The organism is Bradyrhizobium sp. WYCCWR15520, assembly GCF_056174665.1.
In genome coordinates this window covers 115,344-173,014 of record NZ_JBWBWM010000010.1, presented here as the reverse complement: position 1 = coordinate 173,014, position 57,671 = coordinate 115,344, and the positions used below count along the sequence as shown (strand labels likewise).

General features: G+C 62.7%; 47 protein-coding genes and 1 pseudogene (2 of these 48 cut by a window edge). 19 read left to right on the top strand and 29 right to left on the bottom strand.

What is annotated here, in order from left to right; genetic code table 11:
• The 3 genes from AC0QUY_RS13670 to AC0QUY_RS13660 all read right to left on the bottom strand — a co-directional run.
• Positions 1 to 353: the beginning of an efflux RND transporter permease subunit gene (locus AC0QUY_RS13670; RefSeq protein ID WP_475387215.1), read on the bottom strand. It extends 2,767 nt beyond the left edge of the window; only the first 353 of its 3,120 coding nucleotides appear in the window; the start codon lies at positions 351 to 353; its stop codon lies off the left edge, out of view.
• Between the two features lie 25 nt (positions 354 to 378).
• Complete coding sequence (locus AC0QUY_RS13665) at positions 379 to 1,623, bottom strand: efflux RND transporter periplasmic adaptor subunit (RefSeq protein ID WP_475387214.1); 1,245 nt, start codon at positions 1,621 to 1,623, stop codon at positions 379 to 381.
• A gap of 104 nt (positions 1,624 to 1,727) precedes the next feature.
• Positions 1,728 to 3,164: a CoA transferase gene (locus AC0QUY_RS13660; RefSeq protein ID WP_475387213.1), complete on the bottom strand. Its 1,437-nt coding sequence runs from the start codon at positions 3,162 to 3,164 to the stop codon at positions 1,728 to 1,730.
• A 31-nt stretch (positions 3,165 to 3,195) separates the two neighbouring features.
• Here AC0QUY_RS13660 and AC0QUY_RS13655 point away from each other — a divergent pair, with 31 nt between their 5' ends.
• From AC0QUY_RS13655 to AC0QUY_RS13635, 5 genes are all read left to right on the top strand, one after another.
• Positions 3,196 to 3,507: a hypothetical protein gene (locus AC0QUY_RS13655; protein WP_475387257.1), complete on the top strand. Its 312-nt coding sequence runs from the start codon at positions 3,196 to 3,198 to the stop codon at positions 3,505 to 3,507.
• A gap of 766 nt (positions 3,508 to 4,273) precedes the next feature.
• Entirely contained in the window at positions 4,274 to 5,044 is a 771-nt protein-coding gene (locus AC0QUY_RS13650) for an SDR family NAD(P)-dependent oxidoreductase (protein ID WP_161853006.1), read from the top strand.
• Between the two features lie 347 nt (positions 5,045 to 5,391).
• A complete protein-coding gene (locus AC0QUY_RS13645) occupies positions 5,392 to 5,664 on the top strand; it encodes a PilZ domain-containing protein (protein ID WP_161853005.1) in 273 nt (90 codons plus the stop codon).
• A gap of 349 nt (positions 5,665 to 6,013) precedes the next feature.
• On the top strand, positions 6,014 to 6,931 hold the full coding sequence (locus tag AC0QUY_RS13640; protein ID WP_475387212.1) for a hypothetical protein: 918 nt from the start codon (positions 6,014 to 6,016) through the stop codon (positions 6,929 to 6,931).
• 87 nt (positions 6,932 to 7,018) lie between these two features.
• Positions 7,019 to 7,486 carry an MgtC/SapB family protein gene (locus tag AC0QUY_RS13635; protein ID WP_161853003.1) on the top strand — a complete coding sequence of 156 codons (468 nt, stop codon included), beginning with the start codon at positions 7,019 to 7,021 and terminating at the stop codon, positions 7,484 to 7,486.
• Between the two features lie 689 nt (positions 7,487 to 8,175).
• Here AC0QUY_RS13635 and AC0QUY_RS13630 read toward each other — a convergent pair.
• The gene (locus AC0QUY_RS13630; RefSeq protein ID WP_475387211.1) at positions 8,176 to 9,201 is read right to left on the bottom strand and encodes an AraC family transcriptional regulator; all 1,026 of its coding nucleotides are present in this window, start codon (positions 9,199 to 9,201) and stop codon (positions 8,176 to 8,178) included.
• Between the two features lie 170 nt (positions 9,202 to 9,371).
• Between AC0QUY_RS13630 and AC0QUY_RS13625 the strand changes: the two genes are divergently transcribed.
• The 3 genes and pseudogenes from AC0QUY_RS13625 to AC0QUY_RS13615 form a co-directional block, all read left to right on the top strand.
• Positions 9,372 to 9,569, top strand: coding sequence for an FAD-dependent monooxygenase (locus AC0QUY_RS13625; RefSeq protein WP_475387210.1), 198 nt, complete (start codon positions 9,372 to 9,374; stop codon positions 9,567 to 9,569).
• A gap of 293 nt (positions 9,570 to 9,862) precedes the next feature.
• Positions 9,863 to 10,600 carry a hypothetical protein gene (locus AC0QUY_RS13620; RefSeq protein WP_475387209.1) on the top strand — a complete coding sequence of 246 codons (738 nt, stop codon included), beginning with the start codon at positions 9,863 to 9,865 and terminating at the stop codon, positions 10,598 to 10,600.
• A gap of 130 nt (positions 10,601 to 10,730) precedes the next feature.
• Positions 10,731 to 11,843 (top strand): annotated as a pseudogene (locus AC0QUY_RS13615) (Na/Pi cotransporter family protein); the annotation flags it as partial.
• A gap of 13 nt (positions 11,844 to 11,856) precedes the next feature.
• Here the strand turns inward: AC0QUY_RS13615 and AC0QUY_RS13610 are convergent.
• The 3 genes from AC0QUY_RS13610 to AC0QUY_RS13600 are packed head-to-tail and all read right to left on the bottom strand — an operon-like array spanning position 11,857 to position 17,712.
• Positions 11,857 to 15,321, bottom strand: coding sequence for an error-prone DNA polymerase (locus tag AC0QUY_RS13610; protein ID WP_475387208.1), 3,465 nt, complete (start codon positions 15,319 to 15,321; stop codon positions 11,857 to 11,859).
• Positions 15,318 to 17,027: a Y-family DNA polymerase gene (locus AC0QUY_RS13605; RefSeq protein ID WP_475387207.1), complete on the bottom strand. Its 1,710-nt coding sequence runs from the start codon at positions 17,025 to 17,027 to the stop codon at positions 15,318 to 15,320. Before AC0QUY_RS13605 ends, AC0QUY_RS13610 begins: the two co-directional genes overlap by 4 nt.
• Positions 16,918 to 17,712 carry an ImuA family protein gene (locus AC0QUY_RS13600; protein WP_475387206.1) on the bottom strand — a complete coding sequence of 265 codons (795 nt, stop codon included), beginning with the start codon at positions 17,710 to 17,712 and terminating at the stop codon, positions 16,918 to 16,920. Before AC0QUY_RS13600 ends, AC0QUY_RS13605 begins: the two co-directional genes overlap by 110 nt.
• Positions 17,713 to 17,874: 162 nt before the next feature.
• On the opposite strand from AC0QUY_RS13600, the gene AC0QUY_RS13595 reads away from it, so the two are divergent.
• Both AC0QUY_RS13595 and AC0QUY_RS13590 read left to right on the top strand, forming a co-directional pair.
• On the top strand, positions 17,875 to 19,113 hold the full coding sequence (locus AC0QUY_RS13595) for a putative DNA modification/repair radical SAM protein (protein ID WP_475387205.1): 1,239 nt from the start codon (positions 17,875 to 17,877) through the stop codon (positions 19,111 to 19,113).
• A gap of 105 nt (positions 19,114 to 19,218) precedes the next feature.
• A complete protein-coding gene (locus AC0QUY_RS13590; protein ID WP_475387204.1) occupies positions 19,219 to 20,679 on the top strand; it encodes a UdgX family uracil-DNA binding protein in 1,461 nt (486 codons plus the stop codon).
• A 295-nt stretch (positions 20,680 to 20,974) separates the two neighbouring features.
• On the opposite strand, the gene AC0QUY_RS13585 is transcribed toward AC0QUY_RS13590, so the two are convergent.
• Entirely contained in the window at positions 20,975 to 21,445 is a 471-nt protein-coding gene (locus AC0QUY_RS13585) for a VOC family protein (RefSeq protein WP_475387203.1), read from the bottom strand.
• 331 nt (positions 21,446 to 21,776) lie between these two features.
• On the opposite strand from AC0QUY_RS13585, the gene AC0QUY_RS13580 reads away from it, so the two are divergent.
• Both AC0QUY_RS13580 and ppk2 read left to right on the top strand, forming a co-directional pair.
• Positions 21,777 to 23,405, top strand: coding sequence for an inorganic phosphate transporter (locus AC0QUY_RS13580; protein ID WP_475387202.1), 1,629 nt, complete (start codon positions 21,777 to 21,779; stop codon positions 23,403 to 23,405).
• Between the two features lie 176 nt (positions 23,406 to 23,581).
• The gene (ppk2, locus tag AC0QUY_RS13575) at positions 23,582 to 24,502 is read left to right on the top strand and encodes a polyphosphate kinase 2 (protein WP_475387201.1); all 921 of its coding nucleotides are present in this window, start codon (positions 23,582 to 23,584) and stop codon (positions 24,500 to 24,502) included.
• Between the two features lie 240 nt (positions 24,503 to 24,742).
• Here the strand turns inward: ppk2 and AC0QUY_RS13570 are convergent, their stop codons facing one another.
• On the bottom strand, positions 24,743 to 25,915 hold the full coding sequence (locus AC0QUY_RS13570; protein ID WP_475387200.1) for a M20 aminoacylase family protein: 1,173 nt from the start codon (positions 25,913 to 25,915) through the stop codon (positions 24,743 to 24,745).
• 128 nt (positions 25,916 to 26,043) lie between these two features.
• Positions 26,044 to 27,216, bottom strand: a complete 1,173-nt coding sequence (locus AC0QUY_RS13565) for a M20 aminoacylase family protein (protein ID WP_475387199.1) — start codon at positions 27,214 to 27,216, stop codon at positions 26,044 to 26,046.
• A 208-nt stretch (positions 27,217 to 27,424) separates the two neighbouring features.
• Here AC0QUY_RS13565 and AC0QUY_RS13560 point away from each other — a divergent pair, with 208 nt between their 5' ends.
• Both AC0QUY_RS13560 and AC0QUY_RS13555 read left to right on the top strand, forming a co-directional pair.
• Positions 27,425 to 29,044 (top strand): GMC family oxidoreductase, encoded by a 1,620-nt coding sequence (locus AC0QUY_RS13560; protein ID WP_475387198.1) that lies wholly within the window; start codon positions 27,425 to 27,427, stop codon positions 29,042 to 29,044.
• Positions 29,045 to 29,294: 250 nt separating this feature from the next.
• The gene (locus AC0QUY_RS13555) at positions 29,295 to 29,885 is read left to right on the top strand and encodes a hypothetical protein (RefSeq protein ID WP_161852990.1); all 591 of its coding nucleotides are present in this window, start codon (positions 29,295 to 29,297) and stop codon (positions 29,883 to 29,885) included.
• Positions 29,886 to 29,969: 84 nt separating this feature from the next.
• Here the strand turns inward: AC0QUY_RS13555 and AC0QUY_RS13550 are convergent, their stop codons facing one another.
• From AC0QUY_RS13550 to hpnO, 3 genes are all read right to left on the bottom strand, one after another.
• A complete protein-coding gene (locus tag AC0QUY_RS13550; RefSeq protein ID WP_475387197.1) occupies positions 29,970 to 30,236 on the bottom strand; it encodes a hypothetical protein in 267 nt (88 codons plus the stop codon).
• Positions 30,237 to 30,553: 317 nt separating this feature from the next.
• A complete protein-coding gene (locus AC0QUY_RS13545; RefSeq protein WP_475387196.1) occupies positions 30,554 to 30,961 on the bottom strand; it encodes a GFA family protein in 408 nt (135 codons plus the stop codon).
• Between the two features lie 108 nt (positions 30,962 to 31,069).
• The gene (gene hpnO, locus AC0QUY_RS13540) at positions 31,070 to 32,461 is read right to left on the bottom strand and encodes an aminobacteriohopanetriol synthase HpnO (RefSeq protein WP_161852987.1); all 1,392 of its coding nucleotides are present in this window, start codon (positions 32,459 to 32,461) and stop codon (positions 31,070 to 31,072) included.
• 102 nt (positions 32,462 to 32,563) lie between these two features.
• On the opposite strand from hpnO, the gene AC0QUY_RS13535 reads away from it, so the two are divergent.
• Positions 32,564 to 33,253, top strand: coding sequence for a DUF2147 domain-containing protein (locus AC0QUY_RS13535; RefSeq protein ID WP_475387195.1), 690 nt, complete (start codon positions 32,564 to 32,566; stop codon positions 33,251 to 33,253).
• Here the strand turns inward: AC0QUY_RS13535 and hpnN are convergent.
• Complete coding sequence (gene hpnN, locus AC0QUY_RS13530) at positions 33,221 to 35,812, bottom strand: hopanoid transporter HpnN (RefSeq protein ID WP_475387194.1); 2,592 nt, start codon at positions 35,810 to 35,812, stop codon at positions 33,221 to 33,223. The genes AC0QUY_RS13535 and hpnN overlap by 33 nt on opposite strands.
• A gap of 445 nt (positions 35,813 to 36,257) precedes the next feature.
• Between hpnN and ispH the strand changes: the two genes are divergently transcribed.
• Both ispH and hpnH read left to right on the top strand, forming a co-directional pair.
• On the top strand, positions 36,258 to 37,184 hold the full coding sequence (gene ispH, locus AC0QUY_RS13525; RefSeq protein WP_161852984.1) for a 4-hydroxy-3-methylbut-2-enyl diphosphate reductase: 927 nt from the start codon (positions 36,258 to 36,260) through the stop codon (positions 37,182 to 37,184).
• A gap of 67 nt (positions 37,185 to 37,251) precedes the next feature.
• The gene (gene hpnH, locus AC0QUY_RS13520; protein WP_475387193.1) at positions 37,252 to 38,412 is read left to right on the top strand and encodes an adenosyl-hopene transferase HpnH; all 1,161 of its coding nucleotides are present in this window, start codon (positions 37,252 to 37,254) and stop codon (positions 38,410 to 38,412) included.
• A 101-nt stretch (positions 38,413 to 38,513) separates the two neighbouring features.
• Here the strand turns inward: hpnH and AC0QUY_RS13515 are convergent, their stop codons facing one another.
• The 7 genes from AC0QUY_RS13515 to AC0QUY_RS13485 all read right to left on the bottom strand — a co-directional run bounded on the left by AC0QUY_RS13515 (position 38,514) and on the right by AC0QUY_RS13485 (position 44,994).
• Positions 38,514 to 39,260 carry a phosphorylase gene (locus tag AC0QUY_RS13515; protein WP_371419261.1) on the bottom strand — a complete coding sequence of 249 codons (747 nt, stop codon included), beginning with the start codon at positions 39,258 to 39,260 and terminating at the stop codon, positions 38,514 to 38,516.
• Positions 39,257 to 41,236, bottom strand: a complete 1,980-nt coding sequence (gene shc, locus AC0QUY_RS13510) for a squalene--hopene cyclase (protein WP_475387256.1) — start codon at positions 41,234 to 41,236, stop codon at positions 39,257 to 39,259. The genes AC0QUY_RS13515 and shc overlap by 4 nt, the downstream gene beginning before the upstream one ends.
• Before the next feature lie 65 nt (positions 41,237 to 41,301).
• On the bottom strand, positions 41,302 to 42,555 hold the full coding sequence (gene hpnE, locus AC0QUY_RS13505) for a hydroxysqualene dehydroxylase HpnE (protein WP_475387192.1): 1,254 nt from the start codon (positions 42,553 to 42,555) through the stop codon (positions 41,302 to 41,304).
• The gene (gene hpnD, locus AC0QUY_RS13500; protein WP_475387191.1) at positions 42,555 to 43,394 is read right to left on the bottom strand and encodes a presqualene diphosphate synthase HpnD; all 840 of its coding nucleotides are present in this window, start codon (positions 43,392 to 43,394) and stop codon (positions 42,555 to 42,557) included. Before hpnD ends, hpnE begins: the two co-directional genes overlap by 1 nt.
• Positions 43,391 to 44,269 (bottom strand): squalene synthase HpnC, encoded by an 879-nt coding sequence (gene hpnC / locus AC0QUY_RS13495; protein ID WP_161852980.1) that lies wholly within the window; start codon positions 44,267 to 44,269, stop codon positions 43,391 to 43,393. Before hpnC ends, hpnD begins: the two co-directional genes overlap by 4 nt.
• 193 nt (positions 44,270 to 44,462) lie before the next feature.
• Positions 44,463 to 44,702 carry a hypothetical protein gene (locus tag AC0QUY_RS13490; RefSeq protein ID WP_161852979.1) on the bottom strand — a complete coding sequence of 80 codons (240 nt, stop codon included), beginning with the start codon at positions 44,700 to 44,702 and terminating at the stop codon, positions 44,463 to 44,465.
• Positions 44,695 to 44,994 (bottom strand): hypothetical protein, encoded by a 300-nt coding sequence (locus AC0QUY_RS13485; RefSeq protein WP_161852978.1) that lies wholly within the window; start codon positions 44,992 to 44,994, stop codon positions 44,695 to 44,697. Before AC0QUY_RS13485 ends, AC0QUY_RS13490 begins: the two co-directional genes overlap by 8 nt.
• Positions 44,995 to 45,140: 146 nt before the next feature.
• Here AC0QUY_RS13485 and AC0QUY_RS13480 point away from each other — a divergent pair, with 146 nt between their 5' ends.
• Positions 45,141 to 45,644: a hypothetical protein gene (locus AC0QUY_RS13480; protein ID WP_161852977.1), complete on the top strand. Its 504-nt coding sequence runs from the start codon at positions 45,141 to 45,143 to the stop codon at positions 45,642 to 45,644.
• Positions 45,645 to 45,714: 70 nt separating this feature from the next.
• On the opposite strand, the gene AC0QUY_RS13475 is transcribed toward AC0QUY_RS13480, so the two are convergent.
• The 8 genes from AC0QUY_RS13475 to AC0QUY_RS13440 all read right to left on the bottom strand — a co-directional run bounded on the left by AC0QUY_RS13475 (position 45,715) and on the right by AC0QUY_RS13440 (position 55,935).
• Positions 45,715 to 46,773, bottom strand: a complete 1,059-nt coding sequence (locus AC0QUY_RS13475) for a hypothetical protein (RefSeq protein ID WP_475387190.1) — start codon at positions 46,771 to 46,773, stop codon at positions 45,715 to 45,717.
• A 138-nt stretch (positions 46,774 to 46,911) separates the two neighbouring features.
• On the bottom strand, positions 46,912 to 49,302 hold the full coding sequence (locus AC0QUY_RS13470) for an efflux RND transporter permease subunit (RefSeq protein WP_475387189.1): 2,391 nt from the start codon (positions 49,300 to 49,302) through the stop codon (positions 46,912 to 46,914).
• 339 nt (positions 49,303 to 49,641) lie between these two features.
• Positions 49,642 to 50,991 carry an acyltransferase family protein gene (locus tag AC0QUY_RS13465; RefSeq protein ID WP_475387188.1) on the bottom strand — a complete coding sequence of 450 codons (1,350 nt, stop codon included), beginning with the start codon at positions 50,989 to 50,991 and terminating at the stop codon, positions 49,642 to 49,644.
• Positions 50,976 to 51,635 (bottom strand): acyltransferase family protein, encoded by a 660-nt coding sequence (locus AC0QUY_RS13460; RefSeq protein ID WP_475387187.1) that lies wholly within the window; start codon positions 51,633 to 51,635, stop codon positions 50,976 to 50,978. The genes AC0QUY_RS13465 and AC0QUY_RS13460 overlap by 16 nt, the downstream gene beginning before the upstream one ends.
• 90 nt (positions 51,636 to 51,725) lie before the next feature.
• Positions 51,726 to 52,499 (bottom strand): ethanolamine ammonia-lyase subunit EutC, encoded by a 774-nt coding sequence (gene eutC / locus AC0QUY_RS13455; RefSeq protein WP_475387186.1) that lies wholly within the window; start codon positions 52,497 to 52,499, stop codon positions 51,726 to 51,728.
• Positions 52,500 to 52,505: 6 nt separating this feature from the next.
• Complete coding sequence (locus tag AC0QUY_RS13450) at positions 52,506 to 54,092, bottom strand: B12-binding domain-containing radical SAM protein (RefSeq protein ID WP_475387185.1); 1,587 nt, start codon at positions 54,090 to 54,092, stop codon at positions 52,506 to 52,508.
• 135 nt (positions 54,093 to 54,227) lie between these two features.
• Complete coding sequence (locus tag AC0QUY_RS13445; protein WP_475387184.1) at positions 54,228 to 55,610, bottom strand: ethanolamine ammonia-lyase subunit EutB; 1,383 nt, start codon at positions 55,608 to 55,610, stop codon at positions 54,228 to 54,230.
• Between the two features lie 127 nt (positions 55,611 to 55,737).
• Positions 55,738 to 55,935, bottom strand: coding sequence for a hypothetical protein (locus tag AC0QUY_RS13440; RefSeq protein WP_246738068.1), 198 nt, complete (start codon positions 55,933 to 55,935; stop codon positions 55,738 to 55,740).
• 706 nt (positions 55,936 to 56,641) lie between these two features.
• Here AC0QUY_RS13440 and AC0QUY_RS13435 point away from each other — a divergent pair.
• On the top strand, positions 56,642 to 57,671 hold the 5' portion of the coding sequence (locus tag AC0QUY_RS13435) for a methyl-accepting chemotaxis protein (RefSeq protein WP_161852970.1). The gene runs 677 nt beyond the window's last position; 1,030 of the gene's 1,707 nt are visible here — the first part of the coding sequence; it begins with the start codon at positions 56,642 to 56,644; the stop codon falls past the right edge of the window.

The following is a 57,671-nucleotide window of genomic DNA, read 5'->3' as shown; positions in this document are numbered from 1 at the left end:
GGCGGCAATTGCGCCAGGCGATTCAACACCTGCTGCAGCGCCTCTTCATAGGTGTAGTCGAAGGAGAATTGCAGTTTGACGTCGGACAAGCCGTACAGCGAGATGGTTCTGATAGTGCGCAGGTTCTTGATGCCGGCGACCTGGGTCTCGATCGGGATCGTGATGTAGCGCTCGATCTCCTCCGACGACAGGCCCGGGCTTTGCGTCACGATATCGACCATCGGCGGGGTCGGATCGGGATAGGCCTCGATGTTGAGCTGCCTGAACGCGATCAGGCCGCCGACCAGCACGGCGACGAACATGCCCACCATCAAATAGCGGCGGCTGACTGCTAGGGCGACCAGGCGATCCATTCAGATCGAAGCTTTCAATGAGGGGTCAGCTGCCGGACGCGGCGCGATCGATGAAGAGTGCGCCCTTGGTGACGATCTGCTCGCCGGGCCTCAAATTGCCGACCACCTCGACGAGATCGCCATTGGTGAGGCCGGGCTTGATCTGACGCAGTTCAATGGTCTTGTCCGGATGCGCGACCCAGATCCGGACCTGGTCGCCTTCGTAGATCAGCGCCTGTTTCGGCACGCCGACTGCCGGGCGGTCGCCCGCGGAATAGATCGTGACGTTGGCGAACATCTCCGGCTTCAGCGTGCCGTTCTTGTTGTCGATGGTGGCGCGCACGAGCAGCCGCCGCGTCGCCGGGTCGATCGCGGTGGCTACGTAGTTGATCCGCGCCGACAGCGAACGGCCCGGCAGCGCCAGCACGCTGAAACTCACCTCCTGCCCGATCGCGACGTTGGCGCAATCGCTTTCGCGCACGAACGCCGTCATCCAGACGGTGGAGAGATCGCCGATCACATAGACGGGGTCGCTGGCGCCGGCGTTGACATATTGGCCGGGACCGATCTTGCGCTGGACCACGGTGCCGCCGAGTGGCGCGAAGATGGTGATTTCGGGATTGATGCGGCCCTTCTCCTGGAAGGTCGCGATGTCATCGTCGGTGAGGCCGAGAAGGCGCAGCTTGTTGCGCGCCGCCTGCACCGCCGTTTCCGACGAGCGCATGTCGTTCTGCGCCTGAATCAGTGTCGCCTGGCTCTGCTGATAATCCTTCAGCGGGACCGCCTTGCCCTCGAACAGGTCCTTGGCGCGCTGTCCCTGCAACTGCGCCAGATCGAGCGCGGACTTCGCCTTGTTCATGGCGGTCATCGCCGCGATGAAATCGTTTTGCGCCTGAACGTTGTCGGCCGCCTCGATCACGAACAGCGGCTGGCCCTTGACGACGCTGTCGCCCGGCTTGGCCAGCAGCCTGGTGACGCGGCCTGCATATGGCGAGAACACCGGCGTCGAGCGATCTTCATCGATCGCGATCTTGCCTTCGGTGACGTTCTCGGCGCGGAAGCCGCGTTCGGTGACAGGCTGAATGGTCAGGCTGGCCCATTCGGCGGCGCTCGGCGTGTAGCGCTGCAATCCCCTGCGCGACTGGCTCGAGATTTCCGAATGCTCGCGCTTTGGACCGCCGATCTGGGCGTAGCCGTAGGCGCCCGCACCGACCAGGGCCAACAGACCGATGGCCACGGTCAGCCGCTGCCGGGTAACGATCTGCAATCGCTTCGTAAACACCTTGAGCATCCGACCCGGAACCATTCAGCGACGTTTTGTCTCACCCTGCGCTAATAGTGCCCATTTGGCGCTGTAGACAACCTAAAAATCGAAAATCGGGCCTGGCCGCGAGGTTAAAGTTTGGAGAACTGAGGCTGACCGCCCGATGCTTGCCTCATTTCGCGTGCCGGCCATAGCGGTGGATGGGTACCGAGCGGCATTGCCGGACGAGCCCAAAACGCCGGGGTTTTCGACAAAACCGCGGAATGCCGGACCGACCGCAGCGCACCAAAGCCTGAATCGACCTCCTGGATGAACGGCGTCACCGCTTCCCCCGTAAGATCCCGGGTATCCAGCCCGCCGGCGACCCGCCCGAGATTCCACAGCCACCGCCCGGTCTGCGCCAGCGACACCTGAACGTGCCAACTGCCACCCTCACGCGCCTGGCGTGCTTTTGCCATCATGGCGCCGAACGCCATGAAGTAACCGGTGGCGTGGTCGAGCATCTGCGCCGGCAATTCTTTAGGGCCATCGACACCGGCCGCCTGCCCCTCGGCATGGTTGAATCCGGTCGCGGTCTGCACCAGCGAGTCGAAGCCGCGCCGCGCCGCCCACGGGCCGGCGGCACCATAGGCCGACAACGTGACATAAATGATACCGGGATTGATGCGCGCCGCTTCTTCCGGCGAGAAGCCGAGGCCGGCGATCGCGCGCGGCCGATAGCCTTGCGAGAAGATATCGGCCTCAGTCAGCAACTCCCGCAACACCGCCCGGCCCGGCTCCGTCTTGAGTTCGACGAAACTCGTCAGCTTGCCGCGGCCGGTATCGATCGTGAGCCACGGGATCGCCGGCAGATCCGGTCCCGAGATCAGCAGCACATCAGCGCCATGGGCTGCGAGCGTTCGCCCCGCCACGGGACCTGCAATCACGCGCGACAGATCGAGCACGCGAAGACCGGCGAGCGGCCGCTCGCCCTCGGGCCACGGTCTTGGTGCGGCTTCGCCGATTTTCGTGATCGAGATCAGCGGCAATCCGGCGAGCGCTTTGGCATGCGGCGTCGCCGACCATTCGTCATGCGAGCGCATGAAGGCAACGACGCCGCCATCCGCATAGGCCGCGGTCTCGAAGGCTTCGCCCTCCCATTGCATCAAGGCGGCCTGAACCACGTCGCGCTCGGGCTTGCAGTTCAATACCTTGCATACGGCGTCGCGGTGGTGCGGAAAGTTGGTGTGCAACCGCACGAAGCCATCGCGGGTTTTGTAGACACCGGCGATCGCGTCCCAGGCCGGCGGCGGCGGCTTGCCGTCGACGCGCAGATAACGTTCGCTCCGGCATTCGACCACGGCGTGGCGCATATCGACCGAGACGTGCTGGGCCTGTCCGCTGCGCATTTTCCAGATCTCCGCCGCGGCGAGCGCGCTCGCGGCGACGCTGACCTGCGCCGCTGCGGCGACGCGAAACGAGGATGGCAATTGCGGCTCGTCGCCGGTCAATGTGAGCGCGTTAAGTGCGGACGGATCGCCGCCGGCCGACGTCCAGATGTCGCGAAGGATTCCCAGGGGGCTTTGCATCAATGCCTCTCTTCCCTAGCCTTTGGAAGATCTGCCCGACCAGGAGAGGAGTTGCAATGGCTGCCATCGACCCCTGACGGCGGGAGCCGTTTTCCTTGCGACCGCAGGGACCGACGCGGTCTATGTGATGTTCACTTCGGCGGTGGTACACCGCAAGCGCGTGCCGGCGGCGACCTGGAGCAGCATCTGGTATTTGCTCTCCTCCTACGCCGTCATCAGCTACACCGAGAACTGGGTCTACGTCGCCTTCGCAGCAATTGGTTCGTGGGTCGGCGCCTATGCGACGATCACCTTTTTGCACCGGCCGCCCGGCGGCCCGCCGGTTGGGGCGGCGCCGGAGTAATACACTGCGGACTTTCCACGTCATTGGATACAGTTTCGCGATCTCGCGGCATGTTGCGCCCGAGGTTGCATCTTCTTTTGCCCTCCTCTCATGCAGAGGGCGCAGGGAAGACCGGGTGCTTGCTGCACCCGAGGTCTCGTGTGCCGTTGCGCATAAGGAAAAATGCACACGAGCATACAGGTACAGCGGAAACACTCCGGCCTTCCCTGCGCAATGGCTTTACGACTTACTTCGTGCTCTTCCCGGAGAACGGCTTTCTTGCCTCCGTCATCCCTGAGAAGCTTCGCTTCTTAAGAACTTAACGCCAGCACCGCGGCGCCCGAACCACACGACTTCGCCGTACACAACAGCCACGCACGTCGGTCGTGGCTCTCGTGTCCATCGCATCTCACCACGCGTTCGTGACGATGGCCAACGCCCCTCATCCGCGGGAGACGGGCGGAGTTATGCCGCTGATTTGCGTGCGAAGTTAAGCGGAATATTTTTGATTCCTGGGCTTGACACGATTTCTGAAAATCAGAATTGATTTGGGGGCCGGCTTGTCGCAGTTGCGCATTGAAATTGGGCTTGCGCGTAAAGCAATCCAGCTATCCCCGAGCTGAGCTCTGGATTGCTTCGCGGAGCCTGTCATCGGGCGGCGCTTCGCACCGACCCGTTGGCTCGCCATGACGGTTTGGCGCGAGCTGCGACCACATGCACTTTGAGCTTTCTCCCGCACGACCTTCATCGCTACAATGCGCCGTGGACCAATGAAGGAAAAACAAAAATGGACTTGGGTTTGAAGGGCAGAAACGCCGTCGTGCTCGGTGGCACGCGTGGCATCGGACGGGCGATTGCGGAAACACTGGCGGGCGAAGGCGCGGGCGTCGCGGTGTGCGCGCGCAATGTGGAACAGGTCGCAGCAACCGTCGCCGAGCTGAAGGCGCATGGCGGGCGCGTGAACGGCGCCTCTGTCGACGTCACCGACGCGGCCGCGCTGAAATCGTGGATATCTGATACAGCCAACGAACTCGGCAGCATCGACATGTTATTTTCCAATGCCGGGGCGATGGCGCAAGGTGGCGATCCCGCCTCCTGGGAGCAAAACTTTCGGCTCGACGTGCTCGGCGCCGTCAACGCCTTCGAGGCGGCGCGGCCGTTTCTCGAGACCAGCGGCGGAAAAACCGGCGACGCGGCCTTCATCATCATCTCGTCGATATCAGCCGCCCAGGCCGACTCCGCCAGCTCCTACGGCCCGATCAAGGCGGCACTGATCCACATGGCCAAGGGACTGGCGCGGCAATACGCCAGCAAGAAAATCCGCGTCAACGTGGTGTCGCCGGGCACGGTCTATTTCAAGGGCGGCATCTGGAACATGGTCGAGCAGAACATGCCGAAGCGCTACCAGGATGCGCTGTCGCGCAATCCGACCGGACGGATGGCGACGCCGCAGGAAATCGCAAACGCGGCCGTGTTCCTGGCGAGCCCGGCCTCCTCGTTCACCACCGGCTCGAACCTCGTCGTCGACGGCGCGATCTCGAACCGGGTGAATTTCTGAGAAGCTGATTCTCGCTTTTCGTCATGGCCGGGCTTCGTCCCCGGCCATCCACGTCTTTCTACGGCGATTTGCCCACCACGATTCCGGAATAACTGTCGCCTACTTGATCGTGTCCGCGTCGGCCTTGCAGGCCACCGCATCGCTCCGATGACCTTGCCACCTTCGAGGCAATTTGGGAGGCGTTAACCTGCCGCCGGCGCCGGCAAGTTGCGAGAGCCAAGCTTACAACTCACGAAGCAAACCGGGTCAATTTGAATCGATAAGCTAAGGGAACTTTACGAACTTACCTTCATTGTGGCGCCTGCTTCGAAGACCCAGCCAACTGGGTCCAACGACGGATGGGCAGGATGATTGTCGACGAGCAAAGGACAAAAGTGCAGCGCGAACCGCGACGCCAGCTGCGCAAACGGCCGACATGGGTGACGACCGACGACGGGGTGACGAAGATCGAGTGCGTCGTCCTGGACGTCTCGCCGGGCGGCGCCAAGATTGTGACCGATGCTCCGTTCGATATCCGGGACAGTTTTGAATTGGCGCTGGTGCCCGAACATACGACGCGCCAGTCGTGCGAAGTGGTGTGGCGCCGGGGCAAGACCTATGGTGTGAAATTCCTGTCTTGAGAGTCTGACCATCGGGCTCATTTTTGTTTTGTCGTTATGGCCGGGCCTGATCCCGGCCATCCACGTCTGTTCTTGCCGAAGCAAGTGCGGTGGATGCCCGGGACAAGCCCGGGCATGACGAATTCGCGGTGAGGCCGCGCTCAATTACCCATAATTTTTGAAGCCAGACTCTGAGATCGGCCGGACTCAGTTGGCTCAATCGGCCCGGTTGTCACAATCGCAGCCCTCCTCCGTGCCGAAGCGCCATCTCCGTCCCTAGCCCCCGGACATACTCTGGTCGTGATTCGGCTCGACATATGTGAATGCATTATTACATTCATATGTCAGTTCGATTACGGCGGAGCAGCTAATGAGCTTGGAATGGCAGGCGCGGTCAGGTTCCCTGGCCTGGTCAAATCCCGTGTCCTGGTGGTGGGCCCTGTTGACGCTGGTGAGCGGCGTCAATATCGCCGTCTGGTTCGTGCTGTACCGCGAGCTTCCGATTCCGCCCGCCGGAGCCGTCGGCAGCCTATCCGGCGCCGGCGCCATGCTGCTGTTCTGCGCGGCCTATGTGTTCGGCTGCGCCTTCAGGTCGTTTCTGCCGCGCGCGGACGTGCAGCGCATTTGCCTGTTCGACACCTGGCTGTCGAGCGTCATGGTCGGACGGTCCGTGGCGACCGTGGCCGAGATCTGCTTCGTGGCGCAATGGGCCATCATCCTGCACCAGCTCGGCACGATAACCGGCGCGGAAACCGTGACGAATGTCGCGTGGGTGATCGTGCCGCTGATCCTGATCGCGGAATGCCTGTCATGGTATGCGGTGCTGACCCGGAATTATCTCGGCAACGCGATCGAGAATTCGCTGTGGGCGGTTGCCTTCTTCGCCATCGGCGTCGCGCTTTGCCGCCTGCTGCCGGAGTTCAACGGTGCGGTTCGTGCCATCCTCGTCGTCGCCATCGCGGGCATTGCGTGCTTTCTGGCGTTTCTCATGACGATCGACGTCCCGATGTATCTGAAGCGCTGGCGGACCGGAGAAGCCGATGGCGACAAGCGCCTGACGCCGCGCGAGGGCCTGCGCGACGTCAGCACGCGCTGGGTGGTGACGCACGACCTGCGCGAATGGAAAGAAGAGATTGCCTGGATGTCGCTTTATTTCAGCCTGGCGGTCTGGTCCAGCCTTGCGCTGTGCGTGTTCTATTCGCTGGAAAATCATCTGCCGCAGTACCGGACGACGGCAGCGATCACGAGCGCGGCGCCGGGCACGACCGTCGTCGGCAGCCCCCGGTAATACAACCCCTGCGCTGAAACTTTGCGCTGCCCTGCCGCGTTACCCGCATGTCGCGGGTAGCAGGGCTTTGTTTCAGAAGGGCGTGTTTTGGACCGGTTTCAGATAGGTATTCATTTTCTGGCGCTGGCCGCGGCCTTCGCGCTGGCCGTCCCGATCGGCTGGGACCGTGAAAAGCGGGCGCGAAGCGCAGGGCTGCGCACCTTTCCGCTGGTTGCGATGGCAAGCTGCGGATTCGTGCAGGCCAGCGAACAGCTGATGGTGAATTCTCCCGATGGCATGTCGAAGGTCATCGAAGGCGTGATCACCGGCATCGGCTTCATCGGCGGCGGCGCGATCCTCAAGCATGGCACTACCGTGCAGGGCACGGCGACCGCCGCGAGCCTGTGGGCCACCGGCGCGATCGGCGTTTCCGTCGGGCTCGGCAGCTACGACGTCGCCGTGACGGTGGCGGTGTTTACGTTCCTGACGTTGAGGTTGCTGACACTGGTGAAGGAAGAGGACGACCTCAAGGACGGCGGGAAGAGCGAGCGCAAGAGCGAAACCAAGCCGGATTGAGCCAGGGTTCGATTGTACCGGGACTGGCCGCGGCGAGATCAAGCCGCAGGAGCGATCCGACGCGTATGATGCATAACAGTCACCGCGCCGTGAGGGTATTTCGTCGCCCGCAGACAGCATGAAGTATTCCGCGCCTTGCACGAAACCATTTTTTCGGCCGAGGAAAAAATTCTGAAACGATGACGTCGTAACATGATTCCGTGATCAGACATGGAGTCGATCATGGGGACGCTCATCAATCTACTCTACCGGGAATATTGTCTGGCTCGGTTGCAGGAGATGCGCAGGATCACCCTCGCTCGCTGAAACTTGATGAAGCGCGAGCAATCTGTCGCAGCCGGCATTTGCCGACTTGCAGTGAACAGAAATCAGGAATCATCTTGTCGGACCGAGATCGAAGGAGAAGGTTATGCAGCCATCGACAGACGATCTTTTGATACGCCAAATCAGCGCGCTGATATCCGCGACTGCCGATGCAGCGTCAACCAGCAGGGAACATGCCCCCTTCATCGAGGCACGGCTATACCAAACCCTCGCAGCACATTGCGCCGAAAAGCAAGAGATCGCAGCGATCTTTGCGAGAAGTGGATTCGGAACGATTCGAACGGGATTGATCTACTGGTAGATCGGAGCCAGCGGATCTGTGGATCGCCGGCGACGCCATCATTGAGATACCTTTTCGATTCCTCTCACGCCGCGTCCGAGGGAATGCGCGCACCTCCAACCGCTCCCGCCCGCGGGCGCGATCCTTTCGATTGGCCGCTGAATTGGCCCCTGAGCTGTCCCGGCGGAATACCGAATTCGCGCTTGAACGCCCGATTGAACGCCGCCTCCGAGTCATACCCGACCTCGGATGCCACCTGTATCACCGGCTCCCGTGTGGTTTGCAGCATCCTGGCGGCGAGCTGCAATCGCCAGCGGGCGAGATAGGCCAGCGGCGGCTCGCCAAGAAAGCGGGAGAACCTTTCGGCCAGGACCGAGCGTGAAACCGCTGTAGCGGCAGCAAGTTCGTCCACGGTCCAATGATGACAGGGCTTTCGGTGCAGCAGCGCCAGTGCGCCGCCGACAACCGGATCGCGCGCGCCGGCAAGCCAGCCGGTCTGTTCGGCCGGTAACGCCTCCATGTAGCGGCGAATGGTTTCGATGAAGAGCGCTTCCGCCATCTTGGAGAGCAGCACCGCTTGTCCCGGTCGCGGGGAATCAGCCTGGGCGACAAGATGGCGAACCGAGCTCTCCAGCCATTCGCCGGCCGGGTCGCCCCGCAGGTTGATCTTGATCATCAGCGGAAGGCCGGCCAGGAAAAGCCGTTCGGCATGACGTTCGCAGCCGAAATAGCCGCAGACAAATTGGGTCAGTTCGCCGCCGCCACCCAATCGCATCGTCGTCAGATCGCCCGCGAGATAGCTGTCGAGCGAGGCGCCGCTGTCCATGAAGGCCGATGGCGAGCCGTTCGAGACGGTATGCGCATCGCCGTGCGGAATGATCAGGATATCCCCCGCCGTGACGGGGATGTCCGGTTCGCCCGGAAAGCACACGACAGCCTTGCCGTGGGTGACCAGGTGATAGCTGACCAGCCGCTCGGTTCCGGGAGCAAGCACGTGGCCAACGTCTCGCAGATGCGGCACCCGGAACCCCCAGGGCGCTGTGCACTCCGCGTGGTAGAAGATGGCGCCGGTCATGCGCACAGACGCCAGCGCCTCCGATAGAGCATCCATTGCCGTGCTCCGTCGACCGTGGACCCGACCCGGCTGCAAAGAACCACGGAGTTTCGGCAAAGTTGCGGCTTCGGCTTCCCGCTAGGTTCGAATGCCACGAGTCCGGCCAACGCGACCAGTCAGCCTGGCTGCCATGAACTGGCACGGAAGAACTTTGCAAGGAGGTTCCGATGGGCAAGGCATTCAACGTGATCGTCATAGGCGCGCGCTGCGCCGGCTCGCCGACCGCGATGCTCTTGGCGCGTAAGGGATACCGGGTGCTGGCGGTCGATCGCGCGTCATTCCCGAGTGACACCGTCTCAACGCATCTTGTGCATCCCCGCGCCGTGAACGCGCTGAACGATGGGGGCTGCTCGACCACCTGGTAGCGACCGGATGCCCGCCGATCCACACCTACTCTTTCGACTTCGGCGCCTTCACGATTGCCGGCGCCCCGGGCACGGACAAGGACGCCGTCGCCTACTGCCCGCGGCGGACAATCCTCGACAAGCTGCTGGTCGATGCTGCTGCCGAATCCGGTGCAGAGGTACGCCAGGGCTTCGTCGTCGAGGAGATCATTATCGAGCAAGAGCGCGTCGTCGGCATCAAGGGTCGATCGAAGCAGGGCGGCACCATCGCAGAATATGCCGATATTGTCGTAGGGGCCGACGGCCGGCATTCCATGCTGAGCGAGGCGGTGCATCCCGAGCACTACCGCGACAAGCCGCCTTTGCTGGCGGGTTACTACAGCTATTGGAGAGGACTGCCCACCGACGGCCGCTTTGAGGTTTATATCCGCGACAAGCGCGCATTTGCGGCCATGCCGACCCATGACGATTTGACGCTCGTCATTGCCGGGTGGCCTTACGCGGAATTTACGGACAACAAGCGGGATATCGAGGGCAATTACCTGAAGGCAATCGGGCAGGCGCCGGACTTTGCGAAGCGGCTGCGCAGCGCAACGCGCGAAGCTCCGTTCGCTGGCGCGGCGGTCCCGAACTATTTTTGCAAGCCTTACGGTCCCGGCTGGGCTCTCGCAGGCGACGCCGGCTATAACAGGGACTTCATAACCGCACAGGGAATTCTCGACGCCTTCCGGGACGCCGAACTCTGCGCCGGGGCAATCGACCAATCATTGTCGGGCGCGCGGCCATTCGAGGAAGCGATGGGTGAGTACCAGCGCACCCGCGATGCCGACATTGGAGCGATGTACGATTTCACCTGCGACCTCGCCACGCTCGAGCCGCCGCCTCCAGAGCTGCAACGGATTCTTGAGGCGGTTCACGGCAACCAAGCCGCCATGGACGGCTTTGCGCGCCTGAACGCCGGGACGATATCGCCGACGGAGTTTTTTTCGCCGGAGAATGTCGAGGCGATCTTTGCTGCGGCAGCTTCGAGGGCTCAGAGGACGAGTGCATAGTTTTCCTGTTGCTGCTGCGAGTTCAGCAACCCGTTCGCGCGGGCCCAGCGCACCACCAGCCTTATCTACTGCGTACAACTGCGCTACTGTGCGGGAACCGGCCTGATCGTCGTTTAGCTCAGGAGCCCGCATGTCTACGGCAATCTCGGTTCTCGGCGGCGTCGGCCTGTTCCTGCTTGGCATGACCGTGATGACGGAAGGGCTGAAGACGCTGGCCGGCTCCGCCCTGCGCGCGATGCTCAGCAAGGCGGCGGCGACGCCGCTGCACGGTTCATTTTGGGGCGCTATCGTCACGCTTCTGGTGCAGTCTTCCAGTGCAACGACGATGACGACAATCGGTCTCGTCAGCGCGGGCTTGCTGACGTTCCCGCAAGGGTTGGGCCTTGTCTTCGGCGCGAATGTGGGCACCACGGGGACCGGCTGGCTGGTCGCGCTGATCGGCGTCCGCGTCTCGCTCACGGCCGCGGCATTGCCGATGATCTTCGTTGGTGCATTGACCAAGCTGCTGGCGCGCGGGCGAACATCCGGGTTGGGCGCCGCTCTGGCCGGGTTCGGGCTTGTGCTCTTTGGACTGACGACGCTGCAGCAGGGAATGGGCGGGCTGGCCGAACGATTGCACCCGGCGGACCTGCCCGCGGTTCTCGGAGGACCGGAAGCCCGGTGGTGGTCGGGCCTGTTCGGCGTGCTGGTGCTCGTCGTGATCGGACTGGTGATGACCGCGCTGATGCAGTCGTCAACGGCAGCCGTCGCGGTGACATTGTCCGGTCACTACGCCGGTGCGATCGGGCTGGACCAGGCCTGCGCGCTGATCATCGGCCAGAACATCGGAACAGCGACAAGTTCAGCCCTGGCCGCCATTGGCGCGAGCGCTACCGCCAAGCGGCTGGCGATCGCTTATGTCCTTTTCAAGCTGATCGCCGCCCTCATCGCGCTGGTGCTTTTTCCCGTCATCATCCCTCTGCTTCTGCGTGCCTCGAGCACCGTCGATGGCGTCACGTTGCTGGCCGGCTATCACACGGCTTACAACGTCGTCGGCGTCGTGGTCCTGCTCCCTCTGATCAACGGGTTCACGCGACTGGTCGAACGTATCCTGCCCGAGCGTGCCCCACCGCTCACGCGATGCCTCGATCCCACGGCGCTCGCCAGTCCGATGGTGGCCGTGGAAGCGGTGCGGCGAACAATCGCGCGCGTGCTCGTAACGGTATGCGGTTCGGTCGAGGCGGCAGGGTCTGCAAGAACACGCCCACTGGACCAGCTCAATGAAAATCCCGGGACGGCGGCAGGATGCGGACGTCGCGCGGGTGGCGGATTTTTTGCTCTGGCGTATCGGCATGGTCGCGGCGGTCGTCGTTGAGGGGTTCGACCAGCGCTGGGCCTGCGGGCACCGGGTGCTTGCGGCTTAGCGCATCATTGGCAAGGCCGATCAGGTCGTGGGAGCGGTCGACCATCCGCTGCGCCACCAGATGTGTCACCTCCTCCGGGCTGCTCTGGATGTAGCCCTCGACCAGAATGAGCCGGGCGCCCATCACTTCTTTCCGGTACTGCTCCATCACCTTGGGCCACACCACGATATTGGCGATGCCGGTCTCGTCCTCCAGCGTCATGAAGACGACGCCCTTGGCGCTGCCCGGGCGCTGGCGCACCAGCACCACGCCTGCGCAGCTGACACGGCGCTTGTCGTTCCTGTGGTTGACGTCCTGGCAGGGAACGACGCGCTCTCTGGTGAACTTTTCGCGCAAGAATTCCATTGGGTGGCCCTTCAGCGACAGCCGGACCGTCTGATAGTCGGCGACCACCTGCTCCGGCAGCGGCATCAGCGGCAGCGGCTTGGCGTTCTCGTCGGGCTGCTCGCGGGCAACCGCAGCCTGAAACAGCGGCAGCGGCACATCGTCCGGCAAGCGCCGCACCGCCCACAGCGCTGCGCGGCGGTCGAGCCCGATCGAGCGGAAGGCATCGGCGTCCGCCAGCAGGATCAGCGCGCGTTTTGGTAAGCCGGTGTCGCGGGCGAATTCCTCCAGCGAGGTGAAGGGACGGCGTTTGCGAGCCGCGATGATGCGGTCGGCCCAGTCTTGTTCTTTCTCTAGGTTGTCATTCCGGGGCACGCGAAGCGTGAACCCGGAATCTCGAGGTTCCGGGTTCGTCGCTATCGCGACGCCCCGGAACGACGATGAGCCCCCCCGGAATGAGAGTTGAAGTTGCTTCAGCCGCTCCTCATCTTCATCGAGCCAGTGAAATCCGTCGATCTGGCGGAAGCCGAGCCGCACCGCGCAGTATTTTCCCTCCCCCTCCTCCAGCGTGTTCTGCGCGAAACTAAAGGACACGTCGATCTCGCGGACCTCGACGCCGTTCTTGCGGGCGTCGCCGACGATTTGCGCGGGGGCGTAAAAGCCCATCGGCTGCGAATTGAGCAGGCCGCAGCAGAAGGCATCGGGATGGTAATGCTTCAGCCATGACGAGATATAGACAAGCTGGGCGAAACTGGCGGCGTGGCTTTCCGGAAAGCCGTAACTGCCAAAACCCTTGATCTGCTCGAAACAGTTTTTGGCGAATTCAGGCGCATAGCCGCGCGCGATCATGTTGCCGATCATCTTGTCTTCGAACTTGCCGATGGTGCCGACGTTGCGAAACGTCGCCATCGATCGGCGCAAGCCGTTGGCTTCCTCGGAGGTGAATTTGGCGGCCTCGATCGCGATCCGCATCGCCTGCTCCTGGAACAGGGGCACGCCGAGCGTCTTGTGCAGCACCTTGTACAGTTCATCCGCCGGACCATGCTCGGGCGACGGCGACGGATAGCTCTGCTTCTCGATGCCGTTTCGCCGCCGCAAGTAAGGATGCACCATGTCGCCCTGGATCGGGCCGGGCCGCACGATCGCCACTTCAATGACGAGATCGTAAAACGTCCGCGGCTTCAGCCGCGGCAGCATGTTCATCTGCGCGCGGCTTTCGACCTGGAACACGCCGAGCGATTCACCGCGGCAGAGCATGTCGTAAACCGGCTTTTCATCCTGCGGGACGGTGGCGAGCTCCCAGCGCTCGCCCTTGTGATCGGCGATCAGATCAAAGCATTTGCGGATGCAGGTCAGCATGCCCAGCGCCAGCACGTCGACCTTCATCATGCTTAGCGCGTCGACATCGTCCTTGTCCCATTCAATGAAGGTGCGGTCGTCCATCGCGGCATTGCCGATCGGCACATAGGTGTCGAGCCGATCCTGCGTCAGCACATAGCCGCCGACATGCTGCGACAGATGGCGGGGGAATTCGATCAGTTCGGTGGCAAGCTCAACCGCGAGTTCGACCATCGCATTCGCAGGGTCCAACCCGGCTTGGCGGACCTGCATTTCGTTGAGGCCCTTGCCCCAGCTTCCCCACACGGTGTCGGCCAGCGCCGCGGTGACGTCTTCCGTCAGCCCCAGCGCCTTGCCGACGTCCCGGATGGCGCTGCGTGGACGATAATGGATGACGGTGGCAATGATCGCGGCGCGATGGCGGCCGTAGCGGCGGTAGACATATTGCATCACCTCCTCGCGTCGCGAATGCTCGAAATCGACGTCGATGTCGGGCGGCTCCAGCCGCTCCTTGGAGATGAAGCGCTCGAACAACAGATCGACCTTGGTCGGATCGACCGAGGTGACGCCGAGCACGTAGCAGACCGCCGAATTCGCCGCCGAGCCTCGGCCCTGGCACAGGATGCTCTGGCTGCGCGCGTATTGCACGATGTCGTGCACGGTGAGGAAATAATGCGCATATTTCAATTCGGCGATCAGGTCGAGCTCCTTGCGCAAGGTGGCGCGCAGCCTGTCGTCGATCACGCCGCCGAAATATTTGTCGACACCGGCCCAGGTCAGGTCTTCGAGGTGTTCCTGCGCGGTCTTGCCCGGCGGCACCGGCTCATCCGGATACTGGTATTTGAGCTGGTCCAGCGAGAAGCTGATACGGGAAGCAAAGCGCATGGTCTCCGCGATCGCCTCCGGCAGATCGCGAAACAGCCGCGTCATTTCACTGATAGGCTTGAGGTAACGCTCGGCATTGGCTTCGAGCCGCCTGCCGATGGCGTCGATGGTGGTCTTTTCGCGGATGCAGGTCAGCACGTCCTGCAACCGGCGGCGGGCGGGATGGTGGTAGAGCACCTCGTTGGTCGCGAGCAGCGGGACTTTGGCAGCACGCGCGATGCGATGCAGCCGCGCGAGACGGCGCTTGTCGTCGCCACGGTAGAGCAGGCTCGCGGCGAGCCAGACGCCGTCAGCGCGGCTCTGCTTCAGACGTTCTAAAATTTCCTGCGCCCCCGCTACGTCGAAGCGATGCGGCAGCGCCAGCACCAGAAGCTGGCCTTCGGCAAAATCCAGAAGGTCATCGAACCTTAGATGGCACTCGCCCTTCTCGATCCGCGTGATGTCGTCGCCGCGCTTGCCGCGGGTGAGCAACTGGCAGAGCCGGCCGTAAGCCGCGCGGTCGCGCGGATAGATCAGGATATCCGGCGTGCCGTCGATGAAGACGAGGCGCGCGCCGATCAGGAGCTTTGGCGCGTGTTTGACTTCGGGATTGTCGAGCTCCTTATACGCGCGCACCACGCCGGCCAGCGTGTTGTGATCGGCGATGCCGATGGCGGGAATGCCGAGTTCGCTGGCTTGGTGCACATAGGCGCGCGGGTCCGAGCCGCCGCGCAGGAAGGAGAAATTGGTGGTGATGCCGATCTCGGCATAAGTGGTGAGAGAACTTTTCATGCGAACAGCCCGTGCACGAACCATCTGACAGAGCCGGCCTCGACTTCCGCATCCGCCGCTTCGCTTTCATAGAGCCCGTCGCGAAAGATCCAGAAGCGCAGGCCCGCTTCATCCTCGATGCGGAAATAATCCCGCGTCGGGCCGTCGCCGTTTTGCTTCCACCATTCCATCGCGATGCGTTCGGGTCCTTCCACCCGCGCCACCGTGTGCGTGACGCGCCGCCAGGTGAATTGATGCGGCGGGCCGTCGGGGACGGTCGCAAACGGCACCTTGATCGGCTCGGGCTTGTCGAACAGCCGCAACGGGCGCAGCGGCGGCTCGCTTTCGATCCGCTCGGGCCAGGCGGCCTGTGCGGCGGCCGCCAGATGATGCTGCGCCGGCATGGCCAGCACGGCGCGCTCGGGGATGTGGGTATCCTCAGGCAGATGCACGAGGACACGCTTGCCGCCGATCCGCGCGGCGATGCGGTCGATCAATGCGGACAGTTCATCATTGTCATGGATGTTGGCGTCGAGATCGCGCTGCTGCTGCACCACGATTTCGGTGCGGCTGGCGGACAGGCGGATAAGATCGAAGCCGAAGCCGGGATCGAGCGGATCGTTGAGCGCATCGAGCCGTTCGCGAAACAAGCGGTCGATTATCTCCGGCCTCGTCACCGGACGTCCGGTGTCGACAGAGATCGTTCGCACCGCACTGTCAGTACGGAAGAAGCTCGCGTCCAGCCGCCGCGCGCCCTTGCCCTGCTTGTCCATCGCCGTGACCAGCATGGCGGCCAGCGCAGACAGATTCATCGCGATCACGGTGTCGGTCGCGACCGGGTCGGGAAAACGTTTTTCGACGATGTAATCCGGCAGCGGCTTGCGGGGACTGATCGGCGCATCGCCCTGCCCCAGCGCCTGCGCCAGCAGCGTCGTGAAGGACGCGCCGAACCGCGCGGTGATTTCGTGGGGCGCGCGCAAGGCGACGTCGCCGATGGTCTTCAAGCCGGCGCGGCGCAGACCGGCGGTGATGGCGTCGCCGGCGCCGAGCGCGGATATTGGCAGCGGAGCGACGGCCTCGGCCTCTTCGCCGTCGGCCACGATCTTTCCCGACGCATGGCGCGTCAGCGTGCGGGCGCAGATCGAGGTGGAGGCGATCGCGGCGCTGACGGCAAAGCCGCGGCGGCTCAGCGCACCGCAGACAATCTGCAGAAGCGCGCGCTCGCCGCCGAACAGATGGGCGCAGCCGGTGATGTCGAGATAGAGCCCATACGGCGGATCGAGCGCCACCAGTGGCGTGAAGCGGTCGCACCAGTCGGCGATGTCATCGAGCGTCTTGCGGTCGGCAGCCTCGTCGGCGTCGAACACCGTGAGTTCAGGGCAGATCGCGCGGGCATTGGCGAGCGGCAGGCCGATCGAGAGGCCGGCGCGCACGGCGGCCTCGTCGAGCGAATGGATCAGGATGGCATTGTGCTGCTTGGCAACGACGACGGAGGGGTGCTTCATCTCTAAAGTGGGACTCGGGACGAGACCCCCACCCCAACCCTCCCCCGCAAGCGGGAGAGGGAGCGCACCGTTCGTATTGCAGGCAGCGTGGCCCGAAACTGTTTTGGCATTTTCAGCTTGCGCGGCGTTGGCCTGCATAAGCCGCCGCTGGATGCGGTCGATGGGCAGGCGTGGCAGCCAGAGACTGAGGATACGCCGTGGGTTCTCTGAACAAGCACTCATCACAATTCCATTCCATGATCCAGCGGCCAACCGGGCCATGACGGTTACGAACGAGATGCGCGTCGAAAACGGGCGCGCCCCACGCGCTCCACTGCGATCCCGGCGGCGAATGCGCGGCACGCACGATCCACCTTGTCTCCGCGGTCGAAGGCCGCGGCTCGGCGGCCATCCGCAGCAGCAGCGCGGTGACGCCGGAGGCTTGCGCGGCCAAAGTGAGCTTGCGGCTGGCGACGAGATCGAGCTGACGCGCCTGCCCCCACACCTCCAGCACCACGGCGCCGAGCGCGTCGCAGGCCAGCGCATCGGCGGCAGTCCGTAGCGCGGCGTCGGTATCGGGCGCGCGCACCGTTACCAGCAGCCGCGGATCGAGCCCCAATTCGCAGAGCCCACTCATCGACAACGCGCCCGATTCAATTTCCGAAAAATCCTGCCGCACCCAGACCAGCGGCCGGCGCGGCGATACCCGTCCCGCAAGGCCGGCGATGAAGCCGGTGGCCACAGCGCTCTGATGTCCCTCGGCGAACACTTCATGCACCGCTGATAGCGCCAGCCCGCCCTGCAACATCGTATCCGCGGCCTTATGGCCAAGCGCGATCCTGTTGAGGTCATGCGCATCGCCATGCGCCTCCAGGCGTTCGATGCTTCCGCGCAAACTTGCAAGCGTGCTGGTGCGTGCGGTGCTCATGCGCCGCTCCTTCGGAAATTGGGCCTTACCGCTTCTTCCCGAGTGAACCCGCGGCTGGCTCATTTGTTCATGATATGTTCTAATATAAAGCTAACAGGCCCGGCGGAGTCAATCAGGATCGACACCCGGGCGATTCATGAGCGGAATCAAAGGGATTCGACGATGGACGTGCAACGTAAGCTGGAAATCCTGGCGGATGCCGCGAAATACGATGCTTCCTGCGCCTCCTCCGGCACCGAGAAGCGGGATTCCAGCGACGGCAAGGGCCTCGGTTCGACCGTATCAGGCATGGGCATCTGCCATTCCTACGCGCCGGACGGACGCTGCATCTCGCTGTTGAAGGTGCTGCTGACCAACGCCTGCAATTACAATTGCCTCTATTGCGTCAACCGCACCTCCTCGAACGTGCCGCGCGCCCGCTTCACGGTCGATGAAGTAGTGAAGCTCACGATCGATTTCTACCGACGCAATTACATCGAGGGCTTGTTTCTCTCCTCCGGCATCATCCGCAGCGCCGACTACACCATGGAGCAGGTGGTGAGCGTCGCGCGAAAGTTGCGCGAGGAGCATCATTTTCGCGGCTACATCCATCTGAAGACCATTCCTGAAGCGGACGACGCGCTGATCGCGGAGGCCGGCAAATATGCCGACCGTCTCTCCATCAATATCGAAATGCCGCTGGAAAACAGTCTTGCGAAATTCGCGCCGGAAAAGGACCTGCGCGCGATCCGCCGCACCATGGGCCGGCTGCGGCTGAGGCTCGATGAAGCGCAGGAGAACGACAAGAACGCAACGAAAGCAAAGCCGCCGCGCTTTGCACCGGCCGGGCAAAGCACGCAGATGATCGTCGGCGCGGATGCGGCCGACGACAAAACCATCCTCGATACCAGCGCCAACCTCTACGGCTCCTACCGCCTCAAGCGCGTCTATTATTCGGCCTTCAGCCCGATCCCGGACGCCAGCCGCGCGCTGCCGCTTGTGGTGCCGCCGCTGGTTCGCGAGCACCGGCTTTACCAGGCCGACTGGCTGATGCGGTTTTACGGCTTTGACGCCGGCGAGATCGTCGACGAGGCCGAGGGCATGCTGCCGCTCGATATCGATCCGAAACTCGCCTGGGCGCTGCGCCACCGCGGCCGCTTCCCGCTCGATGTCGCGACCGCCAGCCGCGAAGAGCTGTTGCGGGTGCCGGGCTTCGGCACCAGGGCAGTCGACCGCATCATCGCGACGCGCCGCCTGACCTCGATCCGCCTGGCCGATCTGGTGCGGCTGCACATTCCGCAGAAGAAGGCGCTGCCGTTTATCGTTCTCGCAGACCACCGCCCTTCCCCGCATCTGCTCGATGGCGCGGGGCTGAAGGAGAGGTTCAAACCGAAGGCGACGCAGTTGGGATTTGGGTTCTGAACCCACAGCGTCATTGCGAGGAGCGCGAGCGACGAAGCAATCCATGTCTCAGCAAGCGGAGAAATGAATTGCTTCGCTTCGCTCGCAATGACGAGGAGGAGAGACATGCACCACATCACCCTCGACAGCGAAACCGATTTCGATGGCTGGCGCAAAGCCGCGCGTGCGCTGGCGCTAAACGATGTGAACCCCTCCGACGTGACGTGGCGTGTAGCCGGCGATGCGCCCGAATTGTTTGAGCCGTCTGCGCCGCCGCTCGACCCCCCACAGGGCACCACCTTCAACGTCCCCGCCAAATTCGTCGAGCTGGCTGAAACTGCGATCCTGCACCGCAACCCGGAACGGTTCGCCCTGCTCTATCGCCTGCTGTGGCGGCTGCGAAGTAATCACGATCTGCTCGAACTCGCAACCGATCCCGATGTGGCCGACGTCACCGCGATGGCAAAAGCCGTGCGCCGCGATGAGCACAAGATGCATGCCTTTGTCCGCTTCCGCGAAATCGGCCGCGAGCAGAAATCGCATTTCGTTGCCTGGTTCGAACCGGAGCACCACATCGTCGAACTGGCCGCGCCATTCTTTGCGCGCCGCTTTGCCGACATGCCATGGTCGATCCTCACCCCCGACGTCTGTGCGCATTGGGACGGCCACGCCGTCTCGTTCACGCCAGGCGTCACCAAGAGCGAAGCGCCGACCGCCGATCGGCTGGAGGAAACCTGGCGCAGTTACTACGCCAGCATCTTCAATCCCGCCCGGCTGAAAGTGCAGGCGATGCAGAAGGAGATGCCCCGGAAATACTGGCGGAACCTGCCGGAGGCTTCATTGATTAAACCCCTGATCGAAGGTGCCGGACGCGCCGCCAGCGCGATGATCGCAAACGCGGCGACCGAACCGCACAAGCCGCAGAAACGGCTGGAACCATCCAAGGCAAGCGACAAGGCAGACGACATGCCCCGCAAACATGCCGACGATATCGAGACCCTGCGCGAGGAAGCTGCCGATTGCCGCGCCTGCCCCCTCTACAAGAACGCGACCCAGACCGTGTTCGGCGAAGGGGCGCAAACGGCGCGGATCATGCTGGTCGGCGAGCAGCCCGGCGACAAGGAAGATCTCGCCGGCAAACCGTTCGTCGGGCCCGCGGGCCAAATGCTCGACCGCGCACTGGACGAGGCCGGCATCGACCGCCGCAAGGTCTACGTCACCAATGCGGTCAAACATTTCAAGTTTGTGCCGCGCGGAAAAATCCGCCTGCACCAGAAGCCGAGCACGCCGGAGATCAAGGCCTGCCGGCAGTGGTACGAACGCGAGCTCGCCGCGATCGAACCCGAACTGGTGGTGGCGATGGGCGCCACCGCAGCGCAAAGCGTGTTCGGCAAGATCACCCCGATCAACAAGAACCGCGGCCGCCCGATCGATCTCGACGACGGCACCAAGGTCTTGGTGACGGTGCACCCGTCCTATCTGCTGCGGTTGCCGGACGCCGACGCCAAGGCGCGCGAATACCGGCGTTTCGTTCAGGACCTCAAAATAGCCGCTACCGTGCTGCGAAAATCAGCACATGCGGCCTGAATTCCGCCAAGCCGGCAGCCGCAATATCTGGTGAAAAATAACGGGAAAAATTGACAACCCCGTCTGCAACCATTAATTGATGGGATACACAATCGCATTCTCAAGGGAATGTGGGACGTTCTGGTTCACGCCATGATGCTCCTACATGGTCGACGCGCTGCGCGGTCCTCCTCCAGCCCCGGCGCCGTGCAGCGCTCGACCCTCTTTTTCCTCACGGCGCTACCCCATAAGCCGCGCTCGGCGGTCCATCGGCCGGAACCGAACGGGCGCCGGATCAGCAGCCTGGTGAGATGGCCTAGCCCCTCGCCGTGGCCTCCAGTTCTGCGATATCGAACTTGACCATCTTCAGCATTGCCTCCGCAACGCGCCGGGCTTTTGCGGGGTCGGGATCGTTCATCAACTCGCCCAGCCGTCTGGGCGCGATCTGCCAGGAGAGGCCCCAGCGGTCCTGCAGCCAGCCGCATTGCTCGATCTTGCCGCCCTCTCTCAGGGCGTCCCACAAGCGGTCGATCTCGGCCTGCGTGTCGCATTCCACCATGATCGAGAAGCTGTGGTTGAACGGATCGAGCGGGCCCGCCTCGATCGCCATGTAGCGCTGGTCTCCCAGGGTGAAGCCCGCGATCTTGACGCTGCCGGCGGGACCGCTCGGGCTCTCGGCCGGCAGGGCCGAAACCCACTGCACCGACGAACCGCGGATGAGCGAGGTGTAGAAGCCGATCGCGGCCTCCATGTCCTTCGCGAACCAAAGATGTTGTGTGACCTTCATCGGGGCTCCTTCCTCCAAATGGCCAGCGTGCGCACGGCCGCTTTCGTTCCAAGGACGGATGAGATGAACGTCCGCCGACAGTGAAGACGAGATTTTCGCGTGCAGACCATCGGCCAACCGCTGAACCGATAAGCAATTCAGGAGCGCCTTGTTGGATCCGCGCATCATAAATCGGTTCAAAGGAAAATAATGAAGACCCACACTGGAGATACAGGCTTTCCTTGATGTGCGATCAAACTTCAGCGGCGCTGCCGGTCGCGCGTGTCATCTAACCTTCAAGTGCCTCGGTCAAAAATGCCCGCCTCTCAGCCGATTTCGACGGGGTGTCAGAATGACCGATATGGCTCTTAGTTCGACGATCGGCGACGCAACGCCTGTCCAGCCGGCTTCGCGGCCGAACCTCGACAAGGGGTTCAATCCGCTGACCCTGATCCTGTTCTGCGGCATCCTCGCCGCCGGGCTGCTGTACGTTGCCTATAGCATCTACGTCGATATCGACGCGACCGGTATGCGGGTCACTGCCTACCTGCCCTATATCCTCTTGTTCGTGGCGCTTTTGATCGCGCTCGGCTTCGAATTCGTCAATGGCTTCCACGACACCGCCAACGCGGTCGCGACCGTGATTTACACCCACTCGATGCCGGCGGAATTCGCCGTGATGTGGTCAGGCTTCTTCAATTTCCTCGGCGTGCTGCTCTCTTCCGGCGCGGTCGCCTTCGGCATCGTCTCGCTGCTGCCGGTGGAGTTGATCCTTCAGGTCGGAAGCAGCGCCGGTTTCGCAATGGTGTTCGCGCTGCTGATTGCCGCGATCGTCTGGAACCTCGGCACCTGGTATTTTGGTCTTCCGGCTTCCTCTTCGCACACGCTGATCGGCTCGATCATCGGCGTCGGCATCGCCAACGCGCTGATGCACGGCCGCGACGGCACTTCGGGTGTCGACTGGACCAAGGCGACCGAGATCGGTTACGCGCTGTTGCTCTCGCCGCTGTTCGGCTTCTGCATGGCCGCGATCCTGCTGCTGGCGTTGAAGTTCATCGTCCGCAATCCCGCGCTCTATGCCGCGCCCGAAGGCAACAAGCCGCCGCCGATGTGGATACGCGGCATCCTGATCGCGACCTGCACCGGCGTCAGCTTCGCGCACGGCTCCAACGATGGCCAGAAGGGCATGGGCCTGATCATGCTGATCCTGATCGGCACGGTGCCGACCGCCTACGCGCTGAACCGCGCGCTGCCGGAATCGCAGGTGGTGCAATTCCAGAAGACCTCGGAGGCCGCCTCCAAGGTAATCGCCGCCAGGGGCGCCGGCCACAGCATCATCGGCGATCCGCGCCCTGCGGTGACGCAATACGTTTCTGCCCGCAAGATCAGCGAAGGCACCTATCCCTCGCTGGCCATGCTGGTGAAGGACATCGGTGACCAGGTCCAGAAATACGGCTCGCTCAACAAGGTGCCCGCGGAAGCCGTCGGCAACACCCGCAACGACATGTACCTGACGTCGGAGGCGATCCGCTTCCTGATGAAGGACAAGGAAAACGACCTGAAGAAGGAAGAGGTCGACACCCTCAAGGCCTACAAGGCCTCGCTCGACTCAGCCACCAAGTTCATCCCGCTCTGGGTCAAGATCGCAGTCGCGATCGCACTCGGGCTGGGCACCATGATCGGCTGGAAGCGCATCGTCATCACCGTCGGCGAGAAGATCGGCAAGTCGCATCTGACCTACGCGCAAGGTGCGTCCGCCGAACTGGTTGCCGCCTCCACGATCGGCGTCGCCGACGTGTTCGGCCTGCCGGTTTCCACCACCCACGTGCTGTCATCCGGCGTCGCCGGCACGATGGCGGCCAACGGTTCGGGCCTGCAGATGGCGACTGTGCGCAATCTCTTGATGGCATGGGTGCTGACGCTGCCGGCCGCGATCTGCCTGTCGGCAGGCCTCTACGTGCTGTTCTCGAATCTGTTCTGAGTATCGGGCCGGTACGGTAGGGTCGCTGCCACACAGGCAGCAGCCTCGACAGGTAGCGGAAGGCCGGAACCAAACTCCGGCCTTTTGCTTTCCGCTAGTGCCCTGACTGATGATACGGCAGGACATCGACGTTCATACATCACACGACCCCAACAGCTCTGCAGCTGGAGCCCGCCATGACCAAAAAGCCGCCGGATGGCACCATCCACGACCGCATTCAGGCGGAAATGCTTGATAGTTTCGATGAGGAACTGGAACTTGAAATCGACGACGATCGTCTCGATGCACTGACCAATGAATTTGCAGACCATACGGAAGAAGAAACGATCGATCGGCGCGTCTACTTCAAGGAATTATTCCGTCTGCAGGGCGAACTGGTAAAATTGCAGACTTGGGTGCAGCACCACAAGCTCAAGGTGGTGGTGATTTTCGAGGGGCGCGATTCCGCCGGCAAGGGCGGCGTCATCAAGCGCATCACCCAGAGACTCAATCCGAGGGTCTGCCGCGTCGCGGCGCTTCCGGCGCCGAACGAGCGTGAGCGCACGCAATGGTATTTCCAGCGTTATGTTTCGCATTTGCCGGCCGGCGGTGAGATCGTGCTGTTCGACCGTAGCTGGTATAACCGTGCCGGCGTCGAGCGCGTGATGGGCTTCTGCACCGAAGACGACGTTGAAGAATTCTTCCGGTCGGTGCCGGAATTCGAGCGTATGCTCGTGCGCTCTGGAATCATCCTCATCAAGTACTGGTTCTCCATCACCGACGAACAGCAGTATTTGCGCTTCACGATGCGAATCCACGATCCGCTCAAGCAGTGGAAGCTCAGCCCGATGGATGTGGAATCGCGCAGCCGCTGGGAGCAATACACCAAGGCCAAGGAAGCGATGCTGGAGCGTACCCACATTCCGGAAGCTCCCTGGAGCATCGTCGAGGCCGACGACAAGAAGAAGGCAAGGCTGAACTGCATCGCGCATCTGCTCGAACAAATTCCCTACCAGGAAATCAAGCAGGAGCGGGTGGTTCTGCCGGCGCGGGTTCGCAACCCCGAATATAGCCGCGCGCCCGTTCCAGCCGAAATGTACGTACCGTCGCGCTATTGAGCGGCCGCTTCACGGTCGGCGCCGTCAATGTGCTGAGCCCAATATCCCGAACCCGAACGCCGGCGTGTCGCGGATCGGCGACGCCGCCGTGTTCGAGGTGATCACTTCGCTCAGATATTGAGCGTCGCGCCGGACGCCTCAGGTCACGGCTGAGCGGAAAATAATGAAGGCCCGCACTAAAGATACGGGCCTTCCTTGATGTGCGATCAAACTTCACATGCGATCGAGAGTGAAGAATCTCTACGCCGCCGCGAGCTTGTTCTCGACCAGCTTGATCCAGTACGAGGTGCCGTACACGATCGCCTCGTCGTTGAAATCATAGGCGGGGTGATGGAGACCCGCGCTGTCGCCGTTGCCGCAGAAGATGAACGCGCCGGGACGCGCTTCCAGCATGTAGGAAAAATCTTCCGCGCCCATCAGCGGCGGCATGTCATGGACGTTCTGGGCGCCGGCCACTTCCCTGGCCACCTGCGTCGCGAACTCGGTCTGCTCGGCGTGATTGTTGGTGACGGGATAGCCACGCTCGTAAACCAGATCGATCTTGGCGCCGGTCATTTTGGCCACGCCCTCGCACACCTCGCGGACCCGCTTCTCGACCGTCTCACGCACTTCCGCCGTCAGTGTCCGCACGGTGCCGCGGAGTTCGGCGGTGTGCGGAATGACGTTGCGCGCGTTGCCGGCATGGAACTCGCAGATCGAGATCACCGCCGACTCCAGGGGATCGATTGTCCGCGAGACAATCGACTGCAGCGCGGTGATGAGCTGCGAACCGACCAGGACGGAATCGATGCATTTGTTCGGGCGCGCGGCATGGCCGCCGAGGCCCTCGATCTTGATGTCGATCGAGTCGGTCGCGGCCATTACCGGGCCGGGCCGGATGGCGAAGGAGCCGATCGGAATCCCGGGTCCGTTATGCATGCCATAGACCTGCTCGATGCCGAACCGGTCCATCAGCCCGTCCTGGATCATGGCGGCGGCGCCGGCCCCGCCCTCCTCGGCCGGCTGGAAGATCACGACCGCGTTGCCGGCGAAATTCCGGGTCTCGGCAAGGTACCGCGCTGCACCCAAAAGCATCGCGGTGTGGCCGTCGTGGCCGCAGGCGTGCATCTTGCCCGGCGTTTTGGAGGCATGGGGAAGGTTGGTCGCCTCCTCGATCGGCAGCGCGTCCATGTCGGCGCGGAGCCCGATCACCTTGATCTCGCCCTTGCCGGGCTGCTTGCCCTTGATGACGCCGACGACGCCGGTACGGCCGAGGCCGGTAGCCACCTCGTCGCAGCCGAATTCGCGCAGGCGATCCGCCACGAATGCTGCGGTGCGGTGGACGTCGTACAGCAATTCGGGGTTTTCATGAATATCGCGGCGCCAGGCCTGAATATCGGGTTGCAGATCGGCGACGCGGTTGACGATAGGCATGGGATTCTCGAACCTCAGTTTGGAACGCGTAAGGCTTTTGTAGCATGCAAGCGGCGGTCCACCCAACCGCCTGCTGCAGAGCCCCCATCCCCACCGGGAGCAGGGTTGGAAAGCCGAACCTGGGCGGGTCACGCGGCCAGCGTGTTCTCGACCAGCCTGATCCAGTAAGACGTGCCGAACACGATCGCCTCATCGTTGAAATTGTAGGCGGGGTGATGCAGCCCTGCGCTGTCGCCGTTGCCGCAGAAGATCAGCGCACCCGGCCGCTGCTCCAGCATGAAGGCGAAATCTTCGCCAGCCATCAGCGGTGGCATCTCCTGCACATTGGCATCGCCGGCGATTTCTCTGGCTGCCCGCGTCGCGATATCCGTCTGCCTGATATGGTTGACCGTTACCGGATAGCCGCGATCGTAGGTCAGATCGATCCTGGCGCCGGTGATCTGCGCCACGCCGGCGACGACCTCGCGGACCCGTCTTTCCACCAGATCCCGCACCTCGCCGTTCAGGGTACGGACGGTGCCCTTCAGCTCGGCGGTGTGCGGAATCACGTTGCGGGCGTTGCCGGCGTGAAATTCGCACATCGAAATGACAGCCGATTCCAGCGGATCGACGCTGCGCGACACGATCGACTGCAGCGCCGTGATCAGCTGCGCACCGACAAGGACGGAATCGATGCTTTGGTGCGGCTGCGCGGCGTGCCCACCGCGCCCCTCGATTTTGATGAGGACGGCATCGCCTCCGGCCATGATCGGGCCGGGCCGCAGCGCGAACGAGCCGACCGGAATGCCGGGACCGTTATGCATGCCGTAGACCTGCTCGATACCGAAGCGGTCCATCAGCCCGTCCTTGATCATGGCGACGGCACCCGCGCCGCCCTCCTCGGCCGGCTGGAAGATCACGACCGCATTGCCTGCGAAATTGCGGGTCTCGGCGAGATAGCGCGCGGCACCCAAAAGCATGGCGGTGTGGCCGTCATGTCCGCAGGCGTGCATCTTGCCCTTCGTTTTGGAAGCGTAAGGCAGATTGGTCGCTTCCTCGATCGGCAGCGCGTCCATGTCCGCCCGCAGCCCGATGACCTTCACGTCACCATTGCCAGTGGGCCTGTTGCCCTTGATGACGCCGACGACGCCGGTGCGGCCGATACCGGTAATAACCTCGTCGCAGCCGAATTCCCGCAACCGGTCTGCCACCAATGCCGCAGTGCGGTGCACCTCGTAGAGCAATTCCGGGTGTTCATGAATATCCCGGCGCCAGGCCTGGATGTCGGGTTGAAACTCGGCGACACGATTGACGATGGGCATGGAGATAGCAGGCTTTCCGGATTGAACGCTTCTGCCCCTGTAGCATGCAAGGGGCGGTCCAACCAACGGCTCACGGGCGACACACCCGGACCCACCGTCATGGCCGGGCTTGTCCCGGCCATCCACGTCTGACTAATAAACGCCCAAGAAGGCGTGGATGCCCGGAACAAGTCCGGGCATGACGGCGTCGATGGGTGGAAGCTGAGAAATGCCGAAACGGCTTGAAGGCGATTTCGACTATATCGTGGTTGGTGCAGGGACCGCCGGCTGCATCATGGCCAACCGGCTGTCGGCCGACCCGAACAACCGCGTGCTGATCCTGGAGGCCGGCGGCAACGACAACTGGATCTGGTTTCACATCCCGGTCGGCTATCTCTTCGCGATCGGCAATCCCCGCTCCGACTGGATGTTTCGGACCGAGGCGGAGCCCGGGCTCAACGGCCGCTCCCTCGCCTACCCCCGCGGCAAGGTAATCGGCGGCTGCTCCGCCATCAACGCCATGATCTCGATGCGCGGGCAATCCGCCGATTACGATCACTGGCGGCAGCTCGGCCTGACCGGCTGGGGCTATGACGACGTCCTGCCGCTGTTTAAGCGGCTGGAGGACCATTTCCTCGGGGAAAGCGAACATCACGGCGCCGGCGGCGGCTGGCGCATCGAGGCGCCGCGGCTGTCCTGGGACGTGCTCGACGCGGTCGGCGAAGCCGCGGAGGAAATGGGCATCAGGCGCATTGCCGATTTCAACACCGGCGACAATGAGGGCGTCAGTTATTTCCACGTCAACCAGAAGCGCGGCCGGCGCTGGTCATCCGCGCGCGGCTTCCTCAAGCCGGTGCTGAACCGCGCCAATCTGCGGCTGGAAAAGCATGTGCTGGTCGACCGTCTGATCGTCGAGCAGGGACGCGCGGTCGGCGTGCGCTTCCTGCAGGGCAATGAGGTGATCGAGGCCCGCACCAGGGGCGAAGTGGTGTTGTGCGCGGGATCGATCGGCTCGACGCAGGTGCTGCATCGCTCCGGCGTCGGCCCCGCCGAGTGGCTGTCGCCGCTCGGCATCGATGTGAGGCTCGACAGACCGGGTGTCGGGCGCAATCTGCAGGACCATCTGCAGCAGCGCGCGATCTACAAGGTTGAGGGCGTGCGCACGCTGAACGAGACCTACTGGTCGCTGGTCCGGCGCGGGATGATGGGGCTCGACTACGCTTTCCGCCGCCGTGGACCGCTGACCATGGCACCCTCGCAGCTCGGCATCTTCACGCGCTCCGATCCGCATCGCGAACGCGCCAACATCCAGTTTCACGTGCAGCCGCTGTCGCTCGACAAGTTCGGCGACCCCCTGCATCGTTTTCCCGCCATCACGGTGAGCGCCTGCAACCTGCAGCCGACCTCGCGCGGCACCGTGCGCATCCGCTCGGCGACGCCGGACGACAAGCCATCGATCGCGCCGAACTATCTCTCGACCGACGACGATCGCCAGGTCGCCGCCGACGCCATCCGTACCACGCGGCGGCTGATGAAGCAGAAGCGGCTCGAACGGTATCGACCACAGGAATACCTGCCGGGCCCGAGCGTCGGCGACGACGATGAATCATTGGCAAAGGCTGCCGGCTATATCGGCACCACGATCTTCCATCCCGTGGGGACTGCGAAGATGGGCACCGCGAACGACCCGATGGCGGTGGTCGACGAAAGGTTGCGGTTCTATGGGATTGCCGGACTTCGCGTGGCCGATGCCTCGGTGATGCCGACGATCACGTCGGGGAATACCAATACGCCGACGGCGATGATTGCGGAGAAGGGCGCGCGGATGATTTTGGAGGATGGGCGCTAATTGGCCGCTTGAGCGCGAAAGCCGCCAGACACGCGCCGTTATCACGTCATCGACGCTCTTTCCGACGCGAATTGCACCGATCATTAGATCACGAGCGATAATGAATTTTTTACTTTGCGGCAATGTGCGACAAGAACGCACTATTGACATCGCGAAAAGCGTCATCAATCTTAGGTTGCTTAACTCGTCAACTCAAACTTGACCGGCGCAGCCACCTTGACGGTGGCTTCAAAATGAAACGTAGGATCCAATGAGGCGACTGAACGAAGTCACAGCGCATCATGCCAAAAGTTTCATAAGCGCGCTGATCGCAATGATTCTCACTGTGTACGCGTCGACGTCATCGGCAGAATCGATCTACCGAACCGGTCCGTTTCGCAGTCTGTGCAGCACGGTTGAGATTTCGGCGGAGCCGGAGGTCTTTCAACGCTCTGCACGTGCAACGGTCAATGAAAACGTCACGCGTACCATCGAAGAGCGCTTGCGAACGCTCGGACTTAGCTATCCAGTCATCGCGGGACCGGAGTGCTTTAGGGAACGCGCGAGAGAGCCGCGGCAGTTGAGCCTCCAGTTCTATGCGCGCGCGGTTTTCGACCCCGAATACCCCCGCCGGCTGGTCATCTCGTTGATCATGCACAGCTACTACAAGGACACCGCTGCGGAAGGCCCCTACCATCGCGACATTCCAAGGGCACACCACGAATTCCCAACGGAAGTTAGTTTCTGTTCGGCCGAAGCCGATCCTTCACGCTGCCTGACTGATCGCGTGATTAACTACTTCGACGCGACCATGCTGAAAATCATCGAACGTGCTCAAGAGCTCGAAAAAGGGAGGCGATGATGACGGCAGCTCAGAATATCACCCAGCTCTTTACCAACGGCCGCGCGAATGCGCGCCGTTGGTTCATCCGCGCCACCTCTGACGCTACTGCGCCCTGCGATAGTGCCTCATCGACCTCTGCCGCACACGCGGTCCGGGCGTAGTCACTCCCTCGCCGTAATAGGCATTGGAATTGTAATAGGCGTTCGATTGATCGAACGACCGGTACGCCGGCCGGCCGCTGAGCACGTCGGCATTGGGATGATAGAACGAATACGCGCCGGGCTCCTGGATCGCGGCTTGCGCGAACACGGGCGTTGCGATCGCGGTCATCAGAAACGCGGCGGCGAGGGTTGGGATCGACTTGGTCATCGGTGGGATCCTCTTGTTATGAAGTCACCCCACCCAATTGGGTGTCGCAGCGCAAAAGCGGAGAGCCGTGCGAGGGCTCTCACCGCGATGTGAAAAGTCGTGCGCCAATATGCGCGGCGGCGTGAGCGCGCGAAAATATCCTCTGCCGACAATGCGCAGAATATTCGCCTACAAATGAAGGGATTGGCGCAAGGCTTTCGCTTTCGCGCGGCGATGCTGTAGGGCGGGTCAGCGCAGCGTAATCCGCCGACATGCGCCCGTGCGGCGAGATCGCGGTGGATTACGCTTTCGCCAATCCGCCCCACGAAATCTGCATGCTACGTCTGCGGGGGATAACGCTCGAAGGTCGGCAATTCGTGCGCGCGCTCCATCCAGCGAAGCCGCTCTGCTGTCTGGATGTGCATCATCGCCGGAACGGCATTGGGATCGTCGTAGGTCCCGCTCTGAATGTCGACGATGCCGGGCATTATATTCGCGTTGGTGAAGAACAGACCCGTGCCGCAGTCAGCGCAGAATTGACGCCGGCCGTGTTCGGAGGACTGATAAGTTTTCGGCTGCCCCTTCGTCACCTTGAGCGCATTCTGCGGGTACATCGTCCAGCCGACCACCGGCGCGCCGGCATGACGCCTGCAATCGGTGCAGTGACACAGCGCGTGAACGATGAGTTCGCCCGCGATTTCGTAACGAATGGCGCCGCAATGACAGCCGCCGGTGATGTTGACCATGATCGCCTCCGAGAAGATTGTAGCCCGGATGAAGCGCAGCGAAATCCGGGACGAATCATCGGCCGGCGAGATATCCCCGGATTGCGCTTCGCTCCATCCGGCTACTTCCTACGCCGACTTCCTGACCGCGTTGTCGACCAGCGTCTTGCCGAGCGACCAGATCGCGCCGGGCACCTTGTGGCTGGCAGCGATGACGTCGTCGAACGACTTCTCGATCCAGGCGCAGTCTTCTTCCGTGATCACGAGCGGCGGCAGCAGCTTGATGGTGTGGCTGCCGTGGCCGGAAACCTGCGTCAGGATCTTGTGATCCTTGAACAGCGGCACGGTGATGAGCTGGCAGAACAGGCCCTTGTTGGCGGTCTCCAGGAGATTCCAGGAAGCCTTCAGCTTCAGCGATTTCGGCGGGCCGAATTCGATGCCGATCATCAGCCCCTTGCCGCGCACTTCCTTGAGCAGTTCATAGCCCGGCACCATGCGGGTCAGCGCAAGGCGGAGCTCGGCGCCGCGCTTGGCGGCCTGCTCGACCAGCTTTTCCTGCTTGACCACATCAAGCATCGCGATCCCGGCAGCCATCGCCATATCGTTCTTCGAAAACGTCGAGCCGTGCACGACGGCGCGGTCCATCTGGCTGAAGATCTTGTCGAAGATCGACTTGCGCGTGAGTAGCGCACCGACGGGCACGTGGCCGCCCGACAGCGCCTTCGAAAGCAACACCATGTCTGGCTCGACATTCCAGTGCTCGACCGCGAGGAATTTTCCGGTGCGGCCGATTCCGGTCTGGATTTCGTCGGCGATGAAGATGGTGCCGTATTTCTTGCAGAGCGCGAGCGCACCGGGAAGGAATTCATCGGTAGGCAGGTTGACGCCCTTGCCCTGGATCGGCTCGACGATGAAAGCCGCGACCTGACGCGAGGACAACGCTCGATCCAGTGCCTCAAGGTCGTTGAAGGGAATCTGCGTGCACCCGGGCAACAGCGGCTCGAATCCGCTTCGGAAGTTCGCATCGTCCATCAGCGACAGCGCGCCGTAGGTCAATCCGTGGTACGAGTGGGAACAGGACACAATGCCGGGACGGCCGGTCGCGCCGCGCGCGAACTTGATCGCAGCCTCGACGGTTTCGGCGCCGGAATTGGCAAAGAACACCTTGTCCAGATATGGAACATGTTCTAGCAGGCGTTCCGCGAGCACGCCGGCGAGCGTGGAGACGTCAAGCTGCACCAGATTGGGAAAATCGGCATCGAGCACGCTTTTCAGCGCCTGACGCAATGCCGGATGATTCCGGCCAATCGCAAAAACGCCAAATCCGCTGAGTAGATCGAGATAGCGGGCCCCGTCACGATCGAACAGGTATTGACCTTGACCCTTCTGAAAGCCCACATCGTAGCCGATGGTCTTCAGCACCCGGACGAGTTGCTCGTTGAGATGACGCGCATGCATGGAACTGCGCTGCGCCTGCCGCTCAACAAACAGCTCGGAAACGTCTAGATATGAATCTGGCATCGGCTACATACGTCGGTTGATGGCTGTTTCGTCAACTGAAAACGCCCAATGCGGCGTTTTGACCCCCGCTTTGGATCATCTACTTAAACATAGGTTTGGACCATGTTGCACTGCCCAGGAAGCGTCGCGCGTACAATAGTTTATTCGGGGATCTTTTTGGCCACAGGTGTTAATGCGGCGCTGGCCGCCGATCCCACCGGTGACTGGAAAGTAGCCGATGGTGTAGCCAACATTCGCGTCGCCCAATGTAGCGGCAACATGTGGGGCGTGGTGGCCTGGGAGAAGCAGCCGGGCGGCAAGGACAAGAACAATCCGGACGTCGCCAAGCAAAGCCGGCCGACCCTGGGCATGCCGATCCTGATCGAGATGAAGAAGAAGCCCGGCGTCGACGCCTGGGAAGGCCAAGTCTACAACGCCAAGGACGGACAGCTCTACAGCTCGACGATCAAGCCTGTCGGCACCGACCAGCTCGAGATTCAGGGCTGTGTGCTCGGCTTCCTCTGCGGCGGCGAGACCTGGACGCGCGTCGGACCGCCGATTCCCTCCAGCCCCGCCAACAGCATGGCCAAGGGTGCGCCGAAGGGAGCGCCCGGCGCCGCGCCCAAGAGCACTGCACCAGCGACTGCGGCGCAGGCTCCTGCGCCCGCGGCACCGAAGACCACCGGCACGGCGAACCCGGCGCCCGCGAATCCTGCGCCGAAGGCCACGCCCGGTCAGAAGCAGGCGGCCGCACAGCCCGCCGACATCGGCGATATCTGCCTACTCCCCGACATCGCGCGGTTTGCCCATTAGCGCCGGCTGGAACAGCAGCACCGCGGCCAGCGTGATGATGAACGACAGCGCCAGCAATTTACCCATGCTGGCGGTGCCGGGATGACTGGATAGCCACAGGCTTCCGAACGCGGTCGCTGTCGTCAGCGCCGAGAAGAAGATCGCGCGCGTCAGGCTCGACTGCAGCAGATTATTTCTGCCCTCGCGCCAGGCCACGACGTAATAGATCTTGAAGGCGACGCCGACGCCGAGCAGCAGCGGCAGAGCTACGATATTGGCGAAGTTGAGCGGCAGTCCGATCAGCACGCAGAGCTCCAGCGTCACCGCGCCGGCCACCAACAAAGGCACCATTGTCATCAGCACGTCGGAGACTCGACGCAGCGTCAGCCACAGCAACAGGCTGATCACCAGCAATGCCCAGATGCCGGCGTGAATGAACGCCTTCACGATGGTGTCGCCGGATTTGAGGATCGAGACCGGCCCGCCGATCGCGTTCGGCTCCGCGGCCAGAACCGCATCGGCAAAGCGGCGCAGATTGTCGTTGTCGTTGGGGTCGCCCTTCGGCAGCGCCTCGACGCGGATCAAGCCGTCCTTGGATTTCCAGCTATTGAGCAATTCCGGCGGCAGCGTCTTCAATGTCACCGGTCCGGCCTGCATCGTGTTGCGGAGCTGGTCGAACACGATCTTGAGCGGGGCGACGAAGACGTTCTGCGCCTTGTCGCGCGTCGCCTGGTCGCTGCCGGAAAGCTTCGACAGCGCATCCGCCAATCTCCGTGAGGCAACGGCGCCCGGGCCCTTGCCGTCGCCGGCGGCCTTGCGCAAGGCATCGGCCGAGCTCTTCAGCGCTTCCGCATTCTCTTCATCCGATGGCGCCGCATCGACCGAATCGGGATTGAGCGCAGGGCCGACCACCCTCGCCGCCTTGCCGATCAACTGCAGCTTGGCCGGCTGGTCTTCAGGCACGAAACTGTCGATCGACATCACGCGAAGAACTTCCGGCAGCTTCTCCAGCCGCGCTGCGATTTTTTTCGCTTCCGCTTCCGAGTTGGTCAGCACGTTGATGGCGTTCGCGCCGGTGTTGGGATCCTTGCGCAGGTCAAGGAAGGTCGCGATCGATTCAGCGTGCGGATTGCGCAGGTTGATCGGGTTGAAGTCGAACTTCATGAAATAGAGCAGCGGGAGGCCGGCCACGACCAGAAGCAGCGTGCCGGCGACGATGATGACGCGGTGCCGTTCGAGGAATTCGTCCACCGGCGCCAGAAACGCGTAGCCGACCGGCTCGCTTTCGCCGGGCGGGTGCAGCAGCTTCAGCATCGCCGGCAGGGCCGTGATGCTGGTGAGGAACGCGATCAGCATGCCGGCGCCAGCAATCTTGCCGAGCTCGGAAATGCCCTTGTAGTCGGTCGGCAGGAAACAGAGAAAGCCGGCCGCGGTCGCCATCGCGGCGAGCGAGAGCGGGACCGCCGAACGCCTGGCAGCGCTCTCCAGTGCTTCGGCCAAATCTTCGTTGTTCTTGAAACGCTCGGAACGGTAGCGAACGCTGAATTGAATGCCGAAATCGACGCCAAGGCCGACGAACAGCACGGCAAAGGCGATCGACAGGAGGTTCAGCGACCCTACCATCATCAGGCCGACGGCGGTGGTGACCGCAAGTCCGATGAACAGATTCACGAACACCGCGAATATGATCTTGCCCGAGTGCAGCGCCATCCAGAGGATGACGAGGACGATGAGAACGGTGGCGACGCCGTTGAGGATCGCGCCGTCCTGCACGGTCGAATATTCCTCATTCGCGATCGGAACCGGGCCGGTCAGCCGCACGCGGGCGCCGTACTGGCCGGCAAAATTGAGATCGGTGGCGGCCTGCCGGATCGCGTCGGTCGCGTCCTTGCCGGGTTCGAGCTCGCTGTAATCGAGCTTCGGCTTGAACTCGATGAAGGCGCGGCGGTCGGCATCGGTCAACGGCTTGTCGCTGACGAGCTCGCGCCAGGAAAACGTCGCCGGCTTCTTGTTGAGGATATCCTCGACTGTCTGGCTGATCAGATTGAAGGGCCGCTCGGTATTGTCGAGCTTGACCTGCCCGCGCTTGACGCCGGCAAGGCCTGTTTCCAGCGCGCCGGTCAGGCCGCGGATCGAGGGATCGCCGGCCATGATCTCGATCAGGGGGGCTGCGGCTTCGAGCTGGCCTGCGACCTTGCCGACTTCCTCCACGGGGAGGAACAACAGCCCATTCTTTTCGAAGAACTCGCCGGAGCCCAGCGGCTGCACGGATTCGAAATGCTTGGTGTCGCCGGAGAGCTTTGTGAAAAGCGCCCTGCTCGCGGCACTGGCGAGTTCGGGCGTCGGCGCCTCGACGACGGCGAGAATCAGTTTTTCGCGGTCGAACGCCTGCTCGAACTGTTGGTCGCGCTTGCGCCAGTCGAGATCGGGCGAAATCAGCGTGTTGATGTCGGTGTTGATGGCGAAATGCTGAGCGGCATAGTAGCTCGCCCCGACTGCCAGTAGCAGCGAGACGATGACGACGAGAGTGGCAAACCGCGTACAGGTTCTGACAATCGAGACGACAATACTGGTCAGCACTTCGTTTCTTTCTAAATCTCAAGGAGAGAGCTGGGCGAAAACGCCCGCTGTCTAGCGGAGTTCCCGTAGCCGATCTAATGTTGTTTTGGTTATCTGTCTGCGGGTTCAAGCCAAGCCGCCAGACCAGACCGGAACAGGCGTTCAGGGTGCCGGTATAGCCTTTTCCGATGGGCGATAAAGTGGCGAACCGGCGAGGAACCGCAGTTCACGAATCCGCTTTTTCGGTATTTAGTTACCAAATATTAGTAACCATTGCGCGATCCACCCTTTTCTATCTGCACGATTTTTGACACATAGTCCTGCGCTTCCATCTACTTGGGTGGGGATTACCTACGGGTTCCGGTCGTGGTGCGGATATTGCAATCCGAATGTGACCGGCTGCACGGAGACCCTCGGGTGAATTTGCGAATTCAGGACCTGGTGCAACTTGAGTAATGGACATCCCATGGAAGTGTATCTAGCGCAGCCCCGCGGATTTTGTGCGGGCGTCGTGCGTGCCATCGAAATCGTTGAGCGTGCGCTCGAGAAGTACGGTCCGCCGGTCTATGTCCGGCACGAGATCGTGCACAATAAGTACGTGGTCGAAAGCCTGAAGGCCAAGGGCGCGATCTTCGTCGAGGACCTGTCAGAGGTTCCGCCGCTGGCGGTAACCGTCTTCAGCGCCCACGGCGTCGCTCGCACCGTCGAGGAAGAGGCCGCCGCCCGCGGCCTGCCCGTCCTCAATGCCACCTGCCCGCTGGTCACCAAGGTCCATAATCAGGGCAAACGGTATATGTCCAAGGGCCGGACCCTGGTCCTGATCGGGCATGCCGGCCACCCCGAGGTCGAGGGAACCATGGGCCAGGTTCCAGGCCCGGTTCTACTGGTCCAGAACGTTGACGAGGTGGCGGCGCTGACGCTGCCGACCGACGCCCCGGTGGCCTATATCACCCAGACTACCCTCAGCGTGGACGACACAAAGGACATAATCGCGGCCCTTCAGGCCAAATTTACAGATATTCAAGGCCCCGACATCCGGGATATCTGCTATGCGACACAGAACCGCCAATCTGCGGTAAGGGATCTGAGTAAGCTGGTGGACGTCATCTTGGTGGTGGGGGCCGCCAACAGTTCCAACTCAAACAGGCTCCGCGAAATCGGCACCGAGGTCGGGGTCGCGAGTTATCTCATTGCCGACGGGAGCGAGTTGAACCCCGATTGGCTGAAGGATGCAAAGGCGGTCGGTATTACGGCGGGCGCATCGGCGCCCGAAGTTTTGGTAGACGACGTGATCGAGGCTCTGAGGCGTATCGGACCCGTCAAGGTATCGGTGCTTCCCGGCCGGGAGGAGAACATCGAATTCCGGCTTCCAGCCGAACTGACTGCGGGCTGATCTGCTTCACAAGTTCCAAGTCTGGACCCTCAAGTCCAGACTGCAAGTTCAGAAAGAAAATCCCTCAATGGCAATACCGTTCTTCAAGGAAATGCGTATCGGCGGCTATCTCATGAAGCAGAAGCTGCTTGGCCGGAAACGCTACCCGCTCGTGCTGATGCTGGAGCCGCTGTTCCGCTGTAACCTCGCCTGCGTTGGCTGCGGCAAGATCGACTATCCCGATGCGATCCTCAACCGCCGCATGACCGCGCAGGAATGCTGGGATGCGGCCGACGAATGCGGCGCGCCCATGGTGGCGATCCCCGGCGGGGAACCTCTGATCCATAAGGAGATCGGCGAGATCGTGCGCGGTCTGATCGAGCGCAAGAAGTTCGTCTCGCTGTGCACCAACGCGCTGCTTCTGGAAAAGAAGCTCGATCTGTTCGAGCCCTCGCCGTATCTGTTCTTCTCGGTGCATCTCGACGGCCTGAAGGAACATCACGACAAGGCGGTATCGCAGAAGGGCGTGTTCGACCGCGCGGTTTCCGCGATCAAGGCTGCGAAGGCGCGCGGCTTCACCGTCAACGTCAACGCCACGATCTTCGACGGCCATCCGGCGGAAGAGATCGCCAAATTCCTCGACCTCACGACCGAGCTCGGTGTCGGCGTCTCGATGTCGCCGGGTTACGCCTATGAGCGCGCCCCGGACCAGGAGCACTTCCTCAACCGCACCAAGACCAAGAAGCTGTTCCGCGACGTCTTTGCGCTCGGCAAGGGCAAGAAGTGGAACTTCATGCATTCCGGCCTGTTCCTCGACTTCCTCGCCGGCAACCAATCCTACGAATGCACGCCGTGGGGCATGCCGGCGCGCAACATCTTCGGCTGGCAGAAGCCGTGCTACCTGCTCGGCGAAGGCTATACCAAGACCTTCAAGGAGCTGATGGAGACCACGGACTGGGATTCCTACGGCACCGGCCGTTACGAAAAGTGCGCTGACTGCATGGCGCATTGCGGCTACGAGCCGACCGCGGCCACCGCGGCGCTCAACAACCCGCTCAAGGCGATGTGGGTGGCGCTCAGGGGCGTCCGCACCACCGGTCCGATGGCGCCCGAGATCGATCTCTCCAAGCAGCGCCCGGCGCAATACATCTTCTCCGAACAGGTTCAGAAGAAACTGTCGGAAATCCGCCGCGACGAGGCGGCTGCCGCCGCCGCCAAGCAGCAGGAAAAGGCTTCCACCGCCGCTTGAGCGGGATGAGAAAAAGATTTGGGCCTCGGTTCCTGAACGAACCGAGGCCCTTTCTTTTGTTTGACGCCCCTCGAAATCCTAGAGCCTAAAGCCGCTGCAGATCAGGCCTCCGCCATGGCAAGGCTCTCGCCATGCAGAAAGCCGCGGCAGCCGCGCAGCGAGCGTAGCGCGCGGTTGAAATCCAGTCCGGTGGAGACCAGCGCGCGCAACGAGGTCGGATTGCGCGCAACCCCGCGCAGCACCTTGCCGAGGTCGATGTCGCCATTCGGCTTGATCGCGTTCATGGCGATCGCGGGAAGCGCCCGGCTGGCCGGATCGGAAATGACGCGCAGCGCCGCGAACGGCAAGCCGGCCTCGGCCGCATAGGCTGCGGCAATATGGCTCTCCATATCGACGGCAGCTGCGCCCGTCTCCGAATGCAGCGCGGCCTTGCAGGCGGTCGCCGCGATCACCTGTTCTACGCCGGAAAGAACGCCGCGGACGACGCGCCGGCGACGAAGTGCCGCATGCGCGATCATTTCCTCGTTCAGCGCCAGACCAGCCAGAAAACGGGTATCGCCGGCCAGAACCTCGGTCGCCACCACCACGTCGCCAGACTTCAGCGACGGATCGAGCCCGCCAGCGACGCCGAATGAAATGACACCTCTGAAAGTGGTAGAATCCAGCGTTGCCAGCAGTGCGCGCAATTGCTGCGGATCGCTGGAACTGCAGATGACGATCATGCCGGGCCCGGCCGCGATGCGGGCTTCCTGCACTAATCCTGTAACAATCAAAACCGGCCGCGCATCGATCGAATCACGATCAATCTGATTGTCCGCAATCGCGGCGGCCCCCGCCCCCCAAGTCACATCCCGACCCCTACCACCCTGCTGTTGGTGCTTCTCAAATTCCGGTACCGCGCCAGCGCCCAGAGCGGAAAGAATTTCGAGTAGCCATGATACCGCAAATAAAACACCCGCGGAAAGCCTGTAGCCGTGTAACGCGCCTCGTCCCAAAGCCCTTTCTCGGTCTGTGTGGCTTTTAGGTACTCCACGCCGCGCACGACAGCCGGGTTCTCCACCTCTCCGGCCGCCATCAATCCAAGCAAGGCCCATGCCGTTTGCGAGGACGTCGACGGCGCATCCTCGAATCCCTTGTAGTCCAAGCGATAGCTGACGGCATCCTCGCCCCAGCCGCCATCCTTGTTCTGGATCGAAACCAGCCAATCCACAGCCTTGCGCATCATCGGATCCTGGTGGTCGACGCCGGCGGCGTTGAGCGCGCAGAGCACTGACCAGGTTCCGTAGATGTAGTTCAGACCCCAGCGGCCGTACCATGACCCTTCCGCAAGCTGAGTGCGGCGCAAATAGGCGGTCCCGTCCGCGACCGACTTGCTGGTCTCGGCGGTCTCGCCGAGCTGCGCCAGCATCGAGATGCAGCGCGCGGTGACGTCCTCGGTCGGCGGATCGAGCAGCGCGCCGTGATCGGAGAACGGGATGTTGTTGAGATAGTATTCGAGATTGTTGACGTCGAAAGCGGCCCAGCCGCCATCGCGGCTCTGCAGGCCCTCGATCCACTCGCGGCCGCGCGCAATTGCCGTATCATATTCCTTGCCGCCGGACTGACGGCGCGTCCGGTCCATCGCCATCACCACCACGGCGGTGTCGTCGAGGTCGGGATAATGGGCGTTGTTGTACTGGAACGCCCAGCCGCCGGGGCGGACGTCGGGCGCCTTTGCCGCCCAGTCGCCCTTGAGGTCGAGCACCTGCCGTGGCTTCAGCCAGTCGAGGCCATCCTTCATTTTCTTGAGCGTATCCTCGCCGCCGGCCTCCGCCAGCGCGTGGCAGGTCAGCGCGGTGTCCCACACCGGCGAGACGCAGGGCTGGCAATAGGCGTCGTGTTCACTGATCACCAGCAGCTTGTCGATGCCCTTGCGGGTGACCGCGCGCGGCGGATAGTCGGCATCCTTGCCGAGCGCGTCATACATCATGACGATGTTGGCCATCGGCGGATAGATCGCGCCCATGCCGTCTTCGCCATTCAGCCGCTCCTCGGTGAACGCAAGCGCCGCGTCGATCGCGCGCTGGCGCAGCTTTTTCGGAAATAGCGGCTCGACCACGCGCAGGATCTTGTCGAGCGTACTGAACAGCGTGAACCAGCCCCAGCTCTGATGCGGCGCCTTCTTGTTCATGCCGACCGATTTGGGATCCTGCAGGAACAGTTCGTCGATGCCGACGCCCTTGGGATTCCTCGCCAACGGCTTCAGCGCCGCCAGCACCATCAGCGGCACGATCGTGGTGCGCGCCCAGTAGGAAATCTTGTTGAGATGGAACGGCGACCACATCGGCAGCAGCATGATCTCGACCGGCAATACCGGCACCGCTCGCCAGCTCAGCACGCCGTAGAAAGCGAGCAAGAACCGCGTGAAGACGTTGACGCGGGCAGCACCGCCGTGGCTGTGGATCGCCTCGCGCGCGCGCACCATGTGCGGCGCATCGACGGAATCGCCGATCATCTTCAGCGCAAAATAGGATTTGACGCTGGCGCTCATGTCGAGCGGGCCGTCCTGTACCAGCGGCCAGCCGCCATGATTGCCTTGCGTGCGGCGCAGATAGTTGGCGATCTTGGCTTCGAGTTCGCTGTCGACGGGCTCGCCGAGATAGTGCCGCAGCAGGATATATTCGGAAGGAATGGTGCTGTCGGCCTCCAGTTCGAACACAAAGTGTCCATCGGATTGCCGGTAGCCGAGCAGCGCTTCGGTCGCCGACGAGATGCTCCTCTCCAGCGCGACGGGATCGACTGTCGCGACGGAATCGGCTGCGATGGTTTTGTCGATGGCAAGCATTTCGCTATACATCCCTATCTTCGCGACAGGCTCTGTGAAGCCGGTCACGCACGTCCCGCCAGGCCTCAAGACCTCGCCAGGACCAGATCGGCGGCGCGGTCACCCGACCGCACCGATCCCTCGATGGTTGCCGGCAGCCCGGTATCGGTCCAGTCGCCGGCGAGAAACAGGTTTTTGAATGAAGTCACCGCCCCCGGCCGTAGCGCATTTTGCTCCGGCGTCGCCTCGAACGTAGCACGGCGTTCGCGCACGATCTGCCAGGGCGGCAGCGGCAATTCGGCCGGCAGGCCGGCGGCCTTGCAGACGTCGCGCCAGATCGCCAGCGCGAGTTCTTCGCGCGGCATATCGACCAGCCGATCGCCATTGCTGATGGTGATCGACAGCCGCTGCGGGAACGCGAACAGCCATTCAACGAGACCACCGACGACGCCGAGAATCGGCGCCGCATCCTTCGGCGGATCGTAGCGGAAATGCGCATTGACGATGGCGCGGAATTTTGTCGGCGTCTTCAGGCCTGGTAGCAGCGATGCCGCGGGTCGCGGCGGCACCGCGAGCACCACGACATCGTCGGGACCAAGTGCAACCGTGTCGCTGCCGAATTTCAGTTCGCCGACGGCGTTCCCCGTCATCGCGAACTCGCGCAGCTCATGGCCGAACTGGATCGAGGCCCCCTTGTCCTGCAACAGCTTGATCGCGGGCTCGACCAGCACCGCGCTGAGGCCATCGCGCGCGATCAGCGGCCGGCAGGCCTGCCCGCCCGCCAGCAGCGTTTCCCGCACAATTGCGCCGGCCAGGCCCGCCGAGCCCTCGGGCGGATCGACATTGAGCGCGGCCAGCAGCAGCGGCTGCACCAGCCGGTCGTACAGCGTGCCCTTGCAGGGGATCGTGTCGCCGACCAGTTTGCCGGTGCGCGCCCAAATCAGCGGCATCAAGGCGAGATAGTCGCGCAGCCCGGTATCGGGAACACGGCGCGCCTCGTCGAACACCCACAGCGGCAGTTTGCCATCGCCGAGGTCGAGCAGCCAGCGCTGGCCTGTTGAGATGTCGGCAAAGGGAAACTGCGCCAGCTTCGGCCCGACCAGCCCGGCCTCGGTGCCGATCGACCTGGCATAGGCCCGTGCATGGCTATTGCCGGACAACAACAGATGGTTGCCGTTGTCGATGGTGAGATTGGTGGCCGCGTCGAAATAGGAACGGCAGCGGCCGCCGGCCTGTTGCGTGGCCTCGTGTACATGCACGCGGTAATTGGCGTTGGCGAGCCGCACGGCCGCCGAAAGGCCGGAAATGCCGGCGCCGATGATATGAGCGTTTTTCTGCATCAGATGATCGCGTAACGGAGAAGGATGGCAATCTTCGCCCATTTGTGGACGCGAACCGGCTCGCGCGGAGGGGCAAAGCCCCTCGCCAGCAACAGGTCCAGAATCACGCGGTAATATTTCGACATGATCCGCGGCGCGCGCACGACGCGCCGCGAATTGCGTTTCATGATTTCGTCGGCTTTCTCAAAATGCTTTTTCGCGCGCTCGCCGAGCGCCAGGCAAACTTTCGGCAATGCGCGATCGACGGTCACGCGCTGCGGATCGTCGGTCGTGATGCCGGCAAGCAGCAGGCTTTCGCGGGGCAAATACAGACGGCCGAGGCCGGCGTCTTCATCGATGTCGCGCAGGATGTTGGTCAATTGCAGCGCGCGGCCGAGATGGTGGGCGAGCAGGATGCCGTCTTCCTCGGGCAGGCCGAACACGCGTACCGACAGGCGGCCGACGGCGCTGGCGACGCGGTCGCAATAAAGATCGAGGGTGGCGAGGTCCGGCGCGCGGATGTCCTGCGGCACGTCCATCTCCATGCCGTCGACGATCGCGAGAAAATCCTCGCGCTTGAGGCCGAAGGCTTTGACGGATGCGGCGTAATCCTGCAGGCGCGGCGGCGGATGGCCCTGATAGAGAGCGTCGATGTCGTCGCGCCATTGCTGGAGCGCGGCGAGCCGCTCCGGTCGCGGTCCGTGGGAGTCGGCGATGTCGTCGACCTGCCGGCAGAAGCTGTAGATCTGGAACATTGCCTGGCGCTGGTCGCGCGGCAGGATGCGCATCGCGGCATAGAACGAGCTGCCGGACGCGGTGGTGCCGTAATCTGCGTTGGCCGCCGCCGTCTGCACTGTCATGCGCCGGCCGCCGGTTTCGAGAGCGGGCGGCGTCCCACCGCGCGGCGGGCAATCTCGCCCGCGATGCCGCCGAAGGTATGGCCGAGCAACTCCAGCTTGCTCAAATGCACGCGCTCGCTGAGCGGATCGCGCACCTTCAGCATGCCGACGATCTGGTCGGCAAATGCCTGGATTACGGAAATATCCAGCCCGAGCCGGAAATCCTTTACTTCGGCGCTCAACGATTTGCTTTCATTCAGCAGGGTTTCGGTGCGCACCGCGAGCGCATGAAGGCATTGCAATAGCGCCGGCTGCGACTTCGCCTCGCCCAGCATCTCGACGGTGGCGCCGCTGGCGGCCAGTGCGTCGCGCGGCAGGTAGACGCGATTGAGATTCCTGTAGTCCTTGCCGCAGTCCTGCAAATGGTTGTTGATCTGCAAGCCCGCGCATAGCGCGTCGGATGCGGCCCAGGTCGAGGTGCTCTCGCCATGGACATCGAGCATGAAGCGGCCGACCGGCATGGCTGAATAACGGCAATAGTGAATGACGTCATCCCAGTTCTCGTAGCGCAGCTTGGTGACGTCCATCCGGAACGCTACCAGCACGTCGAGCGCGTGCCGCGGCGCCATTGAACGCTCGGCAAGAGCCTGGCGCAGGATGACCGCTTCCTTCTGCGTATCGCCCTTGCCCAGTAGCTCGGCCTCGAACAGATCGAGATAGCGCAGCTTCTCGTCTGCGCTGAGCTCGGCATGATCGGCGATGTCGTCGGCTGTCCGGACGAAATTATAGAATGCAAGAATCAGCGCCCGGTGACGCGGATGAATGATCCATGACGCGACCGGAAAATTCTCGTCGCGGTCGGTCTTTCCGGATCGCAGGTCGCTCGCGGTGGTCATCAGGAACTGGCTACATCAATCGGGATTGGCCGCATGCGCCGATGCTTCGGCGCATGCAAGGTGATTGCGGGCCCCATATAGGGGAATCCGCAGCCAAAACCAATGCTATATGGGCTGATTAGCCCCGCCCGTGACGCGCGTCATAGAGCCGGAAAATGGCTCTGCCGCGAGGGTTAACGGACGCTGGAGCGTCTTATTGGCCGTTGTTCTTGAGAACCTGGTTGCAGGCCGGGCTGATCTTGGGCCGATTCTCCTTGAGGCACGCCAGGATCGTCAGATCGCCCTGATCGATGACCGGACGGCAGAACTTCTGCACATCGCGCGTACAGGCCTTCTGCTCCTCCGCCGTTCCGCTGCGCTGTTGCTGGGCGAAGGCGGCGTTCGACGAAACCGAGATCGATAACAAGGTGAGGGCCAGGAGAGATTTACGCATCGTATTCCTTCATTTCGGCAGCATGAAATCCTGTTCCCGATTTGCGTTTCGGCATCGCCGGGGGGATTTTGTGGGATGGCAGGTGCCGCGTAGCGCAGCAGCGTGCCGACGACAAGCAGGGCAAATGCGGCCAAATTTGCGGCGACATCGACGACGACTTCAGCACGTTAAATAACCAACTGATATTTAACGTGTATTTTTGCAACAGCCGCCCAGCAATTGGATATTGCAGACGACGCGGCGCAAAGCTAGATGCTGCAGCGACGGTGCCGATGCGAACGATCGATTCCATTCGGCTGCCTGTGCCCATTTTCCTGCCGCAACCGGTGGAAACGGCACCGCCGTCATTTGAACCTAAGATACTGCGGGAACACTAAATCTTCGATGCGGCGAGACGTATCTTTGCAAAAGAACGTCTATTTGATGGGAAAACTCACGATGAAACTATTTGGTTCCAGGTTGCTCGGTCAGGCTCTCGCAGCGGCCGGCGTCGGCGCCGCGCTCATGTTGTCGGTCACCGCAAGCCATGCCCAGGCGGGCGGCCCGTTTGCCGGCTTTGATGGAAACTGGAGCGGCACCGGCACGGTCGCGCTTTCCAACGGCACCACCGAGAACATCCGCTGCAAGGCCGATTACAAAGTCAACGCCAACGGGCTTGGCCTGAAGCAAAATCTGCACTGCGCCAGCGACAGCTACAAGTTCGACCTGTCGAGCGACGTCACCAGTCAGGGTGACCGCATCTCCGGCAACTGGAGCGAAAAGAGCCGCAATATCTTCGGCAATCTGCAGGGCACCGCAGGTGGCGGCCAGATCGAGGTGTTCGTCGAGGCCTCCGGATTTGCGGCCAACCTGAATTTGCGCACCACCGGCAACAAGCAGTCCGTGCAGATCGACTCCAAGGGTGAGATCCGCGGCGTCAAGATCACGATGACGAGAACCTGATACAGCCTTTCGAGGCAGCGCGAATGGCGGCGTCCCCCGGAGTGCCGCCATTTTCATTTTGGCGACCCGTCTAGCGAAATTGCCACGCCCAATGCGCGTCGCCGCGGTCGCGGCGTTCCGTTACCTCGACGCGCATAAAGCGGTCATGCGCCAGCGCGGCGCCGACCCACAATTCGTTCCAGGCATCGAACACGGCAGGCGAGAGCGCTTCGCGCTCTGCCATCAGCCGCCACGATGTCTGGCGCACGGTGACATGCGCGCCTTCCAGCTTCAGTTCGGCATCGTCATCCTGCGCGCGCGACAGCCGGGCGAAGGCCGTTGCGAAACCGGCCGCGCCCGCCTCGACCCCGCCCAGCATCGCGGCGACGTCGTCAAAGGTGTGCATCCCGACCAGACGTGCCGCGGCACCCGCCAAATGACCGCCCTCCTCCGGGCCAAGCACGGCGATGGTTTCCGGCACGATCGAGGTGACGTACTCCATCGCATAATTGCGCAGCACTTTTTGCAGCCGCTCCTCCGGCCACGTCGTCGCCGGCAGCCGTGGCGCGAGATCGGCCTGGAACGGCGGGCAGCGCTCGCCGGGCGAAAACTGCAGCCGCTCCTCCGGCGCGAGGTCGCGATCCCACTCCTTGTAGTAACCTTCCAGCCCTGGCTGGCCGTCGACGGTCTGGCCCGTGCAGACAAAGCCGAGCCTGGGATTGCCGAGCACGACGCCGTTGTTGGCGTGCCACCCGCGCAGCATCGCCCGCGACACTTCGGAAGGAATGCCGCAGATCGCGGTACCCGACCAGATCCAGCGCGGCGGCGGATAGCGCACCCAGGCCTTGCTGTCGCTCTCATGGACATACTCGACCTTCACGCCGCCGACCTGGTTCGAGAGATAGTGATATTGCGCGCAGGCGACCGCATGCGGGAGCTTGTCGAGACCGAGCTTCTTCAATCCGGGCAGGAAGCGCGCCAGTTGCTGCCGCCGGAAGGTGCGGAACACCACCTCGGCGGCGCGCGGCGCGCCCGCCCGCGAGGCCAGCATCAGGATCAGCCCGGTGAGATAGGAATGGTAGATGTGTTCGACCGCGCGGTAGGCGGCAGCGTCGGCCGCAGGTCGGGCGGCTAATCCTGCAGACGTCATTCCTCAGCCCTTCTGCGGCTGCCGTTGATCGGCAGCGTTGTTATGCTCGAGCCTTATCCGGCTCTCGCTTTTTTCTTTGACGCGTTTTCTTTACGCGAACCGGGATCCATTTCGCTCGAAAACGCTATGTCGCGCCTGTTATCCGGCAGGCTTGTTCTCGGCCGGCTTGGTGTGGTCGATCCCGCGAATCTTCTCCGACAAATTGATCAGGAACATCGAGGTCGGCCGCAGGATGAATAGGTCGGCCACCAGCGCTGCGATCATCGAGAATGCGCTGAGCCAGCCGAACAGCCGCAACGACGGCAGGTCGGAGAACACGGTGACGACGAGACCGCAGGCCAGCACCACCGTGGTCAGGATCAGCGCCGGGCCGACCAGCACAGTGGCGCGCTCCACCGCCAGCGCCGAGCCGACGCCCGGCTTGCTCTCCAGCCGCAAGCGGTTGAGGAAGTGGATGGTGGCGGAAAGCCCCAGGCCGAACGACACCGTCAGCGCGACCACGCTGGCGAATTGCAGGCCCTCGCCCAGTATCCACAGCACCGTGCCCGATGCCACGACCGGGAAAATGCCGGGCAGAATGCAGGAGAACATCACCACGACCGAGCGGAACGCGAGGCCGATGAAGACCGCGACCAGCAGGAACTCGATCGTCAGGCCGTGATTGAGCTTCGAAATCATGTTGGCGCTGTTGCGGGCGGCGATCGCCGACAGACCTGTGACAGCGATCTCAAAACCGGGATGCTCGGCGCGCACCTTGTCGAGCGCCTTGTCGAGCTTGTCGACCACGGGAAGGATTTCGCTGGAATCGAGATCGGGCACGCGCCCCGACACCACCACCGCATCTTGATCGGCCGAGATGAAACGGCGGACCAGATGCTCGGGGATGACGCTGACATATTGCTTCAGCGTTTCGACGTCACCGCTGCCGGCTTTCTCGGCGAGCCAGCGGCGCAGGGTTTCGAGCGACCAGACGTTGCCGACGCCAGCCGATTTCTCGACCATGGCGTGAACTTCGGCGATCGTCTTCAGCGTATCCGGCGCATAGAGCGAGGCGCCCTTGGGGAATTCGATCAGCACGTCGATCGGATTGGCGCCGGTGAGCTTGGCGTCGAGGCGGCTCGACGCCGCCACTGCCTGCCGCTTGTCCGGCACCTGGTCCGCGAGCCGATAGCGCGGCTCCAGCGTGGCGTAGATATAGCCGAGTGCACCGACAAAGAGCAGCGCGATCAGGCTGAACATGCCGGGGCGGCCGACCATGCGCACCGCGATCCAGTAGCAGAAATTGCGCAGCATCTGCACGCCGGCATCCGCGCTCTGGAACTTGACGGCAAAGATCTTCTCGTTGCGGACGAACAGCACGCCGAACACCGGAACCAGCGAGAGCACGGCGACCAGCGCGATGATGGTGGCGGCAAGGCCGGCCTCGCCGAATTTGCGGATCAGTTCGGAATCGGAGAATTGCAGGGCAATGAACGAAATGCCGGCGGTTGCATGGGTGAGCACGCAGGCCGGGCCCACCACCAGCACGGCATTGGTGAAGGCGGTCAGCTTGTCCTGGCCCGCGATCAGGCGATCGCGCGCCGCGAACGTCAACTGCATCGAGTCCGAGAAGCTGATCACCATGATGAGCGGCGTCATCACGTTCAGGAACATGTTGAGATTGAAACCGGCCCAGCCGAGGCCGCCGAGCGCGAGCAGGATCGCGATGATCGGCGGGAAAGCCGCGACCACCATGAACGATATCTTGCGGAAGAAAATGATCGCGATGATACAGCCGGCCAGAATGCCGAGGATGTTGTAGGTCAGCCCGTCGCGCTTGACCGCGTTGCGGATCTCGAGCTGCATGACGGGCACGCCGGAAAGCTGCGCGTTGAGACCGCTGTCGGCGAGATCCTCGGCCATGATCTTCCGCATTTCCCCGACCACCTTGCCGAGCTCGTTTGAGGAAACGACCTTCGGCTCCAGCGACAGCACGATCAGCGCCAGCGTGCCGTCTTCCGATAGCAGCTTGCCGCGAATGATCTCGTTCGATTTGACGGTCTCGGCAAACTTCTCGTAGGCGGCGCCTTGCGGCAGTTCAGGCGGGAACAGCGCGGCGGGCAGCTTGCCGGGCTCCGGCGCCTGGCGCGCCGAAAACAGCGAGACCAGACCGCGCACGCCCTCGACCAGTTGCAGGTCGGTGACCATGTCGCGGATCTTTTCGAGGTTCTCGCGAGCCAGCAGCGTTTTGCCCTCGACCACGACGAGCACGTCGAATTCGGTCGCCGGGAAGCGCTTGGTCACGGCCTCGTATTGCTTGTAGTCCTTGGAGTCGGAGCGGAACAACTGGCTCAGCGAGTCGTCGATCTTGATCCGCTCGATGCCGAACAGCGCGGCCACGATCAGCGCGGCGAGAATGATCAGGGACAGGATCGGCGCCTTGACCGCGATCAGGCCCATGCGCTCGAGCCCGAAGGCGATGCTCTTGCCCGGCGGCGGCTCCTCGATGGCTTCGACGTGGACGTGACTTTCGGAGTTCTTGTCGAGCATACCCTGTCCAGTTCTCACGTCGGCCTGTTCGTGCAGCTTGGCTTATGCAGTTGGTGGCGCGAAGGCGGCTTTGACAACCATCATCCGATCGGCGCTAACCATTGAAATCACGCGGTAAATTAACCGGCGCCGTTTTACAGGGCGAAGCCCCATCCGGCAAGCATGCGGGAGAGGGCAAATCGGCATGAAGATGACGAAAATCCGCGTTAAGTCTCTGATTTGCCACACCCGCCGGCACGGTCCCACCGGATAACGACCACCCCGGTCGTGCCGGCGCGGTGCGACGACCTCCGGTCAATTTTTCGGGAAACGGCACGCACGAGGCGAGCAAGGCGCCACTCAGTCCTTTTTCTGCTCCGCTTCCGTTCCGGCGCGGAGTGCAGCCTTGAACGCTGCATCGAACAGGCCGGCATATTGGCTCGCATTGACGTTGGAAATATGCGCGGTGTCGCGGAAGTTGGCCTGCCCGTTCCGGACCAGATAGCAATAGCCGTGCTCGCAGACGACGGACAACGGGTCCACGGTCAGGAGATGCGGATTATCACGGTGCCGGTCGAGCACGCCTGCGAGCTCGCCCCGAAAGGTGCTCATCGTCAGGCCGGGGCTGGCCTCGACTTTCCATTCGTCGATCGCCTTACCCGCGCGGATCTGGTTTTCGATCCACCGCTGCGGCAGATCGAAGCCGATGTGCAGTAGCGGCATGATGAATACGACGGTCTTGCCCGCCGCAAGCAGTCTGTCCACCAGAACAGAAACCTCAGCGGCGGTGCCCCAGATGCTGCCAAGCACGACGATGCTCGGCTCCGCTTGCGCCAGCACGAAATCCAGCGTGCTGCGATTGAATTGCCGGCATGTCCGCTGATCGCTTGCATGGCCTGCCGCATCGTCGACGAAGGCCCTGCACCCGCTCTGTGTCGCGATTAGCCCGTGAATGCTGTTGGCCAGCGCGGCCGATGAAATCGGTTCGAGATACTGGTTGGCAAAGGAATCGCCCCACAGGATCGCCGATGGTCTGGCCGCGGCCGACGCGCTGCCGAAACTGCAATAGGTCTCGGTCGCCTTCTTGGTGGAGTTTGCGTTCCGGAAACACTCATCGCGTGGCGTGTTGGTTCTTCGCGCGAGCTCAGCCGGCAGCAGATAGTCCGGCAGCCTGCCCGGAAAGCCATGATTGAGGAACGCCAGCGACACAAAGCCGGCGAACACCGCGAACGAGACGCCTGAAGCCGTCAGCAAAGCGCGCGGCGTCCAGAAATGGCGCTGCATTCGGACCGGTTGCTCGACGTAGCGGTAAGACAGCGCGCCGAGCGCCAGCGAGGCCAGCACCATCACGATCTTCTGCGCGCTGCCCACGTCATAACCGCGCACCGCCAGCCAGCCCAGGGCGAACACCCAGATCGGCCAGTGCCACAAATAGATCGAGTAGGACCAGTCGCCGATGCGCTGGATCGGAGACAGTGCGAGCAGACCACCCTCGCCTGTTCCCTGCCGCGCCGCGACGATCATGGAAGCGCCGAGGATCGGCAGGATGGTGAGCACGCCGGGCCATCGCGCTTCCGGCAAAGGATAAATGGTGCAGGCTGCGACAAGCGCCCAGCCGGCAAGCGCGATGATTGGCTGTTCCAGCCATGACGTTTTCACGCCTTCCGAGCGGCGTCGGATCTCCGCGGCCGCGATCAATCCGCCAGCCAACGGCTCCCAGGCTCTCCCGTCGCATCGTGCTGGCTTGCCCACAGACACCACGCCAACGACAGGGCCGCGAAGACCTGCAGCGCAACGACCACCGCATTGATCCCTGACTTAGCGCGCAAAGCAAGCCGCCAGACCAGGCCAACGATCAGTGGCATGAAGAAATAGAACTGCCACTCCAGCGACAGCGACCAGGTGTGCAGCAGCGGTTTGGTCTGGGCCGCCATGGCGAAATAGCCGCTGTCGCTCTTGAAGGCGAAGTTCGAAAAGAAGGTCAGCGCCGACAGCGCCTGGAGCAAATGTTTTAGATATTCGGCCGGCAAGGTCACGAACCAGCCGACAATGACCGACGCAATGGTCAGCACCGCAAGCGCAGGATAGATCCTGCGCATCCGCATCATCCAGAAAGTCCACGGCGAAAAGCGGCTGAGCCGCAGGTCGTTCAGCACCTTCGTCGTCATGAAATAGCCGGTGATGACAAGGAAGACGTCGACACCGACGAATCCTCCGGCGAATCCCGGTATCTGGAAGTGAAAGCCGACGACGGCGATCACCGAAAGCGCCCGGAGTGCATTAATGTCGAGCCGGAACCCGTCCGCACTCGCACGCTTGCCAGCCGCGCCTGATGTCGTCCCCGCCTTCTCCATAGCCAATCTCTGCCCGCTGCCTGGTCGCTTATATCAGGCGCGGGTTGGCTGACCGTGGCGGAGCGGCCACATGTCGATTCGTTTTCGGGCTCAGTCGATCGGCCTGGCGGAGATCAGCGCGGTTCCGCTTTCATCCTTCAGCGCCACGCCGGTGACTTGGCGCGCGATGGCTTCGCGTACCAGCCACGCGATCTTGAAGGCGGCTTCATCATAGCTCAGGCCCGCGCCGTGGATGTTGGACACGCAGTTGCGCTTCTCGTCGGTGAGGCCGATGCGCGGCGCAAAGGTCAGATAGGCGCCGAGACTGTCTGGCGCCGACAGGCCGGGCCGCTCGCCGATCAGCATCACCACCATCCGCGCCCCAAGCACCGCGCCGATCTCGTCGCCGAGCGCCACACGTGCGCCGGATGCGACTACGACATGGCCGCACCGGATTCCCGCCTCCGTGAAGCGCGGCGCGAGATGACGGACCAGTTCGATCGCGTGGAGATTGACGGCCGCCGGCGACAACCCGTCGCCGATCACGATCACGATCTCACCCGCGCCGCCGCTGCGCTCTTCCAGCGCGCGCCGCGAATCCGGGTCCAACAGGCGTCCGAGATCGGGACGGCGCAGGTAGTCGCCACGGTCGCGCGCCTGACTGGAAACCTCGCTGACCTCGAGGCCGAGGCCGGCCAATCCGGCAACCAGATGTGGCGCATCGAAGGCGGCATGCACGGCGTCGCGTGCGCGGGCGTGGTCGAGGGTGAAGGCAAGCAGCGCGTCGGTCGGCATGCTCGCGCCGGAGCGGCCGAGGCCGACGCGCGCCGGCGTCAGCTCCCGCAAGGCTTCGAGCGGGCGGGACGGCGGCGCCGGCGTTTTCATGAGTTATTACTCGGCAGGGACCGAGGCTTCGCGCAGCCGGATCGAATAGTTCGACGCGTTCTGCTGGCCACCGGAGGCTGCACGCGCGAACTTGATCAGATGATGCGCGATGGTGGCCGACCCGATGAACCCCTCGATATCGCCGCGCCGGAGCCGTCGAATCGCGAACTTCCAGAACACGCGCCTGTAGTCGCCGAGCACGCCGACCTGCCAGAAGATATTGCGCAGCATGATCAGCGCGCGGCGGATGTTGCGCCAGCTCTTCATTTCGGGTGCGACCGGCACCTTGATGCGGTTGGCATAGGTGTAGTCGCACTGATACTCGTAGCGCGCGAACAGCTTCTCGGGCTCGTAGGCGATCTCCATGCATCGCTTCCAGGAGCTGACGACGTCCTCATAAGGCATCAGGAATTCGACATTGGAATCGCGGCTGTCGTCGTCATTGAGACGCCCCTCGCGCTCCAGCCGGTCCCACAGCGGCGTCTTCGGCAGCGCCTGAAGCAGGTTGATGGTGAGTAGCGGAATCCGCGATTCATCGACGAAGTTAAGCAGCGCATCCGCGGTGCCGGGCTTGTCGGTATCGAGCCCCATGATGATGCCGGAGACGACCTCCATGCCGTAGGAATTGATGGTCTGGATGCCCTCGAGGATCGGGACCATCATGTTGTGGTCCTTGTGCATCGCCTTCAGCGCATCGGGATCCGGCGTCTCGATGCCGCAGAACACGGTGACGAACTGCGCCTCCCGCATCTTCTCGAGGATCTCCGGCCGCTTGGCGATGTTCAGCGTCGCCTCGCAGGCCAGCCGCACGACATATCCTGTCCTCTTCTGCCATTTGATCAGATGCGGCAGCAGGTCCAACGCGGCCTTGCGGTTGCCGATGAAATTGTCGTCGACGAAATAGATCGTGTCGGTCATGCCGCATTCGCGCAGCCTGTCCAATTCGGCAACGATCTGCTCAGGCGTCTTCAGGCGCGGGTTGCGGCCATAGAGGCCGGGGATGTCGCAGAATTCGCACTGATAGGGACAGCCGCTGGAGAACTGGATGCTGCCGAGCAGATATTTTTTCACTTCCGCCAGCTCGTAGGCCGGGATCGGAAACTCGGTCATCGACAGCCGGTCTTTGGTCGTCAGCACCACCTGCTGCGCAGGGCGTGACGGGTCTTGCGCCAACCGCGCAAGCAGGTCGTTGGTGGCGTCGCCGAGTTCGCCGACATGCAGATAGTCGAACGAGGGATAGTAATCCGGACACGCGCTGACCGAGGGACCGCCGATCGCCACAGGAAGCTCGAAGCCATGGGCGCGGCGGCAGATGTCGTTCATCTGCTGGCGCTGGATGTGCATGCCGCTGACGAACACCGCCTCCGCCCATTCGAAATCTTCCCTCGAGGCGGGACGAATGTTCTCGTCGACGAAACGGACCGGCCAATCGGCCGGAAGATAGGCCGCGATCAGGAGAAGGCCTTGCGGCGGCATGAACGCCTGGACGCCGTCGGTCAGGGGATAAGCGTGCTCGAACGTACCGAAAGAAGACGTATAGCGCGGAAAGACGCACAGAATACGCCGTACCGTTCCGATGCCTTCAGCTCTCATCAAATTTCCTCAAGGCTGGCGCGAATTTAACCACGACATTGAAAGCTGGGCCAGAAGTTCTTCAATATTGTGACAGTCACAACTCGTTGTGGGTTCAATTGGTTGCACGAAAATCTGCCGGCCGGGGGCCAGGGCTCAGGCGATCAGGCGTGAGGCAAATTCGGGCAGCAGACCTGTGTTCCCCGCAAGCCGGAAATCGGCGCCCGCAAGGCCGGACCGAACCAGCCAGTCGTCGAATTCCGGCGCCCGTTTCAGGCCGAACAGGTCGCGGACATAGAGCGCGTCGTGGAACGAGGTCGACTGATAGTTCAGCATGACGTCGTCGGCCCCCGGCACGCCCATGATGAAGGTGACGCCGGCGGCCGCCAATAGCGTCAAGAGATTATCCATGTCGTCCTGATCGGCCTCGGCATGGTTGGTGTAGCAGACATCGACACCGAGCGGCAGGCCGAGCAGCTTGCCGCAGAAATGATCCTCCAGGCCGGCGCGGATGATTTCCTTGCCGTCATACAGATATTCCGGGCCGATGAAGCCGACCACGCTGTTGACCAGCAGCGGATCGAAGGCGCGCGCCACCGCATAGGCCCGCGCCTCGCAGGTCTGCTGGTCGACATTGTGATTGGCGTTGGCCGACAGCGCCGAACCCTGCCCGGTCTCGAAATACATCACATTCTCGCCGACCGTGCCGCGGCGCAGCGACAGCCCGGCCGCGTGCGCCTCGCGGAGCAGCGCGAGATCGACGCCAAAGCTGCGGTTGGCCGCCTCCGTTCCCGCGATCGACTGGAACACCAGATCGACCGGCGCCCCCTGCCCGATCAATCCGAGCGTGGTGGTGACGTGGGTGAGCATGCAGCTCTGCGTCGGGACCTGCAGCCGCGCGATGATGCCGTCGAGCAGACGCAGCAGTTCGCCGATCACGGCCGGGTCGTCGCTGGCCGGATTGATGCCGATGCAGGCATCGCCCGACCCCAGCAGAATGCCGTCGAGGATCGACGCGGTAATGCCCTTGGCGTCGTCGAAGGGATGATTGGGCTGCAGCCGCACGCTCATCCGCCCCTTCAGGCCGATGGTGTTGCGAAACGCCGTGGTCACGGCGCATTTTTTGGCAACCAGGATCAGGTCCTGGTTGCGCATCAGTTTCGAGACGCCGGCGGCCATTTCCGGCGTGACCCCGCGCGAAACCTTCGCCAAGGATTCGCCGGTCGCCGCATCGGAGAGCAGCCAGTCGCGGAAGCCGCCGACGGTCAGCGACGAGATGGCCGCAAAGCCCGGGGCGTCGTGGCTGTCGATGATTAGCCGCGTGATCTCGTCGTCCTCATAAGGAATGACGGCCTCGTTGAGGAATTGCTTGAGCGGCACGTCGGCGAGCGCCATCCGCGCCGCGATCATCGCTTCCGCGCTGTCAGCGGCGACACCGGCAAGACGGTCGCCCGACCGCGGCGGCGTCGCCGTGGCGAGCAGCTCGCGCAAATCTGCGAATACATAGGAGGTGGCACCGATGATCTGGCGATAGACCATGCTGACTTTCCTGCGCCCGTACCCGCTCCGCTGCCTCGCTACCCTATCATCACACGCGCGACAGTGTGGAAGAAGAGTTTAGGCGACTTTCGAGCGCGGCGTGGCCGCCCCGGCCAACCGCCTCCGGCTAGTTCAAGCTTATCTCATAGGCGAGCCCGGCGAACACGAACAGCGCATGGAACCTGACATTGCGCGTTGTCGCGGCCACCACACATTTCAATACGAATATGCCGATCCGCGGAAGATATTCGAGTCCCAGCGATTGCAGATGGGCTTGACCCTTTATCAGGGTGTCGACCACATCGAGCGCTTCCGCCAGCGCCACAAAGCCCGGGCGACCCAGCCGAGATAAACATACACCAGACCGCGTAGCGGCCGGGATGCTGGATCAATGCCGCGACGCCGCTGGCCAACCGGGTAACGCTGAGCCCGAGGATGATGGCGATCAGGACTCGGACGTGAAGGTAGAGATCGACATTGCCCAGCAAGGCGCCACTTTGAGCCATGAGTTCCCGTTCTCACGCATAGTCGAAGCTGCGGGCGCCTGTGACATCAGGCGTCACGTGATGGTTCGAGACGAAGGCTTAAGGATTTCGCGTTAGCCGCCCCGGCAAGACGCGGTCGACCAGATTCCGTCGCTGCGTTCGCTGTCTAGCTTGATTCGCTGCTCACGTGCGCGCCAATGCGGATGGCCTTCCCGACGAACGCTTGCGCTTGCTTGCGTCCGTAGGTCGCGCGGGCCCCCGCGTCTGCCGCCCGGACAGCCACCTCCAATTGCGCCGATATATCAGAGCCCGCTCCGGTCGCGTAAGGCTGCCGAATTTTCCCAGCGCGGCGACACACCCCATCCCTGTAATTATCTGAAGCTCCATGACTATTTGGGTTAGTTGCAGCTCGTCGAATTTCGCGCGTTAAGACAATCTCCATCAAAGTTCAGCACAATTTGCTTAAGTCGAAGGCATTTACTGGACCTGCTCCGGCTTGCCGATACTGCTGAATAGTAAAATCCCGTACCCGTTTTTGGTGACACCATGGCATCCCGGTTTTCGCTCGCGGCCAAATTGTATTCGATCTTCGCGCTGTTCGCGCTGCTGGTCGCCGCCATCACGGCGCTGTCCGACTACAACACCCGCCAGAACGCCGCCCTCACCGAAGCGGTCTCGATCGCCAGCCGCGCCGCGCTCAATGTCGAGCGCATCAATTCGCTGGTCTATGCGGTCGTGATGGAATCCCGCGGCATCTACATGTCGACAGAACCCCCGGTGGTGAAGAAATACGGCGACGGGCTGCTCAAGTTCAACGACCGCATCCTCGACGTCGTGAAGAACTGGGAGGCGCTGGTCCAGGCCGATGACGCCCAGCAGTTTGCCACCTTCAAGAAGCGCATCCAGCAATTCGTCGACTTCCGCAAGGAGCTGGTTCGCCGCGGCGTCGAGATCAACGCGGCCGCCGGGCGCGAATGGGGCGACAATGACGCCAACCGCGAAGTGCGTACCGCGCTGAACAAGGATCTCGAGGCGCTGTCCAAGGTCTACGCCGAACGCAGCCGCAAGCTGGCGCAGCAGACCGATACCAACCACACGATGGCCTTTGTACTGACCGCCCTTGGCGTCATGGCGCTGGCGGTGGTGGTCATCGGCATCCTGATCATTGCGCGCTCGATTGCCCGCCCGCTGTCGGTCATCACCGCCACCATCAAGCAGGTTGCCGACGGCACTGAGGGCGTCGAGGTGCCGCATACCGGTCGCGCCGACGAGATCGGTGCGTTGGCCCGTGCCATCAAGATCTTCCAGGAAGCGATGGATCGCAACCGCAACCTCAATTCGCAGGTGCTGGGGGATTCCAAGGCGCGCGACGAGCGTTCCCGCCACATCGAGGCCTCCGTCGATGCCTTCCGGGAAGCGATCGGCGGCGTGCTGCGCGCGGTCAAGGACAATGCGACGTCGATGCGCGGCACCGCGGAGACCATCGCCAACGTCTCATCGGAAGCAAGCGGACGCGCGGTAGCCGCCAACAGTGCGACCGAGCAGGCTTCCAGCAACGTCTCTGCCGTCGCCAGCG

Excerpts from the sequence above, each read along its gene's own strand:
- AC0QUY_RS13665 (WP_475387214.1), bottom strand. The coding sequence starts at position 1,623 with ATGCTCAAGGTGTTTACGAAGCGATTGCAGATCGTTACCCGGCAGCGG.
- AC0QUY_RS13620 (WP_475387209.1), top strand. The coding sequence starts at position 9,863 with ATGCTGAGCGAGGCGGTGCATCCCGAGCACTACCGCGACAAGCCGCCT.
- ppk2 (WP_475387201.1), top strand. The coding sequence starts at position 23,582 with ATGACCAAAAAGCCGCCGGATGGCACCATCCACGACCGCATTCAGGCG.
- AC0QUY_RS13480 (WP_161852977.1), top strand. The coding sequence starts at position 45,141 with ATGAAACTATTTGGTTCCAGGTTGCTCGGTCAGGCTCTCGCAGCGGCC.
- AC0QUY_RS13625 (WP_475387210.1), top strand. The coding sequence starts at position 9,372 with ATGGGCAAGGCATTCAACGTGATCGTCATAGGCGCGCGCTGCGCCGGC.
- AC0QUY_RS13660 (WP_475387213.1), bottom strand. The coding sequence starts at position 3,164 with ATGCAAAGCCCCCTGGGAATCCTTCGCGACATCTGGACGTCGGCCGGC.
- AC0QUY_RS13445 (WP_475387184.1), bottom strand. The coding sequence starts at position 55,610 with ATGGTCTATCGCCAGATCATCGGTGCCACCTCCTATGTATTCGCAGAT.
- AC0QUY_RS13580 (WP_475387202.1), top strand. The coding sequence starts at position 21,777 with ATGACCGATATGGCTCTTAGTTCGACGATCGGCGACGCAACGCCTGTC.
- AC0QUY_RS13475 (WP_475387190.1), bottom strand. The coding sequence starts at position 46,773 with ATGACGTCTGCAGGATTAGCCGCCCGACCTGCGGCCGACGCTGCCGCC.
- AC0QUY_RS13490 (WP_161852979.1), bottom strand. The coding sequence starts at position 44,702 with ATGCGTAAATCTCTCCTGGCCCTCACCTTGTTATCGATCTCGGTTTCG.
- AC0QUY_RS13570 (WP_475387200.1), bottom strand. The coding sequence starts at position 25,915 with ATGCCTATCGTCAACCGCGTCGCCGATCTGCAACCCGATATTCAGGCC.
- eutC (WP_475387186.1), bottom strand. The coding sequence starts at position 52,499 with ATGAAAACGCCGGCGCCGCCGTCCCGCCCGCTCGAAGCCTTGCGGGAG.
- AC0QUY_RS13585 (WP_475387203.1), bottom strand. The coding sequence starts at position 21,445 with ATGAAGGTCACACAACATCTTTGGTTCGCGAAGGACATGGAGGCCGCG.
- AC0QUY_RS13460 (WP_475387187.1), bottom strand. The coding sequence starts at position 51,635 with ATGGAGAAGGCGGGGACGACATCAGGCGCGGCTGGCAAGCGTGCGAGT.
- AC0QUY_RS13595 (WP_475387205.1), top strand. The coding sequence starts at position 17,875 with ATGGACGTGCAACGTAAGCTGGAAATCCTGGCGGATGCCGCGAAATAC.
- AC0QUY_RS13645 (WP_161853005.1), top strand. The coding sequence starts at position 5,392 with ATGATTGTCGACGAGCAAAGGACAAAAGTGCAGCGCGAACCGCGACGC.
- hpnE (WP_475387192.1), bottom strand. The coding sequence starts at position 42,555 with ATGCAGAAAAACGCTCATATCATCGGCGCCGGCATTTCCGGCCTTTCG.
- AC0QUY_RS13545 (WP_475387196.1), bottom strand. The coding sequence starts at position 30,961 with ATGGTCAACATCACCGGCGGCTGTCATTGCGGCGCCATTCGTTACGAA.
- AC0QUY_RS13650 (WP_161853006.1), top strand. The coding sequence starts at position 4,274 with ATGGACTTGGGTTTGAAGGGCAGAAACGCCGTCGTGCTCGGTGGCACG.
- AC0QUY_RS13550 (WP_475387197.1), bottom strand. The coding sequence starts at position 30,236 with ATGACCAAGTCGATCCCAACCCTCGCCGCCGCGTTTCTGATGACCGCG.
- AC0QUY_RS13555 (WP_161852990.1), top strand. The coding sequence starts at position 29,295 with ATGAGGCGACTGAACGAAGTCACAGCGCATCATGCCAAAAGTTTCATA.
- AC0QUY_RS13470 (WP_475387189.1), bottom strand. The coding sequence starts at position 49,302 with ATGCTCGACAAGAACTCCGAAAGTCACGTCCACGTCGAAGCCATCGAG.
- AC0QUY_RS13640 (WP_475387212.1), top strand. The coding sequence starts at position 6,014 with ATGAGCTTGGAATGGCAGGCGCGGTCAGGTTCCCTGGCCTGGTCAAAT.
- shc (WP_475387256.1), bottom strand. The coding sequence starts at position 41,236 with ATGCTTGCCATCGACAAAACCATCGCAGCCGATTCCGTCGCGACAGTC.
- AC0QUY_RS13485 (WP_161852978.1), bottom strand. The coding sequence starts at position 44,994 with ATGGAATCGATCGTTCGCATCGGCACCGTCGCTGCAGCATCTAGCTTT.
- AC0QUY_RS13565 (WP_475387199.1), bottom strand. The coding sequence starts at position 27,216 with ATGCCCATCGTCAATCGTGTCGCCGAGTTTCAACCCGACATCCAGGCC.
- AC0QUY_RS13630 (WP_475387211.1), bottom strand. The coding sequence starts at position 9,201 with ATGGATGCTCTATCGGAGGCGCTGGCGTCTGTGCGCATGACCGGCGCC.
- hpnO (WP_161852987.1), bottom strand. The coding sequence starts at position 32,461 with ATGCCAGATTCATATCTAGACGTTTCCGAGCTGTTTGTTGAGCGGCAG.
- hpnD (WP_475387191.1), bottom strand. The coding sequence starts at position 43,394 with ATGACAGTGCAGACGGCGGCGGCCAACGCAGATTACGGCACCACCGCG.
- ispH (WP_161852984.1), top strand. The coding sequence starts at position 36,258 with ATGGAAGTGTATCTAGCGCAGCCCCGCGGATTTTGTGCGGGCGTCGTG.
- AC0QUY_RS13605 (WP_475387207.1), bottom strand. The coding sequence starts at position 17,027 with ATGAGTGCTTGTTCAGAGAACCCACGGCGTATCCTCAGTCTCTGGCTG.
- AC0QUY_RS13535 (WP_475387195.1), top strand. The coding sequence starts at position 32,564 with ATGTTGCACTGCCCAGGAAGCGTCGCGCGTACAATAGTTTATTCGGGG.
- AC0QUY_RS13610 (WP_475387208.1), bottom strand. The coding sequence starts at position 15,321 with ATGAAAAGTTCTCTCACCACTTATGCCGAGATCGGCATCACCACCAAT.
- AC0QUY_RS13560 (WP_475387198.1), top strand. The coding sequence starts at position 27,425 with ATGCCGAAACGGCTTGAAGGCGATTTCGACTATATCGTGGTTGGTGCA.
- AC0QUY_RS13600 (WP_475387206.1), bottom strand. The coding sequence starts at position 17,712 with ATGAGCACCGCACGCACCAGCACGCTTGCAAGTTTGCGCGGAAGCATC.
- AC0QUY_RS13450 (WP_475387185.1), bottom strand. The coding sequence starts at position 54,092 with ATGAGAGCTGAAGGCATCGGAACGGTACGGCGTATTCTGTGCGTCTTT.
- hpnC (WP_161852980.1), bottom strand. The coding sequence starts at position 44,269 with ATGACCACCGCGAGCGACCTGCGATCCGGAAAGACCGACCGCGACGAG.
- AC0QUY_RS13590 (WP_475387204.1), top strand. The coding sequence starts at position 19,219 with ATGCACCACATCACCCTCGACAGCGAAACCGATTTCGATGGCTGGCGC.
- hpnH (WP_475387193.1), top strand. The coding sequence starts at position 37,252 with ATGGCAATACCGTTCTTCAAGGAAATGCGTATCGGCGGCTATCTCATG.